The following is a 57,653-nucleotide window of genomic DNA, read 5'->3' on the forward strand; positions in this document are numbered from 1 at the left end:
GTCGAGTTGGCTGAAATTTATTGAAAATACCCAGTGTTTTTCATTTGAAACGTTGGCGACCGATGTCAGTAACCACATGCCGTTATTACGGAACCCGAAGTTAGGGTTGTCATGGGGATGCATAAGAAAGTCATTGCGCCTTCGTGATACATCGCTAATGGTAAGCTGATAGTCGGTTTCAAATAAAAAATATAAAGAGTCTGATAAATCTAGCGTACTTTCTTCATCGAAGAGTTGCTCGATATGCTGCGCGTTGGCATTCGAAGGCAGGTAACTACCTACAACAAAAAATAGAAAAAAGAATACGCGAAAGATAGCCATGATTATCTGTACTTAGTTACCGTTTGATTAGGGGCTTTATTTTTTTAGTTTTACTAGTAAGGGTGAAAATTGAACGGCAAATTTCACCTAATGCTATTTAACCACTCTCTTTGAAGAATAACAAAACAAACCCCAGCGCTTATAGTGAGTTCACCCCAAAAGTCGTGACAATTGGTTTCAAGGATTGCACACAATTGCGGTTTACCCCACAATAGCCTTTAACGCTCGCGAGCTTGTCACTAAGTGGTGCGCTAAGTTACTCACAAATGACGGCCTTCCAAGCACGAGCGCATTGGTATTAATAACAAAACGAAAAAACTATCATGAGTGACGAGATCATCATTAATCGCGATGGGGTAGAGCAACTTCCTCTTCGACGTTTCACCGAAGACGCTTATCTAAACTATTCCATGTACGTCATCATGGACCGTGCACTTCCACATATTTCAGATGGCTTAAAGCCTGTTCAGCGACGCATCATTTATGCGATGTCGGACCTAGGCTTAAGTGCAAACGCTAAATATAAGAAATCGGCAAGAACCGTAGGTGATGTACTAGGTAAGTTTCACCCTCACGGCGACTCCGCGTGTTATGAAGCAATGGTGCTGATGGCTCAGCCTTTCTCTTATCGCTACCCTTTGGTCGATGGGCAAGGAAACTGGGGTGCGCCGGATGATCCGAAATCGTTTGCTGCCATGCGTTATACCGAGGCTAAGCTCTCGCGTTTCTCTGAGGTGCTACTAAATGAACTTGGTCAAGGTACTGTAGATTGGGTACCCAATTTTGACGGTACGCTGAACGAACCAAGTGTGCTTCCAGCTCGCTTGCCACATATCCTACTTAACGGTGTGACAGGGATTGCAGTTGGTATGGCGACCGATATTCCCCCTCACAACGTAAGAGAGTTGGCCAACGCGTGTGCCATGTTGTTAGACAACAGCAAAGCAGAGCTTAGCGATGTGCTAGAGCACGTTAATGGACCTGACTATCCCACCGAAGCCGAAATTATTACGCCAAAGGCTGATATTCAAAAACTGTACGAGACTGGGCGTGGTTCAATAAAAATGCGTGCGGTGTATACGGAAGAGAATGGCGATGTCGTTATTACCGCTCTACCTCATCAAGCGTCAGGCGCCAAGATTCTAGAGCAAATTGCAGCGCAAATGCAGGCGAAGAAGTTACCTATGGTAAGCGATCTTCGTGACGAATCAGATCATGAAAATCCAACCCGTTTGGTGATAACGCCTCGCTCAAATCGCATTGATGTAACACAACTAATGCAGCATTTATTCGCGACGACCGACCTAGAGAAAAACTATCGAGTCAACTTGAACATGATTGGCCTGGACGGTCGCCCTCAGGTGAAAGACTTGCGTACGATTTTGTCTGAATGGCTGCAGTACCGAAAAGATACCGTAACGCGCCGCTTGCAGTACCGCTTGGATAAAGTGTTAGCGCGCCTACATATTTTAGAAGGTTTGTTAATTGCGTTTTTGAATATCGATGAAGTTATCGAAATTATTCGTACGTACGACAAGCCAAAGCCAGAGTTAATGGCACGATTCGGTCTAAGTGACACTCAAGCTGAAGCAATTCTGGAATTGAAGCTTCGCCACTTAGCCAAGTTAGAAGAAATGAAGATTAAGGGCGAGCAAGATGAGCTTGCAGAAGAGCGCGACAAGCTACAACAGCTTTTAGGGTCAGATCGCCGTCTTAAAACGCTAATTAAGAGAGAAATCTTAGCAGACGCTGAAAAATACGGTGACGACAGACGCTCACCTATTATTGAGCGTGGTGAAGCTAAAGCGCTGTCTGAAAAAGAGCTGGTACCTGCTGAGTCTGTAACTGTTGTACTGTCAGAAAAGGGCTGGGCTCGTTGTGCAAAAGGTCATGATATCGATGCTGAGGGTTTAAGCTACAAAGCTGGTGATGCCTATTTATCCAGCGCCGAAGGCAAGAGCAATCAGCCTGCCGTGTTTATGGATAGTTCAGGTCGTACTTTCTCTTGTGACGCTCACGGGTTGCCGTCTGCACGAAGTCAGGGGGAACCGCTAACCGGGCGCTTCAGCATAGTGGGTGGCGAGTCATTCCAACATGTCATTATGGCGCAAGACGAAAGCAAATTCCTAGTGGGTTCTGATGCAGGCTACGGCTTCGTAGGCACGTTTAAAGATATGGTGAGTAAGAACAAGGCAGGTAAAGCCTACTTATCATTACCTACTGCCGCAAAAGTAATGAAACCCATGCCAGTGACTAACCCTGACTCCGATTGGTGCCTAAGTATTTCAAACGAAGGTCGTATGCTCATGTTCCCTCTACGCGATTTACCGAGTTTAGGTAAAGGTAAGGGGAATAAACTTATCAACATTCCTTCAGCCAAAGCGCAGTCCCGCGAAGAGTACGTGAAGGTGCTAGCTGTTGTACCTGATGGTGCGGCTATTAAAGTGGGAGCAGGTAAACGCAACATGACACTTACCGCTGACGACCTTACCCACTATCAGGGGGAAAGAGGTCGAAGAGGGAACAAATTGCCGCGTGGATTGCAGCGAGTTGATACCGTTGAAGTTGTCTTACCTAGCAAGGGCGAAACGACTGAAGATTTGTCATAAAGTTTAAGTTGTTCTTATGCTTAGGTGAACTACACTCAATAAAGGATTAGATGAGGAATTTACATGCTAGGCATAGTTTTTACATCGTTAATCGATATGCTCGAGGAGAAAGTTTCCCCCGAGTTCGCCGATGATGTCATCATGGAAGCTGGGTTAGAAAACGACGGCGCTTATACCGCAGTGGGTTATTACCCGTTTGAACAAATGCAACGCCTGTTAGGCGTGCTGGTGGAGAAAACGGGTAAGTCCGCTAACGAGCTTCTCTACGATTTTGGTTTCTATTTGTTCGGTAAGTTAGGAGCCGTGCATGGCGACGTTCTGGCTAACACACACGATATGCTAGATATGTTGGAGCACTTAGACGGTGACATCCACGTTCAAGTAAAGAAACTCTATCCTGATGCTGATCTCCCTCGCTTTAAAGTGATATCGCGAACTGATAACACTATGCGCTTGCAATATTATTCTGAAAGGGAGCTATACCCTTTAGCCGAAGGCTTGATGGATGCCGCCGCAGTTCACTATAACTGCACGCTCGAAAGGGAAACTCATCAATTAGATACGCCTCATACCTACGAATTTAGTATATCGCTCGTTTAACGGAGGCATGGAATGTCAGATGAAACATCGCATGGAGAGCCTCGTGAGAACGACCGTTCGGCGTTGCTTGAAAGGCGTTTAAAGCGAGAGCGAAATGCGAGAGAGCAAGCAGAAAAGTTACTTAGTGAAAAAACGCAAAGCCTGTACGAAGCATTACAGCAAAGTCAAACTATTCAAAAGAATCTAGAGCTAGCATTATGGGCCTCTCAGGAATCGTTTTGGAGCTGGGAGGCCCACAGTGATGAAATGGAAATACGTTCTTTTTCACTACATTCTGGAAGTGTATCTACCTGGTCAGGCACCTTAATTGAGCTTCTAGAGCGGGTGCATGAGGACGATTTAGACGGCCTGCAGTTTCACTGGAGCATGGCGCTACACGGCAATCGTGACCGTATAGAATTTTCTTTTCGCTTAAATCTCGACAGAGATTTTCAGTGGGTAAGGCTGCGCGGGCGCGTGCTGAAGCGCGGAAAAGCGGGTGAAGCGCTTCATATTGTTGGCACCACAAAAGACATTACTCAGCAGCGCAAAGCCGAACAATCGTTTCACTTAATGGCCTCTGCTTTTGCGAGCTCACGTGAGCCCATGTTAGTACTCTCACCTGAGCTTGTTATCACAGAATGTAACGATGCATATATTCAGCTGATTGCTGCGCCTTTCAAAGAGCAATGCATTGGTTTGGATTTCAACCAAATATTCATTGCTGAGAAAGTCGATAAAGTGCAGTTGGCGCTTGATAAACAAATTCGCTTCGAGTCGAAAGTGAAGACGCAAAACGGTGAAATTAAGGTTGTCGATATCTCGGTGGCTTTGTTTGAGACCTACCAGCAAACGTCATCTTATTTGATTGCCACAATGCGCGACATCAGCGATAGAAAACGCAACGAAGCCAAACTACGTCAACTGGCATTGCACGATGAGTTAACCGGCCTTTCCAATCGTAATTCACTGCGCGAGTCCATTTCTGACTTAGTTCAACAAAAGCAGCACTTTATACTGGTCTTTATTGACCTCGATGGCTTTAAAGCGGTTAACGACAATGCGGGCCATGAAAGAGGAGATATCGAGCTTCAGCGAATTGGCGCACTTCTTACCGGTATGTTTGGCCCTATAGGCGAAGTTGGCCGGTGGGGGGGTGATGAGTTTATTGCTGTATTGCCTAACCAAAACATTGAACATGTTGCTGAGAAATCGCAGCAGCTCATCAGTCAAATTGAAGAGGATGTTATTGCCGTAAAAACGTCGGAGCTTAGGCTGTCAGCCAGTATTGGCATAGCTGAATTTCCAGAGCATAGTGACAACTTAGAGAGCTTGGTACAGTGTGCCGACGCCGCAATGTATCGCGCAAAAGAGCTTGGCAAAGGGCAGGCATTTATTTATGAGCCAGGCCTTTATGAGAGTATGACGCAGCAGGTCAGTATGGTTAACGACTTGCGCAGAACGGTAGAGAACCACCTTCTGGATTTCTATATTCAGGGTAAATATGATTTACACGGCGAATTGAAGGGCGGTGAAGTGTTGTGTCGCTGGATTTCTGGCTTGCACGGCGTAGTTTCTCCAGCGGTGTTTATTCCCATAGCAGAAGAGCAAAAGTTAGATAGCGCAATTGGCCTACAAGCGCTGGAGGCAGCATGTGACTATATTTCGATAATGGAGTCGCAGCAGGGAGACGCCATTCCTTTGTCTGTGAATATCAGTGCTAATCAGATGCTTGACCCAGAGTTTCCTGATCAGGCAGTGTCTATCTGTATGGACAATAATGTGTCCCCTGAATTTATTGAGCTAGAGCTCACCGAGTCGGTCTTTATTCGAGATGAAAAATCAGCACTGAGAGCACTAAACACGTTAAGAGACCATGGATTTAGACTGTCTCTAGATGATTTTGGCAGTGGTTTTTCATCCCTTAGCTACTTGCGAAGTTTCCAGTTTGAAGTGGTTAAGGTGGATAAAAGCTTAATTCAGGGTATTCACCAAGACAGCAAAGCCAATGCGCTTTTTAATGGCTTGATTGCCATGTTAAAGAGCTTGCAGATAGATGTGGTGGCTGAAGGGGTAGAGTTAGAGTCTTACTTGCCTTTTATGGAGCAGGCTGACATTCAGCTCATGCAGGGGTTTTACTTTGATAAACCCATGCCTTACGACCAGTTCTTGGCAAGGCATACTACTGAGCCTAATCGTTAGCAAAAGCTTAATTATTATTAGCTTGGCAATGGAAAGCAATTTGCCGATTTTGCAAAAAGTAAAGAAAGACTGGGGTTTGTGATTATCGCTATCAACGCTCTACGGACAAACGGTTATCTCTTGTGATTTACACAAACAAAAAAGCCCTTACGGGCTTTTTTTAAAACTAAACGCCAAAACTATTTAGCATTGGTGCTTTCAAAGATTTTATCTGCCGATGCGGCAACAAAGCCTTTGTAAAGCTTGCCATCAGGCATCTCATAGCGTTGTGCGAACTCGTAGAAGCAGCTTGGAATTGCCACAGTTTCGTCGCTGAACGCTACGTCAGCACGGTCAGCCATGGTTGACGATTGCGCTAAAAATACGTCTGCGCCGCCTTTAATTTCGCCACCAGAAGTATTAAGCACGAAACCTGCTTCTTTAAGCAGCGTATTTACGTCAGAAAGTTCGTTAGTACGAGTTAAGTGGTTCACACTTACGGTAAAGTGGTTTGCGCGGAATCCCCACGCGGCCATCCACGCAGCGTATTCTGATTCGTTAAGCAGTGTGTCGTACTCTGCTTTCGAAACGTCCCAGTGTTTACCCGAATACAAAAAGTTGTCTGCATCCACAACAGATTCAGGCATTTGATCTACAAGCTTTTTAATAATTGTTTGAGCTGTCTCAGAAAGCTCGTTTACACGAAGCTCACTAATGAATACTTTTGGTTTAGTATCGTCAGGGTGCTCAAAGTGCTTCGCAGTAAGCTTTTTCGCTTCGAAGTCATAGTCGCCCTTAGCTTCATAACCCAATGCTAGGAAGTGTGCTGCAAGCTTATCTAAGCGAGTTTTGTCTAGAGCAAAAGTTCGAAAAGCTACATGATCGTTAACGATGTCGTTCGTGTTTTCTTCACCCGCTAACAGAGCATGAATTTTATGCGCAGAGGGGGTGATGGTCACGTAATCGTCCCACATGTTGCTAAACAACGTATCGATGTTGCTATGCATGGTAGTAGGGTCCTTTCTGTCGTTGACTATTTTTAAACGAATAGTTCGTATATGGTTGGTACTAAACTGGCCGACACAAAAGTTGCATCGGCCTTTTTGTAACGTGAAAAACTTAAGTTACATCGACAAACCAGGGCTTAATTTGCCTGGCATAGTAACTTTATCAAGTTCAACTGATGCAACTGGGTATGCACAGTAGTCGGCTGCGTAAAACGCGCTTGCTCTGTGGTTACCACTGTCGCCCACACCACCAAACGGCGCAGCACTACTAGCACCCGTGATAGGTCTATTCCAGTTTACGATGCCCGCGCGAATGCGTGCGAAGAAGTAGCGATAATCTTCTTCGTTGTCGCCAAGAAGACCTGCTGACAAGCCAAAGCTAGTGTTATTAGCTTCTTCAATCGCAGCGTCGAAATCGCTGTAACGGATCACTTTAAGCAGTGGACCGAAGTGTTCTTCGTCAGGCAGTGAGGCAAGCATGTCAGTAACATCAATAATGCCTGGAGTAGCAAAACCTTTGTTTTCGTCTTTCTGTTCAAGGCGAACTAATACTTTACCGCCAAGGTTTTCAAGTTCTCGCTGTGCTTTCACCATAAGAGCAGCGGCATTGCTTGAAATCATTGCGCCCATAAATGGCTGATCTTCAGCGTCATAATCACCCACTTTAATATTTTTGGTCACTTCGATTAAGCGAGCAAGAATTGCATCACCTTGTGCATCGGCTGGTAAAAATAGGCGACGTGCACACGTACAGCGCTGACCTGATGTAATGAAAGCAGATTGAACGATGTCGTGTACGGCAGCATCAACATCAGCTACATCTTTTACGATTAACGGGTTGTTACCACCCATTTCAAGGGCCAAGATTTTACCTGGGTGACCTGCGAACTGCTCGTGCAAGATTTTCCCTGTACGCGAACTGCCCGTAAAGAAAAGGCCGTCGATATCGTTATGCGACGCCAATGCCTTGCCAGTTTCAACTTCACCCTGTACTAGGTTAAGTACACCAGCTGGTAAACCCGCTGCGTCCCACAACTTCACCATTTCTTGTGCAACCATGGGCGTTAAATCGCTTGGTTTAAACACAACTGTGTTACCCGCGATAAGAGCAGGAACAATGTGTCCATTTGGAAGGTGTCCTGGGAAATTATAAGGACCGAATACCGCAACAACGCCGTGTGGCTTGTGACGAATGAACGCTTTGCCTACAGGCATTGGGTTTTCAACGTTACCCGTACGCTCAAAATAGGCTTTTTCAGAAATACCAATTTTGCCCATCATCGCGCCTACCTCAGTAGCGGTTTCCCACTCTGGTTTGCCCGTTTCTTTAGCCATAATTTTAGCAAGGTGCGCTTTAGCTTCTTCTAGCTTAGTGCCATATACCTTGATAATTTCGAGACGCTCTTCAACGGTTTTCATGCTCCACTCTGGAAGTGCAGCACGAGCGGCCTTTATAGCGTCATCAATTTGGGCGGCGGTCGCAGACTTACCTTCCCAAATTACTTCGTTTTTTGCAGGGTCAACAGATGTTAAATCATGACCTTGTCCGGCAACCCATTCACCGTTGATAAAATGTGTATGTAGCATAGTGGGTGTCCTTTTAATCTCTGAATGTAACGGGGGCAAAACGTACGTATTCACCCTCTTTGACATTCAATGCAGCAGCGGCTTGACGAGATAGCACGGCAACTTGCTTTTCTTCGCTTACCGTCATCTCAGTGGCGACTGCACGAAAATCAGATACTGAAGTGTTAATGATATAGTGCGTTTGCCCTTGGGCGGCGGCACTGTCATCAATCACAACAGGCAATTTTAAACTCGATTGAGCCGTGCGAATGTGGCTCAAATTAGCCTCTACCGTTGGGCCAGCGTCGAAAATGTCTACGTAGCCACGGCAAGAAAAGCCTTCTTCTTCAAGGAGCTGAAGGGCAGGGCGAGTCTTTTCATGCACCTCGCCAATCACTTCTTGCGCTTCTTTGCTAAGCAGGTTCACGTAAATCGGATATTTCGGCATAAGTTCAGCAATAAACACCTTATTGCCAATGCCCGTTAAATAGTCGGCTGTAGGAAAGTCCATAGAGAAGAAGTGGGTTTCTAACCACTCCCAAAACGGCGAGCGTCCTTCTTCATCGCTAACGCCACGCATTTCAGCTATAACTGTCTCTGAGAAGCGCTCGCGGTGCTCCATCATGAACAAAAAGCGTACCTTTGAAAGGAAGCGACCGTTAATTCCACCACGGGCTTGCTCGCGAAGAAACAGCGTGCAAATTTCAGTAACACCAGTGTAGTCATTACAAAACGTGAGAATGTCTACAGTATTGTGAATATTGAGCTCGCGTGAGGCGTGCACAACCTTGCTCAAGTGATAGTGGTAGAACGCATCGTCAATACCGACAGCAGCTTCAATACCTGTTGTACCCACTACCTGTCCGGTAGTGGTATCTTCCATTACAAACAAGTATGACTCATCGCCAGGCTCGGTTACGTTTGGTTTGTTAAACGCAGTTTCTGCACGATCAATTTTGCGCTGAAGTAGTTCGTCGTTAACAGGTAAAGACGTAAAGCCAATACCTGATTCCACGGCGATTTCTTTAAGCGCGTTATAGTCGGCTTTCGTGATAGGGCGAATGATATTCATGTTCGCTACTCGTGCTGTAATTATTCGGCGTTTACAACGGCAGCAACGGCGCGCTCAAAACGTGCAAGACCTTCTTTGATGTCTTCATCAGGAATAACCAATGAAGGCGCAAAACGAACCACGTTCATGCCAGCAACAAGACACATTAGGTTCTCTTTAGTTGCTGCCATCATGAAGTCACGTGCACGACCTTGGTATTTTTCGTTCAGTGCACAACCTAGAAGCATGCCTTGACCACGTACTTCTTCAAATACGTTGTACTTTTCATTAATTGCACCTAGTAGCTCGCGGAACAGCGCTTCTTTCTTAAGCACGCCTTCAAGTACTTCTGGTTGGTTAACAATATCAAACGCTCTCTCAGCAACCGCACATGCTAGTGGGTTACCACCGTAAGTACTGCCGTGCGTACCAGCTTTAAGGTGTGCAGCAATGTCTGTAGTCGTTAACATTGCACCAATAGGGAAGCCACCGCCAAGAGATTTAGCAGTAGTCAAAATATCAGGTGTTACGCCAAGACCCATATATGCGTAAAGGTGACCGGTACGACCAACGCCCGACTGAACTTCATCGAAAATTAGCAGAGCATTGTGCTTGTCACATAGCTCACGAACGCCTTTTACGAAATCTGCGTTAGGTGGAATGATACCGCCTTCACCTTGCAGAGGTTCCATCATTACTGCACAGGTCTTGTCAGAGATTAGTGCTTCAAAGGCAGCTAAATCATTGTAGTCACAGTGATCGATGGCGCCAGGCTTAGGACCAAAACCATCAGAGTAAGCAGCTTGACCACCCACTGTTACAGTAAAGAAAGTACGGCCATGGAAACCTTTGTTAAACGCAATGATTTGGTTTTTATCTTCACCGTGCTTATCAAGTGCCCAACGACGCGCTAGCTTAAGCGCAGCTTCGTTAGCTTCGGCACCAGAGTTTGCAAAGTAAACTTTATCTGCAAACGTTGCATCTGTTAGCTTTTTAGCAAGACGAAGTGCTGGTTCGTTAGTAAATACGTTACTTAAATGCCAAAGCTTGCTGCCCTGTTCATTGAGTGCTTTAACTAGCTCTGGATGGCAGTGACCTAAAACGTTAACTGCAATACCGCCTGCAAAGTCGATGTACTCAGCTCCATCCTGGTCCCATACACGTGAACCTTCACCTCGAACAGGAACCATACCTGCTGGGTTATAGTTAGGAACCATTACATCATCAAATGTAGCGCGAGTTACGTTCATCTTTGTTACCTCTGCGTTGGGCGCCAATCACACTGTGTGATTTTGCTTGTCGAATCAATGAGCACATTTTAGTACTACTTTGGTCGATAAGCGTTAATTGAGCGCGTAAAAACTAATCGGATTTGTTCTACAGTATGCCATTTTTTTTAACATTTGTCTTCTATGCAAAGGGCTGCAGCCCTTTATTTATAAGGACTGTGGCTTAATTTGCAGGAAAAGTGAATAACTATTAACTACTGGGCTATATCAATAAGTAATAATCAATTTTTGCGCTAAGAAAAGGGCTGTGCGGAGGTTTTGTTGCGCTTCGAGCTATGAAAAAAGCATAAACGCAGGTTGGTGTTGCACCTGCCTAATACGCTGATAAACGTGCAAGGTATTGAGTAAAGGGCAATATTTATAGGCGGGATGCATTCAATGCAGAAAGTGTGCATAACGAGTGCATGAATATCCACAAAATATTTAAAGCTGGTTATACATGTTTGTATTAAATTTAACCTAAATGCGTCGCTAACGGTCTTTTTTGAGTCTGTGCCAGTGTGCCATCACCTCCGCGAAAAAGCGTGTCCAATTGTAGTCTGTAAGGCCTCTTCAAAAACGTTAGAAAAGGCCTTGAGGGGGCTAGTGATGTTCGTCGTTTTTGACTAACGGAAGGGTGAATATATCAATTTCTTTTAGTTTTTCGAGTGCGCCAGCGGGGTAGCGTTGCTCCATGAAAAGAGGTTTTACCTCTTTCATTTCAACAAGTTTTAACTGGTGTAACATCCGAATTTGCGTGTAAGTTCGAGCTTGGTGAAGTATCTTGCTTAGCGTTTTAGACTGCGCTGGTACTTTATCAGCGCACGCTCGCATGGGGTCTGCAATCGGCAAGCGCATCAAATGCATCCATTCCAAAATGTCAGCACTGACTGCATCGGCAAACTCCTGCTGTAAAGCAATTAGATGGTTCGCTGACGGTGCGACTTTAAGCAGAGCTTCATGTCGCTTTTGTTCTTTATCTTTTTGGCACTCTTGCAAAAGATGAAGCTGAATTTTGTCGAACAGTTTGAAATAAAGTCGCGTAACTACGCAGCGCCCCAGGTTACTTAGCATTGCAAGAGTGTAAGCTTGATTTTTGTTTAAATCACTAAGCGCAGCAAGGCGTTTCGCCGTTATGGCAACACCCGTTGCGTAGGGCGTAAGCTTTTGTTTAATCAGCGGGTAAGGGTCGGTAATTTGCGGCATGGCGCGCTTTAAAATGAGCGACGGTATTAATGTGCGCAAGTTTTCAATACCTAAAAAGCTCAAGGCTGTGCGCAGCGTTTCTACAACAATAATGCGACCACGAGAGTCTTTACGCCTAAATTGCGGCGTATTTACAACAACTATCAGCTCATCGTAGAGCCACGGCATGGTAGCGGCAATTGGCTCTAATTTCGAAACTGAACATGCTCTGACAGAGAGCGCATCTAGCAGCTCACCGGTGTTTTCTGGCAGGTTAAGTACGTTTTGAACGAGTTCGTCGGTGTAGCTAAGCTGCTCTGTTAATTCACCCAGTAGGATCTCGTGAAGGTGATGGCTAACTGATTCAAGGTATGAAGCTTCGGTTTTCTCTTGAAGGCGTTTATTTTCAATCGCCACTTTTTCAACGTGCAGTAAAAGCCTGCGCGCGTCGCCTTGTTCCGATTGCTCAAAACTTACTTCTCCCACCTTGCGCCTTCCTAGCATTTCAAGCACACGCTCTGGCGATATGATCATGTTTTCAAAACGATCATCTATCGTGGGCGGTGTGGTTGCCCCCATTGTCATATTAAAAGCACTCCTGCTCATAACTTTTTGGTGAACGGCAATATTATCGTACATCAGGGGCCTTAATTACTTTTACTACTGCAAAGATGAAAATGGTAGCTACTACTAGAAAAGTGGCGTTATTACCCTGCGATGCTTGATATTGCGTATGCGGTTCTCAACATAATGTTAATTCAGCCCATAGGCTAAACTGAATTATGGAAAGTTAAACGAAAAATCAGCGAATTGCGAGTAATACAGGCTTTTAAGCGTAACCTTTTAGCTTATTAAAGGGTATCGGCATCAAACCTGTTTACTTAAACCGTTTTAGAGCGAAGAAATGCTTCCAGTACGCTGTGGCCGTGTTCGGTAAGCAATGACTCAGGATGATATTGCACGCCCCAAACGGGATAACTAGCATGGGATATCGCCATGATTTCCTTCGTACCCTGTGCGGTTTCACACCATGCGTCTACATTAATTGAAGATGGTAGTGAAGTGGGGTCTAACACCAAAGAGTGATAGCGCGTTACGTTAAACGGATTAGGAAGGTCTTTAAACAGACCGCTATTGCGGTGTGATAAAGCAGAAACTTTTCCATGTTTAATTTCTTGTGCGCCAACTACCTTAGCACCAAACACTTGGCCTATAGCTTGATGGCCTAAGCACACACCCAGAATCGGGATTTTACCAGCGAAGTGCTCTATTGCAGATAAACTGATGCCCGCCTCGTTGGGGGTACATGGCCCAGGGGAAATAACAAGTTGTGAAGGTGCTAAGCGAGAGATGTCGTCTAAAGTCAAAGCGTTATTTCGCACGACTTCAACATTAGCACCGAGCTCTGTGAAATACCGAGCGAGGTTATGAGTGAACGAATCGAAGTTATCAATTAACAGCAACACGGCAGTGCTAATCCTTGGTATTTCTATATAGCGAGGGTCATAATCATGGAGGGTTCAACAAACCCTTCATGATTTTAAGTAAGACGTTAGAAACTGCCTATTAAGGCTTTGGAATAAAACCCACTGCCTTATATACCTTAGCCAAGGTTTCAGCTGCTCGTGCTGATGCTTTGTCGGCACCCTGGCGCATCACGTCGTCAAGATATGCTCTGTCTGCGCGGATCTCAGCATAGCGCGCCTGAATTGGCTCAAGTAGTGCAACCACGGCATCTGCAACATCACCTTTAAGGTGGCCATACATTTTGTCAGTATATTCAGGCTCAAGCTCTTTAATCGATTTGCCCGTCGCCAATGAAAGCAAGGTTAGTAGGTTTGAAACACCTGGCTTTTCAGTAGGGTTGAAGTAAATATTGGCTTGCTCGTCAGAGTCAGTCACGGCACGTTTAATTTTCTTAGCCAGTTTCTTCGGCTCTTCTAATAGACCGATGAAGTTGTTAGGGTTGTTGTCTGACTTAGACATTTTCTTTTCAGGCTCTTGCAGGCTCATGATGCGCGCGCCGAAATCTGGGATATACGGATCAGGTAGACGAAATACATCGCCGTATAGATTGTTTACACGTGTTGCAATGTCACGGGTTAACTCTAGATGCTGTTTCTGATCTTCACCCACTGGTACTTTATCTGCTTGGTAAAGCAGAATATCCGCCGCTTGAAGTACAGGGTAGCTATATAAACCCACGTTAATATTGTTTTCGTTTTTCGCAGATTTATCTTTGAACTGCGTCATGCGATTTAGCTCACCCATTTGAGCGTAACAATTTAGTACCCAAGATAACTGCGCATGTTCTGGTACGTGGGATTGCAAAAACAGGGTGCTCTTCTGCGGATCAATACCACAAGCAAGGTATAGAGAAAGGCCGTCTAGACACGCTTCAGCAAGCTGCTTAGGGTCTTGTCTAACAGTAATAGCGTGCAAATCGACTATCATATATAGGCAGTCGTGATCATCTTGCATGGAAACCCACTGCTTAAGTGCACCCATATAATTGCCAAGGGTAAGTTGTCCTGAAGGCTGACAGCCACTTAATACAACGGGTTTGTTACTCATTTCTTTTTACCTGTAATACGTTAAATACTGTGAAATTAAAGCTTGTGAAAGTTAAGCTTCAAAAATTATGCTTTAGACAGTGACGCTAGTTCATTGCGCATTTGCTTAATGACATCGCTGTAATCGGGTTGAGAAAAAATAGCCGAACCGGCTACAAACATATCCGCGCCAGCTTCCGCTATTTCGCGAATGTTATCGACTTTTACGCCACCGTCAATTTCAATTCGAATATCATAGCCGCTTTCTACTACACGCTGCTTCACTGCACGCACTTTGTCTAAGGTGCTAGGAATAAACTTTTGGCCACCAAAACCAGGGTTTACCGACATAATAAGAATGTGGTGCAGCTTGTCCAAAACATGATCAAGGTAATGCAGCGGTGTTGCCGGATTAAATACCAGCCCAGGCTTGCAACCTGCATCGATGATAAGCTGTAGAGACCGGTCTATGTGTTCAGACGCTTCTGGGTGAAAGCTAATATAGCTGGCTCCTGCATTCGCGAATTTTTCAATTAAGTCATCAACAGGCTTAACCATGAGGTGCACATCGATAGGTGCGGTAATTCCGTAGTTTCTCAATGCTTCGCAAATCATAGGTCCAAACGTAAGGTTCGGAACATAATGGTTATCCATTACATCAAAATGCACCACATCGGCGCCTGCCTTTAGTACTTTCTCAACGTCTTCCCCTAATCGAGCGAAGTCTGCAGAAAGTATAGATGGGGCAATTAGGAATGGTTTCATTGCATGTCCTTTTTCTAAAAACAACAGGGTGCGTTGCCACTTACGTTTCACTGGTTGCGAAAGTTTACCCAAAACCGCGCTTGTTTACTATGCAAAGGGCTACTCAGCGTTAATTTCACGGATATTTACGATAAATAGACTTCTTTCATATGTTGCCCAATTTTGGTGAGAGCGCGTTATGTTGGTGCATTTTTATGCAGGTGTTTTTTCATCTCATGGGTATGGTGTAATTTTTTAAACTTAAAAAGTCATTAAAATTCATTAGATTAATTAAACTTGCCTGAAGTTTTTTGATGAACCATAAATGGGCATCAACTTTGCGTTATCCAGTCCAAAAAAGAAAACACAGACAGAAAAAACGAATTACAACAAGTTTGAATTTGACTGGAGAACACACATGAAAACATCTACAAAAAGAACAATACTTGCCGCTGCTATTTCTTCAGCGTGTCTGTTAACAGCCATGCCTAGCTATGCAGAAGGCTCATTTACGGCTAATGCGAGTGCAACAAGCAACTACATTTGGCGTGGTTTAACACAAACGACCAACGAAGCTGCTGTTCAGGGCGGTATCGACTACGCGCATGAAAGTGGTTTTTATGCGGGTACGTGGGCGTCTAACGTGAACTACGGTGCAGGCGACGTGTATTCATACGAGCACGACATGTACTTCGGTTTTTCAGGTGAAGCTGAAGGCATTGCGTACGACTTCGGTTATCTTTACTACAACTACGATGACGAAGCGAACTTTGACTTTGCAGAAGTTTATGGCTCTGTCGGTATGGGTGGGTTAAGCCTTACTGTATACCTTTTAGCGCATACTGAAGCTGACGAAGGCGAAGGGCAGGACTTTGGTTTTGCTCAAGCGTCTTATACGTCTCTTGGTTATACCACAGAAATCTTAAATGGCACTGAGCTTGGTTTCCATGTTGGTTATCACGAAGGTGACTTCGCTGAAGCGTTCAACGGCGTTGAAGGCTACATGGACTATGGTATTTCAATCGCAAAAGACGGCTTTAGCTTCGCAATCACGGGTACTGACCTTGATGACATGGGCGGTGACGACGAGTTTGATAACGATGCAGTTAAATTTACTGTAGCCTACTCAGTAGATTTCGAACTATAACGACCTTGTTGACGAGGCCATTGGATGGCCTTAAAAAAAACGTTGAGTAGTAAAAGCCTAATGTGTTTTCGTTAGGCTTTTCATTTTTCAATAACAACGCATTTTTAACTTGTTCACAACGTGCTTTTGATTATAATGAGATTAATTTTTAAACGAGTGTAAGGAGTATTCAGGATGAAGGTTCTTCCATTTTTTGCGATCTGCGGAGCGGTAGCGCTAATTAGCGTTGCGGTTACAAGTACGCCAAATTCTCACTCGTCGGTATGTGAATTCCAACCTGTTACGGAATTCAACCCAAAACTCCCTGCAAGCCACATCCAAAACCAATGCGCCCGTCATCAAGAGGGGGTGGAAGAAGTTAGCTGGTTATCTTGGATTGCAGGAAAATCCCCATCTTTCCAATTTCACTTTTTAGATCTACTTGAGTTGCTACACAGCGACGAAGGTAATCGAGATTTCACATCACCTTCTAACGACGCCTAAGGAAAAGTTATGCAATCTGGCACTGGTTTTTGGTCAGTTCTAGGTAGTGTAATCGCAAGTCTGTTTGGTGTTCAAAGCCAAAAGAATTATCAACGAGACTTCACCAAAGGCAGCTTTATTAGCTTCGCACTTATTGGCATAGTTCTGGTGGTACTGTTTGTCGTTTCACTTTTTATGTTCGTGAAGTGGTATACTGGCTACAACTTGTAGCGCTGCGCAAATACGCTTCAACGGCAATTAGTTCTCTCTAACGAACAGTGCGACGATTTACTAAACTTTTTACGTGATAGAAAGGGTTAAAGTGAAGGGCGTTGAAATGTTTTCTTTTTACGCGCTTTACGTTTTGGTGCCACTTTGGCGGGAGGAAAGTAGGCCAATATTTCATCCACGGGCTGTCGCTTCGCGCCATTCTGACTAATAGAGCGCTTCACTGAGAGCATGCTGAAATCGGCGCCCTGATAGAGCGAACGGGTTAACGGCAAATCGTGGTTAGAGATGAGCACTGGTATACCGCGTTTCTTAGATGCACGGGTAGCGAGCTCGGCTAGTTTTTCTTGTGACTCTTGACCGAAGCTTCGCGCGGCATAGCTGGTGAACGCTGCAGTTTTGCTGATAGGAGCATACGGTGGATCGCAGTAGATAACATTCCCACTCCGTGCCCGAGAGAATACTTTCTCAAAGGGAAGACAAGTAAACGTGGCTTTTTGCGACTTCTCAGAAAATACGAACATTTCGTCTTCGGGAAAGTAGGGCTTTTTATAGCGACCAAAAGGCACATTAAAACGGCCTTGAAGGCTGTAACGACATAACCCGTTGTAACCGTGACGATTCAAATACAGAAAGAGAATGGCGCGATAATACTCGTCCTGCGTAGCATTAAACTCTTCGCGTAACGCGTAATACATTTTTTCATCGTTGCGTTTTCCATCAAAGAATGAACGAGCATCGTTGATCAGTGCATCGGGCTGCGCTTTTAAGAAATTGTATAAGTTAATGAGGTCAGGATTGATGTCATTAAGCAGGTAGCGTTTGTATTGCGTATTCAGAAATACAGATCCGGCACCAACAAACGGTTCTATTAGTTTATTGGCTTGCGGTAATCTGGCCTGAATATGCTCAACCAAGCTGTATTTGCCACCGGCCCATTTTAAAAAAGCCCGGTTTTTTTTCTGCATCATGCTTAAACGTTACTACCTAGACGGAATGAAGACGGTGGTTTTTCCGTGCGCCGCCGTTCCAAGGGAAAGGGTCGTCTTTATACTTTTATGCTGATCAGTATCAGATATCACCACACTAAAGGTAGATTGTAACTTTCATCAGTAAAACGGACAACCAACAAGTTACGCAAGAATGGAATTTTGCTGATTAACTGAAAAGATTATGGTCTATCGGGAGGGAAACGGCTTAATTTTGCACTTTACTTATTTCCGAGCGAATTTGGTCTCCCCGTTTTATAAAAGCATTTTGTTTACCTGGATAATCAGGCAAATTGGTACGTGCTTGTTGCGCTTGCGACAGCGAAGTATAGGTTTGTTTACTCAATACCACGAACCACTCACCGCCATAACGCATAGTTTTATAAATCCGCGTTTGCTCGGTTAAATTGTTTTCTCGCAGAAACTCGCTAAGAACGCGTTCGTTCTTCATTGCTAGCATTTGTATGGCGTAGTCATTTTCACCAATCCAGCTATCCTGACTCGGTACAGTCGCTTCTTCGCTTTGAACTAGATTGTCATCACCATTTGGCGGATTTGCTTGTGTTCCCTGAATTGTTTCTTTGCCTGCTGAAACGGCATTCTCGCCAATAGCCGTTTTGTTATCATCCTCGCCAGTGGCAAGTGCGGGCTCACTATCGCCTTTATTTTCCATAGACGAATTCACCTCAGGTAGTGATGAAACGGCATTTTCCCAGTTGGTTATTAGTGGGTCGCCATCTGACGCATCGCTCACTAACGTTTCACCTGCCGTTGTTTGACCAGCGTTACTGCGCATTTCACTGAGGTCAGCAACAAGTTCTACGTTACCTGTTTCGGCGTATTGTTGGCTTGGTGAGTCTTGCTTAGCAGTGGCATCGCTCTCTTCTGGTTCGCCATCGCCAATAAGTTTGTTATAAGCAGAGCCTGGTTCAACTTGCGTTTTCCCAGCTTCGGATGAAGATGGGTTTATAGGCGCAAAAATCGATGCTAATTTGTCGCCGTACTGCCAGTAAATAAGGCCAGAAAAGGTGATAAGGAATACGCAAATAACAGCAATATAAAACCACTTTGACTTTAAAGGATTAGTAAAAGTTTGAGTGTTTTCACGTTGCCTATTTTCTAGATGAGCCTGAAATGCTTCTCGACGTGACGCAATCATTTTGTCGAGTTCTGACTCAAAGCTCTGTTGTTCACTCATCACAGATTGGCTGCAAATAATGAGCGGAGTTTCTGTATTTTTCGCAGGAAGCCACTGTTTGGCGCGCTCAGCCCAATCATTGTTTGCAAACAAAAGAACATTTAAATGCTGTTTGTTGCCGGCGAATCGGCTTTGCAAAACTAAATCCCAAAGCTCTTGAAGCAGTACATCGGGGAGATTATGTGCCTGAGTAATAGCAATTAGGATAGGACCTTCGTGGCTATTTAAGTCAGAGAGTAACTCGTTAAGAGGTCTAACAAAGCTGCCAACTACCTGACCAAGTAGCTGTCGACAAAGCTGACGACGATAGTCTGACGGCTCCATATTCTCTTGCGCGGTTAAATACGCAATTTCGGTGTCGTCGTGCTGCTGAAAGACGAAGGCTTCAAGGGTCTTCTGTTGTTGAGCAATAGACTCCCCACTGACAAAAATCAGTTGAGAAGAGTAATTGACCAAATATTCCAAACGTTCATGCAGTTCACTTTGCATGGGAGTTTGCCCTTATTCACCGTTGCTTTAAAACGTTACCTGCAACGCACCATTGAATGGCTACCACAAGTGTGGGGAGGGTGCGTTGCCAATTTGTCGCGAGGGCTAAAGACTATGAGAGGATGTTGGTAAGAATGGCGTCCGTGACATCCTTGGTAACAACCGCTTTGCCAATGCCTTGAGGAAGCACAAATCGAATACTGCCGGCTTCCACTTTTTTGTCGCGCTTCATGTGCTTCACGTAGTCATCTTTCGTCATGCTATCAGGGCCTTCAATAGGCAAAGCAAACGCTTCAAATAGCGATGATACGCGTCGTGTTTCTGACGCGGTAAACCACGTTAATGCTTCTGCAACTTTACAAGCAATTATAGTACCAGCGGCCACTGCTTCGCCATGTAGCCAATTACCGTAACCTTGTTCCGCTTCAATAGCGTGACCAAAGGTGTGCCCTAGGTTAAGAATGGCGCGTAAGCCGCCCTCACGCTCATCCTTTGCTACTACGTCTGCTTTAATTTCGCAGCAGCGCGAGATGGCTTGGGTAAGAATTTCAGTATCAAGCGACGTAAGCGCATCTACGTTACCTTCAAGCCACTCAAAAAACGGTGCATCGTAAATGATGCCATATTTGATGACTTCTGCCATACCTGCAGCAAATTCTCTGGGTGGCAATGTAGCAAGTGAATCAGTATCAATAGCCACATAAACCGGTTGGTAAAACGCGCCAATCATGTTTTTGCCAAGGGGATGATTTACCGCGGTTTTTCCACCCACCGATGAATCTACCTGAGAAAGCAATGTCGTAGGGACTTGAATGAAGGGCACGCCGCGCTGGTATGTTGCGGCAACAAAGCCAGTAAGGTCACCAATCACGCCACCGCCTAGTGCGATAAGTGTTGTATCCCTTGCAGCATTAAGCTCAAGCAGACGTGTCATGACAACTTCGAATTGGGCTAGATTTTTGTGCTGCTCACCGTCAGGCAAAATAATAGTTTCAACCTGCACATCTCCACAAGCCGCTTTAGCGGTTTCCAGGTAAAGCGGGGCGACGGTCTCGTTGGTAACAATAACGGCAAGCGGGCCTTTTATGTAGGCACTAAAAAGGCCGGGTTGCGAAAGCAGCCCAGCCTCTATCTGTATAGGATAGCTACGTTCTCCAAGTTCCACAGTTAAGGTTGACATTGGCGTAGCACCTCCTATTACATATCTAATTTATAAACCAATTTTACTGATAATTTGATTTGCTACAGCACGTGCACTTTGGTCGTCTGTATCAACAATGTAATCAGCAACTTCTTCGTAAAGCGGATTGCGCATTTCTGCAAGATCGCGAAGCACTTGTTCTGGATCTTCGTTCTGTAGCAAAGGACGACGTTTGTCGCGTTGTGTACGGGCAACTTGCTTATCGATTGTTGTTTGTAGGTAAACAACAATGCCACGGGCAGATAAACGATTACGCACAGCTTTAGTTACAATAGAACCGCCGCCTGTGGCAAGTACAATACCTTGCTTATCTGTCAAATCGTTTATGACGTTTTCTTCGCGTTTACGGAAACCGTCTTCACCTTCAAGGTCGAAGATCCAGGCGATATCAGCCCCAGTGCGGCGCTCAATTTCCTGATCCGAATCAAAAAAGTCTAGGTGAAGTTCGTCTGCCAGATGTCTACCGATGGTACTTTTGCCAGCACCCATTGGGCCAACTAAAAAGATATTACGTTTTTCAGCCATATTTGCTTATATCACAACTTAATCATGTTAGGGGCAGCGCACTGTTGCCTTACCAGCCTACCCATTGACTCGTGCCTATTTAGTGTCCAATAAGCACCACTCCTTAAACCTCGCTTAAATTTCGAGGCGGGGATTATCTCAGTTTCATGCAACGCGTTGCAAGTTTTGTTACCAACAAATAGCGTATACCTGTAAATTTAGTTACAAAAAAGGCCTGAAAACAAAAAAAGCGCAACAAGATGCGCTTTTTTTTAGATGAAAATGGTGGCTACGGTCTTTCCGTTACAATTTTCGGCGTAACAAAGATAAGCAGTTCTCGCTTCTGCTGAAGTTGGGATGAATTTCTGAACAAGGCGCCAACAACGGGTAAATCACCGAACAAGGGGACTTTTGATACGCCATCAGAACTGGTTTGTTGGAAGATCCCGCCCAATACGATGGTTTCGCCATTTTCCACCAATACCTGGGTTTTAATTTCTTGGGTATCAATCGCTACGGCATCACCGGTAGACGTTGAAACGGTTTCACCGCGAGTGTCTTGAGTGACGACTAAGTCTAAAATGATGCGATTGTCAGGCGTGATGTGTGGCGTAACTTTCAGTGACAATACGGCCTTTTTAAATTCTACCGATGTGGCACCACTTGACGTAGCTTGAACGTATGGAATCTCAGTACCCTGTTCAATATACGCTTCGTGCTGGTTGGCTACGGTAATACGAGGACTTGCGATAATTTCGCCTTTGTTTTCTGATTCCAACGCAGAAAGCTCAAGGTCCAATATGGTGCCGTCTACAAGACTCGCAATCTGAAAGCCAATGCTACCTGCTGCGCTGGTGACAGGTAAATTTACGTTTAGGCGATTGTCAATGCTTGGCACTACGCCGCCGGCAATGGTGTCTGCGCCTTCAAGGCTGCCTGAGACACCGTTGTCGTCTTGTCGATCACTGAAACCCCAGCGCACACCTAACTGTTCATCCACATCGTCAAGTACAGTTACCATACGGCTTTCAATCAGCACTTGCTTCACCGGAACGTCTAATGCGTTGATAGTTTTTCTTGCTTCATCAATCGACGCTAACGTGTCGCGAATAAGCAAGGTGTTGGTGCGCTCGTCTACGGTGACACCGCCTCGTTCTGATAGAATTCCGCCTTCTGTCGACTTCAAAATTGTGGCCAACGCGGCAGCTTTTGCATAGTTAACAGGAATGTTAACCGTATGAAGCGGTGCTAAATCTGATACTTGTTTTTTAGATTGAAGCGCTTGAGTTTCACGAGCAGACAATTCTTCAGCAGGCGCAATTAATAAAATATTACCCTCTAAACGTTTGTCCAAACCCTTAACGCGCAAAATCATGTCGAGTGCCTGATCCCACGGAACGCCTGACAAGCTAATCGTAACATTGCCTGTTACGGTATCAGTGGTTACCAAATTAAAACCATTCACTTGGGCGATGATTTGTAAAACCTGTCTCACAGGAACATCTTGAAAATCAAGTGAAATAGGGTCGCCAGTGTACTTCTTCTCGGCTTCTAGCGCTTCTTGTTGCGCGCTATTCATAGGCGCAATGGCTAAACGAATTGTGCCATCCTTCACGGTATTTTGAACCGTAACTGGGCCTGAGTACTTAACCTCAATGCGTGATCCGTTTTTATCTTCGAAGGTTTCTATGGTCGAAACTAACGTGCCAAAATCAGCGACATTAAGCTCTACCAGTTGGTCTTCACCCAACTTGGTGTTTGGCAGCGTAAGCGACACTTTTCCCTGTGACTCAATAAGTTGTACCTTGGGAGCTTTACCCTCAAAACTCACAAGGGTTACAGCCGTATTATTAGCTGCTTGGGTAAAGTCGATGTTAGTAACCGTGGTGGTTACCGTCGAAGCATTTCGCTTAGCATCAGGGTCAACCAATAACGGTTCTTGCGCTTTTACTGGCGAGACAAATACTGTAAACGAAAATATTGCAGCCACAGCGAAGGCCAGCCAATACCACCTAGGCGCTCTACGATTCAGAGACTTGTTGAATATGTATCGTTCGGCCATGCTTACTCTCCCGCCTTCGATGCTGTAGTCATTGTTGTTGTTTTCCTTTGCCAGCAGCCCGCACCATCAGGTAATAACTGTTCAATAGTAATTGAATCGATGCTAATTTGCGTAATTCTGCCATAAAACAAGCCGATACGGCTCCCTACTTTTGCTTTATGCAATACGCCATCGTTGCTTTTTAACAATGCCCATTGCTCTCCTTTAACCGCAAAATTTCCGGTTAATGCAAGGGCATCAACGCCATAGGCTTCCAATGCTTCTTTAGGGCGCTGAAAGTTAGGCTGTAAACAGTTTTCTACACGCGCTTTTGTTACCGGAGCAGTGTTGTTTTTAGGGCGATCAAAAGGGCTTCTTAACGCGCTCGCTGAATAGCTAAAGGGCGGATGTGTTTTAAACTCTGGATAAGGTTCAATTTGAGGCTGAGCGCGCTCTTTTACGCTCTGGGTATAAGCCTGTAGGTCATCGAGCTTAGGTGAGCAGCCTGTAATTAACAGTATGGTCAAAAAAGACAAAAACGAACGAGTCATTATTTATCTCCTTCGATATCTGAAGAGTTTTCAGAGCGATAAGTTTTAGCTTGAAGCTTGAGCGAAAGACCGCCCGCTTCGCGCTTGATATCGAAATCGTGAAGGGTAACGATACGAGGTAAATCTGCGACTTTTGAAACGAACTCGCCAAAGTTGTGATAACCCCCGCTCACTTCCATTTCAATAGGTAGCTCAGTGTAAAACTCTTTTGGTACTTCTTGTTGCCAGTTTAACAACTCGAATGTAAGTCCCGAAGCGGTGCCCACGTACGTGATATCGTCAAGCAAGCCAGGTGTTTCGTTGCTGGTTGGAAGACTTTTCAACATAGACGAAAAGTCTTCTTTAATTTGAGCAAGTTGGGCTTGGTAGGCTTCTAAATTAGCCGCAATACGGTACTTGGCTTCGAACTGTAGCTTTAGTTCTTGTTCTTTTAATTCAGCCGCATCTTTAATTGGAAGCTTTGGACTTACTAACAGGTAATAGCTTAATGCGCCCACCAGTATTGCCACAAATGCAGCTACAACTATGCGAACTTCATTTGGCCAAATGGCGATTTGTTCAAAGTCGAGTTCGTTGAGTTCTTTTAGTTTTGAAACGTCAAACTTCATAATTATTGCGCCTCTCCACTTTCAATTTCTAGGGGGGCAACATTAGGATTTATCGAAAATGTAAGCGTAAAGTTGCTAATAGCTCTTGCTGCACTGCTGTCTGATTTAATAGTAGAAAGCTCTGCGGCAACGAACACTTTTGAATTATCCAGGGCGCGCATAAAGTCGGAAAGGCGATTGTTCGAATCACTAGTACCCTCAATCTCAATACGGTTATTGCTTCTGGTCATAGACTCAAAAGCCACACCGGGAGGAACCAATTTAGCAAGTTCATCAAAAACAATAGGGGCAACGTTACGGCTAGCCTGTAACTGTTCTATTAACGCCATACGTTGCTCAATGGCATTTTTACTGTCTTTAACTTTCTTTATCTCTGCAATTTGCGCATCTAAAACTGCAATTTCCCGTTCAAGGTACTGATTGCGCGAGTTCTGGTTACTAATTTGCTGGTCGATGGCTTGACCAATAAACCAAAAAATTAAGCCTACTATGGCAGCAACGGCAAGCAATCCTGCTAAATATTGTTGTTTTTGATGTTGGCGCTGTTTTTCACGCCAAGGCAGTAAATTTACATGTGCCATGGCGTAAAGCTCCGGCTCGCTAGACCCGCTGCAATTGCTAGCTGTGGTGCAATTTTACCTAGGCGTGCGGCGTCAAGTTTAGGGTTTATAGTCATATTGCTAAAAGGATTAAAGCAATCAACATCAAGACCAAGATCTTGTTTTAGAATGTCGACTAACGGCTCGATAGTAGCGGCGCCGCCACTGAACAGTATTTTCGTGGGGCGCTCTGCATGTAGCGTGCTCATATACATTTGTAATGCACGGTTGATATTTTGCTGTAGGTTGGCGGCAAATATCGGCAGCGTATCTTCTACCCAATTTCCAGATAGAGTGCCATCTAGTAGCTGGCGCTCAGCAGTTTCGCGCTCAACCATATGTATAGCGCTGATATCGTTAATTAGCTGATTCAAGCCAAAAGCATGCTCTTTGGTGTAAATGACGTCGCCGTTTTTTATTACGCATATTTGAAGTAGCGAAGCGCCCACATTAATACAGCAAAGTGGCGTGTCTTCTGCGTGCGGTGTATAGAAAAAGTCCATAGCATTGCCAATGGCATAATTTTCCATATCAACAATTTTGGGTTCAAAGTTAGCTTCTCTAGCCAGTAACAAACGACTGTCTACCAAATCTTTATGCGCTGCGGTAAGTAATACATTTACTTTTCCAGTGTGCGTTGCACTTGGTCCCATTTCTTCAAAATCCAAATACACTTCTTCAAGTGGGTAGGGAATAAGGCTGTCAGCCTCAATTTCAATTTGATTTTCTAGGTCGTAATCGCTTTGTTCTGGGTCCATGTAAACAATTTTGCTTATTACTGAGGTTCCAGCCACAGCAACATTCGCCAGCTTTAATTTTGTTTTTAACGATTTCCGAATCTTTTTAAGAGCAATGCTCACCGACTCATAATCTTTAATGTCGCGTTCTGAGAAAGCAATTTTACTGATTGGCTCACAGGCATACCCTTGAAGGACGAACCCGTCTTTCGATTGCTCTAACCACACCGCTTTTATTTGACGCGTGCCTATATCTAAGCCCACAATGGGCGGCAGCTTTTTCTTAAACAGCGATTTCATGTGCAAGTGTCCAGTTTCAAAGGTAGTTGCTCTAAAGTACAATGTTACTCTAATAGTGTTATGCGTATGGTTCTAGAGATAACACATACGTATAAAATATACGTCATTTCAACAAAATGTCTTGGTATCCGTTACAGTGAAGTACATCAAACCACTTATTTTATTTAGTTTTCTATCAGGCCTTCTTGGTTTTGCAGCACTGGTAGGTATTTACTTTTATATCAAACCTGACTTACCAAGTGTTACTGTACTTAAGGATGTACGCCTGCAAACTCCTATGCAGATATACACCAAAGACGGAAAACTCATTTCACAATATGGAGTTAAACGGCGGATCCCAGTAAAACTTGAGGATGTCCCGCAAGAATTAATTAACGCCATACTCGCTACAGAAGACAGTCGCTTCTACGAACATCACGGTATTGATCCCATTGGTATCATGCGCGCTGCAGTAAGTTTAGTCCTAACTGGCGAAAAGCGTCAGGGGGCGAGTACGTTAACCATGCAGCTAGCGCGAGGGTTCTTCCTTAGCCGGGAAAAAACATACATAAGAAAGATAAAAGAAATTTTTATCGCATTGCACATGGAGCAAGAGCTCACCAAGCAGGAAATTCTCGAGCTATATCTTAATAAAATCGAGTTAGGCCATAGAGCGTTTGGCTTTGGGGCGGCGTCTCAGGTGTATTATGGCAAACCGCTTAATGAACTCACTTTAGCCCAAATAGCCACTATCGCGGGCCTTCCCAAGGCACCATCGGTACTGAACCCAATCAGCGGGCCACAGCGTTCTGTTGAGCGTAGACGAGTGGTGCTACTTCGAATGCTTGACGAGGAGTACATCACTAAAGCGCAATTCGAAGAAGCGGCCAACGCGCCCGTGACTGCCAAGAAACATGGAGCAGAAATTGAAGTTGATGCGCCATACTTAGCCGACACCATTTATAACGAAATGGTAGAAATTTACGGTAAAGAAGAAGCTGAAACCGGCGGATACCAAGTGTTTGCAACTGCGACGTCAGATCTTCAGTTAGCCGCGCAACGTGCAGTGGTTAGGAATTTACACGACTATGATGAGCGTCATGGTTACAAAGGCGCCCTTGGCTATCTATGGAACATTCCTACGCCGGAAGGCAGAGATGAGACGATTCCGCAGTTGTCATTAAGCTTTGATATAAGCGACAAAACAACCAAAGATGAGTGGGATAATGAATCACTTTTGCGAGTACTTGAAGAAGTACCCCACATAAAACCTCTTGTGCCCTCTGTGGTTACCAAAGTAAATGAACAGTCTATAGAGGTGTTATCAGTTGACGGAAAAACGAGAACGGTAGAATGGGGCGGCCTAGACTGGGCGCGACGCTACATCACTGATTTTAGACAGGGCAGTGACCCTAAAACCGCTTCAGATGTTACTCAAGAAGGGGCGGTAGTTTATATCAGGCAGCAAGAAGGGCAGTGGCGCATTTCGCAGATCCCAGAAGTAAGCGGTGCTTTTATCGCGCTTAACCCGAAAAACGGCGCGGTTGAAGCGGTGGTGGGTGGCTACAGCTTCTATCAAAGCCAGTTTAATAGAGCAACGCAGGCTAAGCGCCAAGTGGGCTCAAACATCAAGCCTTTCATTTATTCTGCGGCATTAGACAGCGGCTATACCCTTGCATCCATCATCAATGATGCACCTATAAACCAATGGAATGCCGCCACAGGTGTAGCCTGGCGTCCACAAAATTCACCGGCTGAGTACGACGGCCCAATCAGAATGCGTAAAGCCCTTGGTAAATCGAAAAACGTGGTATCAGTTCGACTATTACGTGGTGTTGGCCTTAGAGAAACGGCCGATTATTTAACGCGGTTTGGTTTTAATAAAGACGATATCCCACTTGATGAAACCGTATCGTTAGGGTCCAGTTCACATACGCCACTTGAGGTGGTTAGAGGCATGTCTGTTATCGCAAACGGTGGCTACTTAGTGAACCCTCACTTTATCAGTAAGGTACTTGACGAAAACGGAGATGAACTTTGGAAAGCAAACCCAGTCTGGGCATGTAATCGTTGTGAAAACCAAAGTGACCCGGAAATATTACCTGAAGACGAAGAAGCTGATATTGAAGCCTTACTTGCCGCTGAACTGAACCAAGATATCTTACTTGGCGACGTTGATGATGATGAAGCAACAGAAAAAGTGATAGCGCCTCAGGTAATTACTGCTCAAAACGCCTTTTTAGTAGCAGAAATGATGCGTACAGCGGTTCGCGCAAATGGTAATTGGAGTAAGAAAACGTATTGGTTAGGCACAGGTTGGCGCGCTCGCAATATTCTCCAACGCACCGATATTGCCGGTAAAACGGGTACAACGAATGATTCACGAGATACCTGGTTCAGCGGCTTCCACAAAGATTTGGTGGCGACGACTTGGGTAGGGTTTGACAACATGGGTCGACAGTTGGGACGTGCAACGCGAAACCAAAACCTCATCAACAAGAACCCTGAGAAGTTTAACTGGATAGGTAATGCCATGATTGGTATCGAAGACGGAGCTAAAGCTGCTCAGCCTGCGTGGATCAGGTTTATGCAACACGCTCTTGAAAGTAAACCGCATACTCCTATGCCCGTACCAGAGAATATAGTGCGTGTTCGTATTGATCGTACCAGTGGAAAGTTGACCAGACGAACAGACCATACGACACTATTCGAATATTTCCTGCAGGGAACCGAGCCAACCACTTACGTCCGTGATGACGAAGTGTTGGATCCAGCCACGCAGGATACGACTACTGCGCCAGAGCCAGAAGAAATATTCTAATTACTAAGAGGCACGTTGTTCGCGTGCCGCTTCAGGCTTAGGTGATGTATTTGCCTGAACAATTATCGGAAAACTAATGTCAGAAGATTCACAGCGATATCTTTATATTCCTCATGCCGGCCCTTCATTGCTGGAAACGCCCCTACTGAATAAAGGCAGTGCCTTCACGGCACGCGAGCGCGCTGCGTTTAACTTAACTGGTCTTGTGCCTCCAAGGTACGAAACCATTGAAGAGCAAGTTGAACGTGCCTATATGCAATACAGTAGCTTCGATGAAGCTCTAAATAAGCATATTTACCTGCGTGCGATTCAAGACAACAATGAAACCTTGTTCTACCGCCTAATTCAAAAGCACATTGATGAGATGATGCCCATCATCTACACCCCAACAGTCGGTGATGCATGTGAACAGTTTTCTGATATCTACCGCAGCTCGCGTGGATTATTCGTGTCTTATGAAGAACGCCACCAGTTAGATGACATCGTTCGCAATGCCACTAAGCGAAAAGTGAAAGTGATTGTTGTGACCGATGGTGAGCGAATTTTAGGGTTAGGCGATCAGGGTATTGGCGGTATGGGCATCCCTATCGGTAAGCTTTCCCTTTACACCGCGTGCGGTGGAATTAGCCCTGCGTACACATTGCCAGTCATGCTAGATGTTGGTACTAACAACGAAAAGCTGCTAAACGACCCAATGTATATGGGGGCACGCCATCCGCGTATTGGTCAGGAAGAGTACGACGAATTCGTAGATATGTTCATTAACGCTGTGAAGCGACGCTGGCCTGACGTGATGATTCAATTTGAAGATTTTGCGCAGCCAAACGCTATGCCGTTATTAAATCGCTATCGTAACGACGTGTGCTGTTTTAACGATGATATTCAGGGGACTGCTGCCGTTACCCTTGGCACTATTTTGGCGGCTTGCAAAACCAAGCAGCAAAAGCTGCGTGACATGAAGGTCGTGTTTGTGGGTGCGGGTTCGGCAGGCTGCGGTATTGCAGAAATGCTAATACAGCAGATGGTCTTTGAAGGACTGACTGACGAACAAGCGCGTAAGCAAGTGTTCATGATTGATCGTTTTGGTTTGGTAACCGAAGGCATGGAAGGCTTACGCGACTTCCAGCAAAAACTTCAGCAGAAAAACGAAGACCTAGCGGATTGGACATTCAGTGGTGATTACGCGTCACTGCTAGATGTTATGCACTGCGCCCAGCCAGACGTACTAATTGGCGTTTCAGGCCAGCCAGGCTTGTTCACTGAACAAGTTATTCGTGCCATGAAACAAGGCTGTGAGCTACCGATCATCTTCCCGTTAAGTAACCCTTCTCGTCAGGTAGAGGCGCGTCCAGAGCAAGTGATTGAGTGGACAGAAGGTGAAGTGATTATTGCTACGGGTAGTCCGTTTAAACCTGTTGAGTACAACGGTAAAGTGTTCCCTATTGCTCAGTGCAATAACTCTTACATATTCCCAGGCATTGGCCTTGGTGTTGTTGCATCAAAAGCGAAGCTAATCAGCGATGAAATGTTGATGGCGGCAAGTAATGCGCTAGCTTCGGCGTCGCCATTAGTCAACACAGGTCAAGGCTCACTATTGCCACCACTTGCTGCAATTGCTGAAATTAGTCGTGAGATTGCTTTTGAAGTGGGTAAAGTTGCTATGGAGCAAGGACTAGCGCTTGAGATGTCTGAAGACGCATTGCGCGCCAGCATAGAACGCAACTTCTGGAAGGCAGAATACCGCCCTTACAAGCGTGTTAGCATCTAAAAACAGCTAACGTTTTTGAAAAAGCAGGCTAAGCCTGCTTTTTTTATATGTGTAACTTATACTTTTATCCGTTATCTCCGCGCAAAAACAAATGTAATACAGTGGCTTAACTGTACGTATTTCATTCCTTTTCCTAAGTAATATTTATCTTATGTAAAAAGGTGTTGCCTATGCGCAACATTTCCTTCCTCTAACATACAAGGCAACTCAGACTTTTCTAGTTAAGTTGTTGTTATTTATGTGTAATTTGTTGTTGGCACAATCATTGATACTGCACCTCTTGAAACACAAAAATAGGAAAAGTAGGTGTTAGCGATGAAAAAAATTAAAAACGGCCCAAACTCTTTATATTCTCGAATCATTAAACGCTCGTTTTCTACATCATTGGTGATGGCCGCACTTGCCACGCTCAGCGCGTGTGGAGGCTCAGATGATAAGGTTGAAGACCAGCCAACGCCCACCACGAGTACCTTTTCCCTTTCAGTTTCTGACGCCCCTGTAGATGATGCCAGTGAAGTAGTGGTGTATTTCGATGAAGTTGAATTAATTGGCAACGAATCACCAATTACGTTTTCTGTTGAAGACGAAAACGGTGACCCTCGAAGCATCGACTTGTTGTCGCTACCGGGCGAGCAATTTGAAGTTATCGTAGAAGATACTGAAATCCCAGTAGGTGACTACAATCAACTACGCCTCAGTGTAACGGAAGATTCTTACATCGTGACTAATGAGGGAACGTACCCTATTCGCGTGCCAAGTGGCGAGCTGAAACTTGACGGTTTCACAGCGCAGCCTAACTTTGACGCAGCCTACACCGTTGAGTTCGATTTAAGAAAAAGCTTAGTCGATCCAGTGGGGCAAGAAGTCATTATGCTGAAACCTCGCGGTGTTCGCCTGGTGTTAAATGACGACGTAGGAACGTTAAACGGCACGGTAGATGGCACGCTAGTGATGGACGAGAAGTGCGCTGTTAAAACCGACATGTTCGTTGGTAATGCAGTTTATATTTACGAAGGTGAACAGAACCTTCTAGACACCCTTGGTGATGACGCCGATGCTGGCGTAGACGATACCGAACTGCGCCCATTCACTGTTGTACCAGTAACGTATAACGAGTCAGACGAAACATTCAATTTTACCGCGGGCTTCATGCCTCAAGGCGAGTACTCGCTAAGCTTTTCATGCACAGCGCTATTTGATGAGCCTGAAACAGATGAAGACGCAGAAGACGGTTTCTTTTTACAAACTATCGATATTGCCACAGTAGTAGCTGGCGACACCACGACGGTGACTATCGAATAGTACCAGTTTGCGGGCAAAGGACTGCTCGCCTTTTATTCACAAAGCCGCGCTCTGGGCATAGCCAAAGCGCGGCTTTTTTATGTCAATAAACGTATATCGGCGTTTGTTAGTCGACAGGGTTGAGCCATATATCTTTAAAAATAGTTCTTTATAGCTATGTATTGCACTAACCTTAACGATAAAAACATTCAAAGGAGCTGCTATGTCGACAGAAAGTAACTATACACCACCAGAAGTTTGGAGTCAGGCTGAAGATGATGGCAACAAGTGGGCCAGTATCAATAGGCCAGTGTCGGGCGCTACCCATGAAAAGGCTCGTCCCAATGGCGAACATGGTTTGCAGCTTTACTCGTTAGCTACGCCTAACGGTCAGAAAGTTACCATCATGTTAGAAGAGCTGTTAGCTGCTGGCGTAAGTGAAGCAGAATACGACGCTTGGCTAATAAACATTGGTGAAGGCGATCAATTTTCTTCTGGGTTTGTTGACGTTAACCCGAATAGTAAAATTCCTGCCATGGTCGACACGACAACGACGCCAGAAACCATGCTGTTTGAGTCGGGTTCTATTTTAGTTTACCTCGCTGAAAAGTTCGGTAAGTTCATTCCCCAAGACGCTCATGCCAAGGCAGAATGCTTCAACTGGCTGTTCTGGCAGGTGGGCTCAGCGCCATACTTAGGCGGTGGTTTCGGGCACTTCTACAGCTATGCGCCTTACCCAATGGAATATCCTATCAACCGCTTTACCATGGAAACTAAGCGTCAGCTAGATGTGCTAGACAAGCACCTAGCAAACAATGAGTTCATGGCTGGCAGCGAATATAGCATTGCTGATATGGCTATTTGGCCATGGTACGGTAACTTGGTACTAGGTAATTTATACGACGCAGCGACTTTTCTTCAGGTGCACGAGTACACCAATTTGGTCCGCTGGGCTAAGCAATTAGAGCAGCGAGAAGGCGTTAAACGTGGCCGCATTGTAAATAGAACGTGGGGCGACGACGGTCAGTTGGAAAACCGCCACAGCGCCAAAGATATCGACGACGCACTCGCCAAAGCCTAAATAATGGGGTCAGAGTACATTTAAAAAGTACTCTGACCCCAATTTTCAGATGAGTTCTGCCACACTTTTTAGATAGGCTTGTTGAAGTGGTGTGAAATCCCACTCGCTCAAGGCTTCGTCAAATTCAAAGTTACCCACACGGCCTCGCCAGCGTCCGGTGGGTTTTGCTGACCAGCTTTTCATATACACCAGCTTTCCGTGTAGGCAGTGCAAAACTTCGAGTTTTGCTTCTTCGGCGCCGCTGTAAGTCACTCTTTCAGAGACCATCGCGCCTTCTTCGCAGTCTTGGTCAAAAAACACAAAGCCGCGATAGTGACCGTTTTTGGTAATGGTAACTAGCGATGCATATTCTTTGCTGTTTGAAACTTTTCGTATAGCAGGCAATTGGCCTTCCAATCGCTTTATTTGAAGCCCTTGTGATTTGTTATGCCACTGCCACCCCGAACTGCCCATAAAGGTGAGCTCGGTATTCTTATCATTGAAATGGCTCAAGGCTTCAAACGTTTTCCAAGACGCAAAAGTGATCATGCACAGCATCAAAAAACCAGTAATGAAGATGAGTGGCTTTGTCATGTCGCAAGCCCTAGTAATTTACCAACTTTTGTCTATTTAGTTACGCACAAGAACCAACGCTAGACCTTCATTGCAAAAAAGTAATACCAACTAGTTCTGGTGTTGCTGTCCTCGAAACTCCCTAGCGCCCGCTTGATGGTTTGAAATTAAATGATACAAATTTTGGCTCCCTTCAAACTCATGTTTTAGACAGTCTAAGATTGTCTTTTCTCAACACGCTAAGCTCAGCCATTCTTCTCCATAACTTAAAGTCAGATCATGGCCATGATTTAAAATCACGATTAGGACTATCTATTTTGTTCACTTTAATTGTTTAACTGAATCAGCGAACATTCTTTTCAACGAAAAACGTGATTAATACTGTTTCTTTAATCACACACCAGCATCCAATTTTAGTAAGACTAAAAATCGGTGAGAAACGAACCAGAAGGAATTCGCAATGAGTAAGTGTCCATTTTCAGGTGAAGCTATTAAACCTACTACGCTAACGTCTAGCAATGGTGCGCCTGTTGCTAATGACAACCAAAGCCGAACAGCGGGTCCACGCGGGCCGGTGACTTTCGACAATCATTATTTGTTTGAGAAGCTTGCGCACTTTAATCGCGAGCGAATTCCAGAGCGCGTAGTTCACGCAAGGGGCAGTGCTGCGTATGGAACCTTTACGCTAACTAAAAGCTTATCTGACTACACGATTGCAAACTTCCTGCAGAAAGAGGGGCAGAAAACCGATGTGTTCTTGCGCTTTTCCACTGTAGGCGGCGGTCAGGATTCAAGTGATTATGCCCGTGACCCTCGTGGTTTCTCAGTGAAGTTTTATACCGATCAGGGGAACTGGGACATGGTAGGCAATAATACCCCGGTATTCTTCTTACGAGATGGCATCAAGTTTCCAGATTTTATTCACAGTCAAAAGAAGAACCCGCGTACTAACTTGCCAGACCCGCAGGCAGTCTATGAGTTTTGGGCGAACAACCCTCAGTCATTACATCAATCGACAATCTTGATGTCTGACCGCGGTATTCCCCTTTCATATCGCCACGTGAATGGCTATAGCTCGCATACGTTGAGTTTCTGGAATAACGCAGGCGAACGCTATTGGGTGAAATGGCACTTTAAAACTAACCAAGGTATTAAAACGCTAACTAACGAAGAAGCGGCAAAGATGCCTGCCTATGGCGCTCAGCAAGATCTGGTCGAAAGCATTGATAACGGCGATTTTCCATCGTGGACCGTGAATGTGCAGATTATGACTGAAGAGGAAGCGCGTAATTACCACATTAATCCGTTTGACCTAACGAAGGTATGGCCGCACAGCGACTTTCCACTCATTGAAGTAGGGCAGTTGGAATTAAACCGTAATGTGGATAACTACTTTGCTGAAACGGAACAAGCAGCGTTTGCGCCGAGCAATTTGGTTCCCGGCATTGGTGCATCGCCAGACAGAATGCTTCAAGCGCGACTAATTGGCTATCAAGATGCACATAGGTATCGAATTGGTGCGAACTACAATCAAATTCCGGTAAACGCGCCGCGTTGCCCAGTGCACAATTACCAACGAGATGGAGCCTTTGCGGGAATTAATCCAGCACTTGCAGGAAGTGGAGCGAACTTTTACCCCAACAATCGCGCGCGAGTTGGTGAGCCAGCGGAAGCGCCAGAGTTTCAAGAGCCGCCTATGCCGCTAGAGCAAGACGCATGGTTAGATATTTACGATAACCGTGACGAAGATAACTACTCACAGGCTGGTGACCTTTACCGCATTATGAGTGAAGACCAAAAGCAGCAATTGGTAAACAACATTGCTGAAGGCTTAATCCAAGCTACGAAGGACGTTCAAGAAGCCATGTTTGTACAATACGATTTAGCCGACAGCGATTATGGCGCTCGCGTGAGAAAAGCGGTAGCAAGCAAATAACAGTAAATGGGGTCAGAGTACATTATTGAAATGTACTCTGACCCCTTTTTTCTACTTGGTAGCGACGAGGGCGTAAACGTGCAGGCGTATTGCCTGAAGCGCGCGCTCTTTCCAATTATTATCAGTGAGGTAGTTGCTGGAGTGATGCTGACTTAAGGTGATATAACCATGACTAAGTGCCCATAGCTGCATAGCCACGCTCTGTTTGTCATCAGTAGAAAGTTCTTTCTTGATTAGTGCCGTGGTGAGGTTTGTGAAGGTGCTAAAAGCTTTTTCACTTGCTTCAATGGCATCTTCACAGGGCGTATAGCCCTTTAAATTAGAAGAGAAAATAAGCTGGTAGTGAGCCACGTGCGTTTCAGAAAAGCTCAGAATACGCTCGCAGCCGTTAATGACTTTCTCTGCTGGGGTATTGCCATCTGCCGCTAATATTTCGCGCTCTATCAGTTCAGTCCCTTCAATATAAAGCGCGTCTAAAATACCTTGCTTACCTTTAAAGTGACTATAGATGCCAATCGTGGACATTCCGGCGCCTTTGGCAATGGCGCGAACACTCAGTGCGTTAATGCCACCTTTTAAAAATAGCGCCGAAGCGGCATCTAAGATTTTTTGTCGCGTATCTTTTTTCATTGAGTCATCATTTGTATGTTGCGCAATATAACACTGGTATGAAAAGCGATTTTGTAACGTTGTTATATTTCTTGTTTTACATTTAACCTGCTGGTTCACAGGTCTTTTATAACAACACTATAGACGACAAATTATATATTTACCTGTTCTTTGAGTAAGCATCGATAGTGCGCAGAGCCACGTTGTCACGACACTGCTATAACACGTTAATTCAGACGTACTGATTAAAATAATTGGTAACCTTAGGCCATAAATGCTGACACTTCCGCGAGAAAAACTTCATGTGACCTATTTCCTTTACGTTGTAGGCCTGAGGGTCTAGCTCCTCCACTTCTGCTTCCATATTGGGGAAAATGCTAATCATATCGTGAACATTGTGAATATTAGCAATGTCGTCGTCGTTGGCGAGTAACCACTTAGAAGGTATTTGAATGGTGTCGTAATGATGCTGGTTAATATCACTGCCAAAGCCTGTTTTTACGTAGCCTTTACCGTTACACCATTTTTGCCACTGGCGCGCCACCTTTTTAGGTAGTGGTTCTCCCATGCCTACCCATTGAGATTTGGTATGACCGAACAGCAAATTACTTACGGGAATATAGAAATTCATAAAGAAATGGGCTTTTAGCAAATAGCTTTTACGCATGTTTCTTAGACTGCCCGAAGAGCTACCAAAATTACAAAAGGCAGTAAGGTCGTGCACATTGTGCATCAACCCCAGCAGCTGACCACCAGCACTATGACCAACAAGAAAATAGGGCACATTAGGGAATTGAACTTTCAATGTCTCTAATACCGCGGGCATATCTTGTTCGCCCCATGTCACTAGCGACGCATCACTTTGTTTAACGCTGCCTTTTACCGAACCGCCAATGCCTCTGTTATCGAAGGTAATAACGCCATACCCTTGTTCACATAAATAAGTGGCAAAAGCGCTGTAGAATTGCCGTTTTATACCCGTTGCAGGGCCAATCATGACAGCTGCTTTGGCTGGTGATGGAGGCGTGTAGAGTGAAGCGGTCAGATGCATACCATCTTCACAGGTCACTTGAATGTCCTTTATCATCGTCTTGCTCACAGGGAGTACCTTAGTGTTTATCAGGCTTCTGGTCATACCAGTAAAGCGCCGGTGGTTAAGATTTGCAATAGTATGACTATTTCAATTTCTGATGATTACGTATGCAGAACGCTTAGAGCGATTGGGATGTGTTTATGCGCGAGCTTTTGAGGTCTTAACCCAATGCTCAACAGGAGCCGGCTTACCAAACAAATAGCCTTGGAAAATATTGAAACCCATGTCTTTAAGTACACGCAGCTGAGCCTGTGTTTCCACCCCTTCGGCAATGGTCTGCATATCTAGACTCTTAGCAAGGTCCAGGGTCATCTTAACAATTTTGCGATGTCGTTCAGACGTTTCCACTCTTTCTACAAACTCTCTATCTACCTTTATGATGCTGGCAGACATATCTATAAGCTGCGAAAGCGATGCGTGGCCGGTTCCGAAGTCGTCAATAATAATGGTTGCTCCCACATTGGCTAATGACGTCAAGCGGCGCTTAGTCTCATTATGGCTGGCTAATACAGATGTTTCTGTTAACTCTAACTTGAGGCGCTCACCCAGTTCTGGGGTCTCTGAGAAGCGACGCAGCAGCTTTTCATAAAAGAGGTCGCTGAGTAACTCTGGGCCTGACAAGTTAATCGCCAATGGAACCTTTGGTAAGTTGCTAGGCCAATTGTCTAAAAGTGCCAAGGTGCCATCGATAATTTTTTGTGTAAATAGCACTTCCCATTTGTTTTCCTCAACCAGTGGGAGAAACTGAAATGGTTGAAGAATTGTCCCGGATTTTGGCTCTTTCAATCTAGCCAGCACTTCGTAGCCTACAGTAGTGCCGTGAATCGATACCTGTGGCTGCAGGTACAAGGCAAGGCATCCGTTATCAAGAAGGGCTTTTACTTTGTCTTTTTGTTGTGTGTTTTCTCGAATAGTTTTCACTGTATTGATGCTAAACGAGATAAAAGGAGCGAAATCCTCGCTTTGGCTAAGGGCTATTGCGCAGCATTCAGCGGCAGCATCTAAACTAATTTCACGACTGGCATGATAATGCCCCGCACGCCATTTCAGCGGATGTTCTACACTACCTCGCGCTGAATTGATGACCATGCTGGTGGGCAATCGACGTTCTAGGTAATGATCTATAGTTTGTGTTGAAAGGTGTTTGCCGTGCACGGTAAATAAAAATTTAGCGCCAGGGAATTGATAAACCGCGACATCATTAGCGAATTCGCTTTGTAATAGCGACGCTACGCTTAAAAGCAACTGGTCACCCTGACTGTAACCGTATTGCAAATTCACTTCTCTGAGGTTAGCCAATTTCAACAAAACAATATGTCGATTTAAAATACTCTCGCTCGATTCCGCTTTTTTCCAAAAGTGATGATTTTTAAGCCCTGTTAGTTCATTAAAATAGTGCTTCTCATACTGCTGCTTCTTAAACGCATCGAACTCCATTAGGCTTTTCTTATTGGCTGATATGTCGTGGCAATGGATAAGTTGCTTTTTGTGATGTTCAAGGCTAGCAGGTTGAAGTCTAAATTCTCGTTCGGGAGCGTCAAAAATGGAAGCGTGCTGGTTTACGCCCTTTGTGATGGGGTGAGACAAAGAGAAAAGATCTTGAATATATTCACTCTCTGGCCGGTACTTTTTGACTAGCGCTCTTGCAGCTTTGTTTGCCTGAATTATGCGTCCTTGTTCATCACAAAAGAAAGACGGAGTGCCACCGTTGTTGAATATTTCCTGATATCGGCTAACGAGCTTATTAAGCTTTTTGCTCTGTAATAAATTGTGCTCAGACTGCCTTTCTAAAGACGACATTACTCGTAACACCGCCATTGGAATACAAAAATTGAAAAACAGGAAAATTAATGACGACAGATAGGTATGGGTGTCGGGCAGTGTAATGTCAATGCCAAATAAAGGGGCTACTTGCGTATTATTAAGCAAGAAATAATACGGAATGAGGTTGAGCAGCATAGTCGCAATAGATGCTTTCACGCCGTATAGAACACGGACAATAATCGGCAACGTGAACAACAAAAGTAGGCCATAACGCGTTGAATCTAAATCAACAGTGAAAAACAATATGCACAGTGAGGCTCCAACAACAGCCAGTACAAGGCATGCAGAAGCAACCTTTATATGTTTCATGCCTATTGAAAGTGTGGCAAAGAGAAAGGCAGTGAAGCCTAGCGTTAGGTACATAACATAATAAAGTTCCTGTACATACGCAGTATATGAAGAGTGCGCCACAATGGCCGAGGTAAGGACAACACCAATTACTAGAATGGTGCGCAGCACACTTAGACGCCACACGTCAGCATCGGTGGTTCTTAGGTTATCTTCATTAAGTAAAAGATAGTTTTTTATTATTTTGATTGTTCGAGAAATCACTAGTAAACCGCTGACGTTCAAATAAGTTCAATACTAGAGTGTTGTAAATAGCTCACCGAGGTGAGTGATTTAATATAACCCTTTACTAATGTTAGTGATAGTAATAAACGCAGCAATAACACTAATATTTTCAATATGATATAAAAATAAGAGAGAAGTTTCCTTATTAATTAACGATAAAGAAACTTCTTAATTGATTAACGTTGGCTAGAGAGCCTTTACACCGTTAAGGTAAAAACTTTAGAGTTGCGCTGGAAGTTATACAGTTCTTTTTTTACGGCAGGTAATACACTGATATCTGCGGGTTCAAACCCTTGTTCTAAGAACCAGTGCGCCGTAACTGTGGTCAATACGAAAATACTGCTAATGCCGGCTTCTTTGGCGCGGGCTCGCACCTCGTCTAAAATCCGTTCGCCGCGGTTCTTGCCGCGATAGTCCTGGTGGGTCGCCACACACGCTAATTCGGCACAGCCGTCTTCAGGGTATAAATACAAAGCTGCGCAGGCGATGATCATGCCGTCGCGCACGATGACGATAAACTGGTTTATTTCGTTCTCTAAACGCTCACGAGAGCGCTTCACTAACACGCCGCTTTCTTCTAGCGGTTTTATCAGCTTTAAGATACCGCCCACATCTTCAATGGTGGCTGCACGCAACTGTTCGTAATGATGCTCCATTACGAGCGAGCCTGTACCGTCGCGGGTGAACAGCTCTTGAAGCAGTGCGCCATCCTTTTCAAAGCTAATGCAGTGAGCACGGGGAACGCCGGCAGCGACACTAGTGGTAAGGGCGCTTAACACCGTATCTTCGGTGGTAATGTCACCTGCCATGATCAGCTGTTCTAACTGAGGTCGTTCAATGGTGCGAAGTAAGCGACCTTCGCGATTGAATATGCCGTCAAAGTTTGAAAATACAATAAGCTTGTCAGCTTTGAGGGCAATCGCGGCCTGCGTGGCCACATCTTCGTGAGACAAGTTAAACACTTCTCCCGTTGATGAATAGCCCATAGGCGATAGCAGCACAATCGAGCCATCGTTCAAATGATCGTTAATGCCGGTGGTATCTATACGGCGTACTAAACCGGTGTTTTCAAAATCAACGCCGCCTCGTACGCCCATTGGCTTGGCAACGACTAAGTTCCCCGAGCACACGCGTATTTGCGAACCGTGCATAGGTGAGTTTGGAAGCCCCATAGTAAGTAAGGCTTCTACCTGAGAACGTACTGAGCCGGCGGCATCTTTTACGCACTCAAGGGTTTGTTTGTCGGTTATGCGCACACCGCTTTCAAAGCGACCTTCGATGTTGCGAAGGGCAACGCGCTGATCAATCTGCGGGCGGGCACCGTGCACTACGACTACGCGCACGCCCAAGCTGTTAAGCAGGGCAATGTCGTGAATAATATTGGGGAAATTCGGATGTTCAATGGCTTCGCCACCGAACATCAATACGAATGTCTTTCCCTGATGAGCATTAATATAGGGCAATGAACTGCGAAACAGTTTTATGCCGTCATGATGCGCTAATACCATCTAAGCAGCTCCTTGTCGCTACCCTTGCTTATCCAAGTCTTCCAGCTCTTGATACAGTGCTTTCGTCACGGTTTCTTTGCTGGTGCCGCCCAAGATATTGCGTTGATTAACGCCGTACTCTAGCTGTAGTACAGGGTAAACGTCGTCTTCAATTTTGTCGCAAATAGCTTGCATGTCGCTTAGTGGCAAATCTTCAATGGCGCAGCCTTTGTCGATGGCCTGAAGCACAACACGCCCGGCAATATCGTGACCTGTTCTAAACGGTACACCTTTTCCTACCAGATAATCGGCAAGCTCAGTGGCGTTAGAGAACCCTTGGGTTGCCGCAACGCGACAGCGCTCTTCGTTTAACTGCAGCGAGTCAAGCACTTCGCTGGCAATGCACAAACAAATGTGCCACTGGTTTACGGTGTCGATAGCGCCTTCTTTGTCTTCTTGCATGTCTTTGTTATACGCAAGTGGAAGACCCTTCATGGTAACTAAGAGCGCCTGCAAAGAACCAAACACACGGCCACATTTACCGCGCATTAATTCAAGTGCATCAGGGTTTTTCTTCTGGGGCATAAGCGATGAACCAGAGGTTACGCTATCGCCAAGCTGTAAGAATCCTGCTTCGCCAGAGTTATAAAAAATCATGTCTTCGGCAAGACGTGACAAGTGCATCATGCTGGTGCTGGCTACAAACAAAAGCTCTAGCACAAAGTCTCTGTCAGACACTGCGTCTAGGCTGTTTAGGCATGGAGAATCAAAACCCAGTTCTTCAGCAATGGCGTGACGGTCTACAGGGAAAGTAGTGCCTGCCAATGCGCCTGAACCTAAAGGGCACTGATTCATGCGTACTTTTAGGTCGTCTAAACGGCTTAAGTCACGCTTTAGCATTTCAACGTAAGCCAAGCACCAGTGGGCAAAGTGAATAGGCTGTGCACGCTGTAAGTGCGTGTAACCTGGGATGATCGCTTCTTGATGACGGCTAGCGGCATTAAGAAGCGACTTTATTACACCTAAAACATCAGTGCGAAGTGAGGCAATATGTTCACGTACCCACAGGCGAAAGTCGGTAGCAACCTGATCGTTTCGGCTACGCCCGGTATGAAGTTTACGACCAATGTCGCCAAGCTTCTCTATGAGCGCAGCTTCAACAAAGCTGTGAATGTCTTCTTCGCTAGATGCGTTAAAGTCTAGTTCACCTGCATCAGCTTTCGCTTTCAACTCGCTCAGTGCGGATTCAAGCTGGGCTTGTTCGTCAACGGTCAATACACCTGCTTTTTGCAGCGCACGCGACCAGCTGATAGAGCCTTGAATATCTTGGCTCGCCATAACTTGGTCAAACGGTAGCGAGTCGTTAACCTGTTTAAACATACTACTTGCACCGGATTCAAACCGGCCACCCCACAACGCCATGTGATGCTCCTTAAATACTTTTCTGCCTTAAGCTTTACTTTTGTAGGTAATGCTTACTGTTCACCTTGTTTCTTCAGTGCTTCGATACGACTTGAAAGACTGAATAGGCGGATGAAGCCTTCAGCGTGCTTCTGGTCGTAAACATCATCAGCACCAAAGGTGGCAAAGTCTTCAGAGTAAAGACTATTAGGTGAACGACGCTGTGTTACCGTAGCTTGGCCTTTGTATAGCTTAACCACGATATCGCCTGTCACTTTCTTCGCAAAAGAAGCAGCACCAGCAAGTAGCGCATCGTTAAGGGCGGTGAACCAACGGCCGTCGTACATCACGTGAGAGAACTCAAGGCCAATTTGCTCACGGTATTTAAGCGCAGCCTTATCTAGCACCATAGTTTCTAGGGCTTTATACGCTTTAAGCAGTACGGTGCCTCCTGGCGTTTCATAACAGCCACGTGACTTCATACCTACAAGGCGGTTTTCAACAATGTCGATACGTCCAACACCGTGCGCCGCAGCTACAGTATTAAGTTTAACTAGTGCTTGATAAGGCGATAGTGCCTCACCATCAACGTGAGTCAGTTTTCCTTCGTCAAAAGACAGGGTTACGCGCTCTGGAGTATCAGGTGCATCTTCAGGATCAACCGTCATGGTCCACACTTGCTTGGTAGGCTCTTGCCATGGATCTTCAAGCTCGCCGCCCTCGTGTGAGATGTGCCATGCGTTTGCATCACGGCTGTAAATTTTGGTTGCTGACGCTGTGGTTGGAATATTGCGCTCTGCCAGATAAGCCAATAGGTCTTCACGGCTTACCATATCCCACTCACGCCATGGCGCAATAACCGTAAGATCAGGGGCTAGAGCAGCAAAGGTGCTTTCAAAGCGAACCTGGTCGTTGCCTTTACCGGTACAGCCGTGGCATAGCGCGTCGGCACCTACTTTACGTGCAATCTCAACTTGCGCTTTGGCGATAACCGGGCGTGCCATTGACGTACCCAACAGGTATTCACCTTCGTAAACCGCACCTGTAGTAATAGTTGGGAAGATATATTCGCTTACGAACTCTTCTTTTAAATCAACAATGTGGCATTCGCTTGCGCCTGATGCGATAGCTTTTTCATGAAGACCTTCTAGTTCTTCATCACCTTGACCCACATCTGCTGCAAACGCGACAACTTCACAGCCATAGTTTTCTTTAAGCCATGGAATGATGGCTGATGTATCAAGCCCGCCTGAATAGGCCAGCACGATTTTTTTAACGTTTTGCATCTAAATAATCCTTCTAAGCGTCTTTTAGGCGTCTTTTTAAGCGTTAAGTAATTGAGTAAGGATGGCGTTTTGGCCATGCATTCTATTTTCGGCTTGCTGCATTAATAGCGATTTATCGCTATCAATCAACGAGCCCGTAATTTCTAAATCGCGATGGGCAGGTTGGCAATGCATAACATAGCTAGCACCGGTTGCTTCCATCAACGCTTCGTTCACCTGATAAGGCATGAACTTTTCTTTGATCACTTCAAGTGGCGTCTCGTCACCCATTGAAAGCCATGTATCTGCATAGATAACGTCTGCACCGTTAGCGGCACTAAGGTCGGTGCTTTCAACAATCGATACACCCGTTTTCTCGGCAATCGCTTTGGCCTGTGCCACAATTTCAGGTGCCGCTTCGTGGCCCTCTGGCGTGACTACAACTTGGTTGCAACCTAGCAGCGCACCAACAATTAATAGTGAGTGAGTTACATTGTTGCCGTCGCCTACATAAGCCATGGTAAGACCTTCGGTTTTGCCGAAGCGTTCAAACATAGTGAGGTAATCTGCAAGGCCTTGGCATGGATGATATTTATCACACAATGCGTTGATAACGGGCACATTTGCAGCCTTAGAAAAGGTTTCCAGCGTGCTGTGAGAAAATACACGAGCGACTATGGCGTCAGCCCAACATGCAAGGTTAGCGGCGGTGTCTACTGCGTCTTCACGGCCGGCTAATTTGCCCGACTGCACATCTAAATACACCATGTGGCCGCCAAGCTTGTTAATACCAATATCGAAGCTAACGCGGGTTCGCAAAGACGGCTTTTCAAACAGGGCAACAATTGATTTCCCCGCAAGCACGTTGCTGTAACTTGCTGGGGCTTGTTTAATTTCTACAGCCAATTGCAGCAAGTTTTTCATTGCGTCGGGTGTCCAGTCTGCAAAGGTTAGTAGGTCCTGTTTCATTGTACTTCTCCGGCATTGCCTTTTGTAAAGTCGGTGTGGGGTAAATCAGCGTTTTTTGACGGTGTATTTGTCAGGGCTGAGGGCAGTATTTGCGTGCCCGTTTTCTTATTTAAAATGTCGTTGATGTCGGCGGCCCAACTCGCGATGTAAACCGCGCGGCCTAAATTCTCTGCAGACGCGAGTGCCGCATCCACTTTTACCTTCATCCCGTCGGTAATAACGCCTTCATCTGCGTACTTCGATATGCTTGCAGCGCTAAGTTCGCTAATTAGCAATTTGTCACCGTCTAACACACCGTCAACATTGGAAAGAAGTAAAAGCTCAGCGTTAAGAAGCTCAGCAATAACTGTTGCGGCTTGATCGGCATTTACATTTAGCAATCTACCTTGTGGGCTTGAACCAATAGAACTGATTACCGGTAGTGTTGACTGGGCTAATACGCTTTTTAGAAATGATGCGTCTGCTGTCGACGGCACGCCCACGGCACCATACTGGTCAGCTAGAGGCTCACACACCACCATATTACCGTCTAACAACGACAAACCAACAGGGGTTAAGCCTGAAGCCAAAGCCGCTGCGCATAGCTGCTTGTTGGCAGAGCCAGCGAGGGCTCCGCAGATATAAGGCATATGTTCATCGGGCGTAACCCGAAGGCCATCAATTTTTGTGCTTTGAAGACCAAGACTCGCCATAAGCGTCTCCACTAATGGTCCGCCTCCGTGAACCACTACCACGGGGCGTGTGGCCTGCACGTCTTTTACGCTTAGAAATAAACGTGTCATTGCGGCGGTATCGTCGAGTAATGCACCGCCAACTTTAATTACAATTGGTGAAACACTCATAGTACTAACCCTGTCTCTACTGGTTGTTTCGTCATTATGTTAAGGCACTGTATTGCCTGAGAGGCAGCACCTTTCATTACGTTGTCGATTGCAGCGGTAATCACTGCGTATCCAGATGCTTCATCTAACTTCCAATGAAGATCAACAAATGGGGTATGAGCAACGTCGTCAATTTTTGGAAAACTCTTGCGCAAACGCACAATGGGTTTATCAGCATAGGCGTCAGTGTACGCTTGTTCAAGTTGTGCGCTGGTGGTACCAGCTTTAATCTTAACGGTCACGGTCGCCAAAATCCCCCGTTTAAAATTACCCAAGTGCGGCGTAAAGATAACAGGGGTGCCCAAGTAAGCTTCAATTTCTGGGGTATGGCGGTGACCTAGCACGCCGTATGCCTGCAGGCTAACTTCAAAAAAGCTGGTGGTTAGGCTGGCTTTCCTTCCTGCACCCGATACGCCTGAAACAGCGTTAATTACTGGGCGTACGCTTTCATCCAGTAAATTATTATGTGCAAGAGGTTTCAGCGCACTAAGGCTTGCAGTGGGGTAGCACCCCGGCACAGCGATCACGTCAGCGTTGGCAATTTGCGCTTCATGCCACTCGGCAAGGCCGTAAACAGCTTGAGCTAAGCTTTGCTCTTGCGTATGTGGAAAGCCGTAGAACTGTTCGAAGACATTGGTGTCTTTTAGCCTGAATGCACCCGACAAATCGAGCACTTTGGCTTTGCCTGAAGATAAGACAGGCATCCAGTCGTGGCTCGCCTCGTGCGGTGTGGCAAGAAAGATAAAATCGACACCGTCAGCCATTTCTTCTAATGCCGCATCCGAAATTGGTGTGAGTGTAGAGTTGATGTGAGCCAAGTTACCGTGAAGCTCTGCAATGTTCTTACCCGCGTCGCTACTATTCTCAGACACGTAAGTGCCCGCCAATACTAGTTTTGGGTGTTGAATAACCAACTGAACGAGTTGTGCCCCTGTGTAACCACTGGCACCAATAATTGAAACGTTGTACATAATCAAAAATTCAATAAAAGGAGAAAAAAATCACTTTTTACCTTTGTAAACTGGTTGGGCGTTATTCGTTGCCTAACCGCGACCACATCACAAAGGTAAAAAGTGTGCTACCGCAAAAGCATAGAAAGGCGCACGCATCGTCGTACGCTATGCATCGTGTAGCCAGCCAGGGGAGAGGTAAACTCTTTATGGTTGCCAGTGGTTGAACCAACAACGCGAGTTGGTTGTGTCATCATCAATTCCTATCAAGTCGCAACTCAAAATTGTGAGTTGGATGCTTTAACCGTCGACTAGTGTATCTAATTTGAATGTTTATGCAATAAAAATGTATAAATATTTTAAGTCGGTGGTGTGGCGTCTACGCAATAAAAAATGTAGCTAATAATATATTTATAGTTGTTACAGTAAGTTGACAAGTTGCCCGTTTGAACTGAATATTTATACTCACTTCGACATACGGTGCATTAACAGTCTTCGTTATCGATGAACATTGCTTTTAATAATGCGCGGGGAAAACGCTGGCAGTAGCTTTTAACAGAACTCAGATGGGACGTTAATGGCTGTCGTCAGTGGGCTTAAGCATTGGTTGTTGGGATTAACTCGGAAAATAAAATGGGCAAACTTACCTTGGCGCTTGTTGCGCACGATCATAAAAAGCCTGAGCTACTAGCTTGGGTTAAGCAGCACATAGAGGTGCTTAAACAATGTAATTTAGTGGGCACAGGCACCACAGGCGGCTTGGTTGCCAAAGAAACTGGACTGGAAGTTACACGCTATAAAAGTGGTCCTCTAGGGGGAGATCAGCAAATAGGAGCGCTCATCGCCGAAAATAAGCTAGATGCACTTTTCTTTTTCTGGGACCCGCTGAATCCAGCGCCTCACGACCCTGACGTTAAAGCGCTGTTACGTCTATGTTCGGTATGGAATGTACCAGTCGCCTGCACACCAGCCACAGCTGACCTAGTAATAACGTCGCCGCTTTTTTTGTCACCCGACTACAAGCCAGTTAAACCGAATTTTTAGCAGTCAGCTTTTAGCTCAAATTCGGTGACGTCAAACATTGTGGGTGAAGCGCAGTTTAATAGAAAGTCAGCAGGTTGAAAGCCAGCCATAAAAAAGGCTGGCCAAGGCCAGCACTTTTTACGGTGGGTTAGGGTGTTACTGAAGATTATGAACGCAGTAAATCACGTAGTTTTCGGCAATCTTCGCGCTGCGCTTTTAACTCAGCTTTCTGTTCAGGCGTTAATACGGCAAACATGGCTTGGCGCTGTTTGGCCTTTTCAACACCTGCACTGATAAGGTCTTCTTTGTACTGGGCAACAAGCGCGTTCCACGTATCTTGTGAAAAAGACGAACTTCTAATCAGGTCACGTTGGGCATCTTTAAAGCTACGCAGTGTTTCTCTGTTCGCATTGGATGTGTCCTTGAATGATTCACGAAGCTCAGCAAGATTTGCCAACTGGTCATCGGTCAGGTCAATGCCTTTGAACGGCGTGCCATTGCGCTGGTGATCTCTGTCGCCTCTTTCACCTTTACCGTGATCGCGGAATTTTTTGCCTTTACCTTCACCATCCATGCGTTTTGCAAACTGTGATTTTCGCTCGTTAGATGCGTCGCGGCGCTTTTCACCTTTCGCTGCTCTTTTTTCTTCCCTACTTTCCTCACGCGTCAGGACTTTCGCTTGCTGCTCTTCACTTAGCACATTAAATATATTGTGGCGTAGTTGAGCAAGCGCAAAATGTTTCGACTCTCGCTCTTCAAACTGAGTTTCTATAAAAGCACTGATTTGTGCCTCAGAAGCGGTTTCAAAATCGAAATCTGGCTTTTCACTATCTTGATATTCAACTCGAGGGTTAGCGTCTTTAAATGCGCTTACGAGTGTTTTTATCTCTTCGCGTTGTACGTCACTTAAGCTTAAACCGCGAAGGTGTTTAACAATTTCTTTAACCGGTTCATGGTGACGCATACCTGGGCCTGCTGGCTGCGCCAACGCAAATCCACCTAAACTAATCGCCGCTACAGTTGCACTAGCAATTAATAACTTTTTCATTGTCGTCTCCTTTTTGTTCGGACACGTTAATCCTAGCGTGATAAATACAAAAAGCAGTCAACGCACTGTAAAGCTTCTGTAAAGGTGATGCCGTTTTGTGATTGTAGAGGTCTGAAAAGATATAGTATGCGTTTGTCAGTGTTTTTCGTTGAATTTAGACAAAACTCACCACAAACGTAGGTTGAAGTTTATAAAAATTACAGGCACTTTCATGAATCAAAGGTCAGCAGTTACAACCGTTAAAGAGTTTAATACCATGAGTTCAGATTTTCATTTGCAGTCTATCCTTGTTATCGATGATGACCTTGAGCTGACAGAAATGCTTTCTGCGTATCTGTCGAGTATGGGGTATCAGGTGCAAGTGCGTAACGACGGTGAAGAAGGGTTATCTGAGGCTGTGTCTGGCCGTCATTACGACCTTATTTTGCTGGATGTGATGATGCCTAAAATGGACGGGTTTGACGTATTGAAAAAGCTGCGTGCTAGCCACAGCACACCTGTGCTTATGCTGACTGCAAGAGGCGATGATTACGACCGTATATTGGGTCTGGAAATGGGCGCTGATGATTACTTACCAAAACCGTTTAACCACCGTGAGCTGGTGGCGCGAATAAAAGCGATTGTGCGTCGCCATAATCTTTCCGCTTCAGGAGGCGCTGTGGAACAGGACTTATTTGTGAATGGCATCTTTTTAAGCCCAAGTAGTCAGCTTGCTAAAGTGGACGATGTGGAATTAACGCTAACCACAACCGAGTTCTTAATTTTGCGCCTATTAATGCTTAACGCCGCTCAGCGAGTAACGAAAGAAGAAATAAGTTTAAAGATTCTTGGCAAGCCTCTGCAAGCTTTCGACAGAAGCATTGATATGCATGTTAGTAACTTGCGAAAGAAAATCAGTGCGGTAGCCGTTGATGAAAAAATCAAAACCATTCGCGGAGTAGGGTATATGTTAATTGTTGGAAACCATTAATGGTAAAACTGTTACGCAGCATCAGCCCAACAAGGGCCATCATGGGCCGATTATTTCTTTGGTTTTGGGCAACGTTCATTGTTACATCGCTTTTGGCCATTTGGGGAAGTCGCCTCTTTTTTGAAGACCTTCAAGTTGTGCAAATCAAGCCCCGTGAAGTGGAAGATTTAAACCAGGCTATTGAGCGAATGCAGCGCGAGCGCTTTCAAAATGTACCGTTACATGAAGCACTTGATCGCAATTCACGTGGTATAAGAGGTAGGCTGGTGGCTGTCGATATTCGCGACAACCGTCTTGTCTCAGGGGGCGGCCCTCCTCTTCGCGATAATGATAAAGAAGATTTGCTACGTCTAGTCAATCAAACTTCTCCAATTGCGGTAAAGCGGGGCGCATTTAAAATTTTAGGACCCGTTTTCTTCGAGCGAGACAATTCACGCTTCGCGCTTTTTGCGGTAAAGCTTGATATGCCAGAGAAGCAAACCCCTCCCGTTCTGTTGTTTTTGGCGATAGCACTCATAACGACTACGCTTTTGAGTTGGTTATTTGCTAAAACGCTGACCAACCCTATTTTGAATATTCAAGGTTCAGCAAAACGCTTAGCAAGCGGCGACTGGCAAACACGGGTGGGCAAGGCCGCCAAGCGTCAGGATGAGTTAGGGCAGTTGGCGCGCGACTTTAACAAAATGGCAGAGCAGCTCGAATCAATGTGGGGCGCGCAAAAGCGATTATTAGCTGATGTCTCTCACGAACTTCGTTCTCCACTGGCGCGATTGCAAATGGCGTTAGGGCTTGCCCATCAGCAAAACGTAGACCCAGCCACCTTATCTCGAGTAGAACGAGAAGCTGACCGAATGGAAGCGCTAGTTAGTCAATTACTCACACTTAGTCGCGCAGAAGCTGGTGAGGCGACCATGCAAAAGCACGCTTTGTCTTTGGTACTTAACGATGTACTGACCGATGCTAACTTTGAAGCTGCAAATAAAAACAAGCAATTAAGAATTGACGATATTCCTAAAAAGACGGTGGTCATCGATAGCATGATGTTTTGTCGTGCTGTGGAGAATGTTCTTCGAAACGCAATACGTCATAGCAAACTCGTCACGCATATAGCGTTTAGCGAAGATGCGCAGCATTGGTATATTCACATTACAGATGACGGAGACGGGCTAACCAGTGAAGAATGTGAACGGATTTTTTCACCGTTTTACAGGGCAACCCTTGCCAGAGAGCGTGAGTCTGGTGGTGTAGGCTTGGGGTTATCCATTGCAAAAGCGGCAGTTGAGTTGCATCATGGTCGCATAATCGCTGAACCTTCTGAGCGCGGCGGACTACGAGTTACTATGTCATTTCCTAAGTTATAATTGAGAAAATTGACAGTGCTCCGTATCCTTACAAAGAGCGCAATTTGACTGTAATAGGGTATTTATGAACTGGACGTTCACGTCTGAAAATAACTTAGCCAGCACCTTTGCCACGCACATTAACCCTTTTTGGCAAAGCAGTGTTACTCAAGGTCACTTCTCTGGGAAAGACAATATCAAGGTACGCTTTGCGCACTGTATCCCAGATTCGCCGCGGGCTACGATCGTAATATGCTCTGGTCGGATCGAATCCTATTTAAAATACAAAGAGTTCATTTACGATCTTTATCAAAATGGATTCGCTGTATTCATCTTAGATCACAGAGGCCAAGGCTTATCAGACAGGATGACCCGCGATCCTCAGCATGGTTATGTTGCCCATTTCGACGACTACGTTGATGACTTCGTCATGTTTGTAGAAACTATTGTAAAGCCACTACAGCAAGGCCCGTTACAGCTGGTATGCCATTCGATGGGCGGCGCCATTGGTGCGCTGACGCTACTGCGTCTTCCGAAATTGTTTTCAAAAGCCGTTTTAGCTTCGCCCATGTTTGGCATTAAACCCGCTCTGCCCAATTGGTTGGCGAATGGCTTAATTCGCACAGGCCTTGCGGTAAACAGGATGAAAAAGAAAGATGCGGGGTACTTCTTTGGTCAAACCCCGTATATTGCGTTTCCTTTTTCACTTAATAAGCTCACCCACAGCAAAACCCGCTATGCCCTGTTTCGTGAGCTGTATGACGAAGAACAGGATATTCAACTTGGCGGCGTGACTACAGAGTGGTTAGCAGCGGCACATCAGGCAATGAATAAAATTGAAAGTAGCGCACGCGCTATTACAACGCCTTCGCTTGTATTAAGTGCAGACGATGACGCGATTATTGATAACAACCGTCAGCGCCGCGTTGCGCAGCTTATGCCAAATGCCAAGCTTGAAATAGTGCCCCGCGCTTACCATGAGCTATTCACCGAGTCTGACGATATTCGCGAGCGCTCCATGGCGCGTATTCTCGACTTTTTGACAGAAGACTCACTTAAATAAGTGTGACTAAGGCTAACATTTAGTTAGGTAACTGTACTTAGCGGTAAGCGCCTTCTATTTCACAGGTAATAAAAGTACGTGCAAGGGTGATGACCAATGGCATTTCGGTATAAAATAAGCGGGTTGTTAACTGTTAAGGTAATTTAAAAAAGCATGCTCGATATCGTCCTCTATCAGCCAGAGATCCCGCCGAATACGGGAAACATCATCCGTTTATGTGCAAACAGTGGCTTTATGTTGCACTTGATTGAGCCTTTGGGGTTTGAATGGGATGATAAACGCGTTCGACGTGCTGGTTTAGATTATCACGAATTTGCTCACGTTAAGCGCCACGCAAGCTTAGACGCTTACCTGAATGATGCTAAGCCAAAACGGGTATTCGCTTGCACAACGAAAGGCAAAGCGTTTCATAGCGATGTGTCTTATCAAAAAGGCGATGCGTTAATTTTCGGACCGGAAACCCGAGGCTTACCAGACGACTATATTCAATCGCTTCCTCCGGAGCAGCGCGTTCGTATACCTATGCTGCCAGATAGTCGCAGTATGAACTTGTCTAATGCGGTATCGGTGTTTGTGTATGAAAGCTGGCGTCAGTTTGGTTACGAGGGTGCTCGTTAGTACTTTCTTTAACGCTTACTGTTTTGCTAAAAACTCTTTTAACCATTCAAATCAGAAGCTTATTCAGCATTTAAAAAGGTCTGTAAAGATAGCGTAAATGTAAAGATTGACTCTCGTGGCGAATCTTTACATTCGCTATATTGCATTCAGTTTTTTATACGGATTGAATGCTTTGAAACTCCCTCTACCCATTAAACTATTGCTTATTGCAATTACTGTATTTGTGCCTGCTTATGCAGTTTATGCATGGCTATACTCACCTCAAACAAATACCGAGTATCTCTTTCAAGGTGCAGAGATACGTGACATAGAATTAAATTTGGTGTCTACAGGCCAGCTTGAGCCTAAACGCTACGTAGAAGTAGGGGCGCAGGTTTCAGGTCAAGTAGACAACATCTATGTAGAAGAAGGGGATATTGTTAAAGAAGGCGATTTGCTGGTAGAGATAGATGCTCGTGTATTTGAAACACAGGTACAAAATTCTCAAGCGGCGCTGGACAGCAAAAAAGCCCAGCTGGCTCAGCTGCGGGCAGAGCGAGAACTCGCTGAAGTGAGAGCGCAGCGCAACCAAAACCTATTTAAGCAAAATGCTGTCAGCCAGGATGTAGTTGTAAGCAGCAACACAGACCTTAAAGTCATCGATAGCAAAATTACAGCGAGTATCGCGCAGATCAAAGCCGACGAGGCCTCGCTGAAAGGGGATATTACTAAGCTAGGATTTGCAAAAATATTTGCGCCAATTTCCGGAACTGTTGCCACGTTACAAGTGCGTGAAGGGCAAACTCTTAATGCCAATCAAAACGCGCCAGTGTTGCTTCAAATTTCCGATTTGTCAGTAATGACGCTTCGGGCTGAAGTCTCCGAAGCCGATGTGCAGAAAATAAAACGCGGTATGCCAGTCTATTTCTCTACCTTGGGCGACAATAAAACCTTCTACCACTCTACCGTGCGACAAGTGCTACCTACACCCACTGTACTTAACGACGTTGTGTTATACCAAGTGCTTATCGATGTAGAGAATCCTGATCGCACGTTAATGGACGCCATGACTACCCAAGTGTTCTTTGTGCAAGAGCAGGAGAAAGGCGCGCTTTCTGTGCCATTAGCGGCGGTTAAAGGGCGCGGTAGTAATCAATTCGTAATGCTTAAACAAGGCGATGATGTGGTTCGTACGCCAGTAAAAGTAGGCATAAAAAATCGAACCCATATTCAAATTATAGAAGGCCTGTCAGAAGGTGATGAAGTGGTTGTCGGTCTAGCTGACGGCACAGCAATGCCGGCCGCGGGTATGCGCAGAGTGCAGGGTGGGCAGCCGCCGTCAGGTCCACCGCGCCGCCGTGACGGGTTCTAATATGTCGTTAATACAACTTGATGGCGTCTCACGCCGCTACAAAACGGAAGGCTTTGAAGTTACCGCATTAGACAAGGTTTCGTTATCAATCGATAAGGGTGAATTTGTCGCTATTATGGGGCAGTCGGGGTCGGGTAAGTCGACATTGATGAATATCCTAGGGTGTTTAGACACCCCTTCAGAAGGCGAGTACCGTATTCACGGGCAGTCAGTGTCTTCGTTAAACCCAGACCAGCTTTCAGCTCTTCGCTTGAAAACGTTTGGGTTTGTTTTCCAGCGCTATCAGCTACTGTCGTCGCTAAACGCCACTGAAAACGTGGCGCTGCCAGCAATATACAGCGGTACGCCTAGTGAAGAGCGTACTCAAAAAGCGCAACAGTTGCTTGACAAACTTGGGCTTGCAAGCAGAAAAGAGCACAAGCCCGGAGAGCTTTCTGGTGGCCAACAACAGCGTGTCTCGGTAGCCCGCGCCTTAATTAACGGTGCAGAAGTAATATTAGCCGACGAGCCCACTGGTGCCCTTGACTCGGCTAGTGGAGAGCAGTTACTGGCACTGCTTCGCGAGCTTCACGCAGAAGGGGTGACTATTATTCTTATCACCCACGATAGCGCGGTTGCTGAACATGCCGACAGGCAAATACACTTGCTCGATGGGAAAATTGTAACTGATACCAAAAGCGCTCCACGTAGCCAAGGTGAATCAGTTGAGAAGAATGCGGCTTCAGTGCAGCACGCACATGCTCAAGAGCGCAAATCAGAGCCGGCAATTAAACCTTTTCCAAGTATCTCACTTTTTTCTGCCCTATCTATGGCGTTCACTGCCCTTAGAATGAATTGGTTTAGAACCTTGCTCACACTTTTGGGGATTATTATTGGTGTAGCGGCAGTGGTGACCATGATGGCCATCGGTGAGGGAGGCAAACAGCAGGTACTAGAGCGTATTGAAACCATTGGCACGAACCTAATTTCGATTAGGCCAGGTGGACGAAACATGCGCTCATCCGGAGATATTGCATCGCTGACATTAGCCGATGCCACTGCATTGAAAAGTGTTCCGGGTGTGGCTTATGTCGCGCCGGAAAGAAGTGCAAGGGCAACCATCCGATACAGCGAAAATGATTTTTCAGGACGTATTACAGGCACCACACCTGACTACTTTCATGCTAAAGACTGGGAAATGGCGCAGGGCGTGTTTTTCAGCGATGAAGACGTAACAAATTATGCACCTGTGGTGGTAATTGGAGATACGGTAGCAGAGACCCTGTTTGAAGATAAATATCGGGCAGTAGGCGAGTACATCTTGATGCAAAATGCCTTCTATCAGGTCGTAGGTGTACTTCATTCTAAGGGCGCCAGTGCAGGTGGTAACGATATGGATGACGAAGTGCTCATTCCGGTTACAACTGGCCGTTTGAAGGTATTTGGTCGGGATTACTTAAGCAGCATTACCATAAAGGCAGAAAGTACCGAAGTAGCCACTCAGGTAAAAGACGATGTGCTGGCACTGTTGGTAGAACGTCACGGACAAGAAGACGTGATGGTGCGTACCACAGAGTCACTGGTAGAGGCGGTCACGGAAACGCAAGACACGTTAACTTGGCTCTTGGCGTCTGTTGCTGCCATATCTTTGTTTGTTGGCGGTATCGGTGTAATGAATATCATGCTGGTCAACGTATCTGAGCGTAAGAGGGAGATTGGACTACGCATCGCCACAGGCGCAAAACCTCGCGATATCTTGCGCCAGTTCAATATCGAGGCATGGGTAGTGTGTATCTTGGGTGGTATATTCGGCATTCTTTTGGGCTATTTTGTTGTCCTTATCGTTGCTTCATTCAGTGTGCCTGTCGCCTACACGTTAATGCCGCCCGTTTTGGCTTTTGTCACATCTCTCGCTGTAGGGCTCATTTTTGGTTACGCCCCTGCTCAAAAAGCATCAAAGCTTAATCCTATTGACGCGTTGGCAGAGGAGTAACGCCATGCAATCTTTTCGTTTTTCTGTGTCTCTTGCCGCTCGTTCATTACTGTGCGCGTTCTCTTGTATCGTGCTGACAACAAGCTGCGCTTATTCACCTTCTACTACGCTGCCCGAAACCGACACGCAGGCGTTGCCAACGGTGAAGTCAATGGATGCTACTAATCCGGTAACAACATCTTGGTGGAAAGTGTTCGAGGTTGATGAATTAGTGCCCGTTATGAAGACGCTTGAGAACCAAAACTTAACCCTTAATCAAGCCGAGCAGCGCGTGAAGCGAGCACAGTTTCTGTTGGCGCAAGTTAATGCAGGCGATGTTCCCACTTTAACAGGGAGGGCGTCTGGGCGCAGCGGAAGAGACTTAGATAGTGATCGCTCAAGCCACTCAACCTCAGGCGGCTTGGGGTTGAATTATGACGCGGATATATGGGGCACACGAGACGCGCAGCAGCGCAGCCGTCAGTTAGGTATTGATACTGCACAGTATCAATTTACCGATGCGCTGTTAGACACTCAGGCATTGTTTATAAATACTCTGCTTGAGCAGATTTCACTGCAGTCGCGGCTGTCTATTGCAATGCAAAATGTAGAGATTAGCGAAGCGTTACTAAAGCTAGTTCAAATTCGCTTTGAAGAGGGTGATACTTCAGGTATTGAGGTTTCCCAGCAGCGCAATACGCTGATCAGTGCACAGTCAGAGGTGTTGCGACTTCGCAATAGCCTGACTCTAAATGAACGGGCGTTAGCGGTATTGTTAGGTAATGAGTCTATGCAGCTTAGTACGCCTGAACAACAAGCGCTGCTTTCCCTATCGCTTACCGATTTTTCATTGCCCGAAGTGGCACCTGCGCTGAGTGCTGAGGTGTTAAAGAAGCGCCCAGATATTCAGTTAGCCATAGCACAATTTAAGCAGGCTGATTTAGCGTTTTACGAAGCGTCAGTGGCGGGCCTTCCAGGAATGAGTTTAAGTGCAGATATTGGCGTTAGTGATTTACTGGACTTAGCGCAAGGGTGGACCTTGAGTGCTGCAATAAGCTCAGCAGCAATCCTGTTCGATGGCGGTAGATTAGAAGCTGCAGAAAATGCGGCGAAAACCGACGTGGATTTAGCAATATTACAGTATCAACAGACTGTGCTTAGCGCGATAGAAGCGTTGTTAAATAGCCAAACTAATTTGGCATTTAATCAACAAAACTACCGCTATGCGTTAGCGTCACTCGAGAACAATCAGCAGCTTTATCATCTTGCGGATATTCGCTACAAAGCCGGTGACACTGACTTTCTGAATTTGCTCAATGCCCAGCGTAGCTTTTTCTCGGCAAGACAATCCGTGATCAGTAATTATCAAGCCGTACTCTCTTCTGTTGTTGCCACGTATAGAGAAAGTGCAGGCGCCGACATTACTTCGTCATAGCTTTTAGCTTTTCTCAACTATGACTAGTCCTGAAATAGGTTGACACTTATTTCGGTTAAAACGCCCGATGTATTTCATCGGGCGTTTTGTATTTAAGGGCCAGATGTGGCCTCCTACCATTATAGATAGCTACTGACTCTGCAACCATCTTTCTCGCTTCTTCTAAATCTCTTGGCTTATGGAGTAAGTATTCATTTTTAAGAATACCGTTTATCCGCTCTGCAAGGGCGTTTTGATAGCAGTCGTAGCCATCTGTCATTGAGCACT

The 57,653-nt window shown here is 45.5% G+C and carries 49 protein-coding genes (1 of these 49 only partly in view); 19 read left to right on the forward strand and 30 right to left on the reverse strand.

Annotated features, from left to right (window positions below; all coding sequences use genetic code 11):
* Positions 1-321, reverse strand: the start of a protein-coding gene (locus BGK61_RS16435) for a hybrid sensor histidine kinase/response regulator (protein ID WP_076011440.1). 2,808 nt of this gene lie to the left of the window's left edge; only the first 321 of its 3,129 coding nucleotides appear in the window; the start codon lies at positions 319-321; its stop codon lies off the left edge, out of view.
* A 323-nt stretch (positions 322-644) separates the two neighbouring features.
* On the opposite strand from BGK61_RS16435, the gene parC reads away from it, so the two are divergent.
* From parC to BGK61_RS16450, 3 genes are all read left to right on the forward strand, one after another.
* Positions 645-2,930 (forward strand): DNA topoisomerase IV subunit A, encoded by a 2,286-nt coding sequence (gene parC / locus BGK61_RS16440; RefSeq protein ID WP_076011439.1) that lies wholly within the window; start codon positions 645-647, stop codon positions 2,928-2,930.
* Between the two features lie 63 nt (positions 2,931-2,993).
* Positions 2,994-3,530: a heme NO-binding domain-containing protein gene (locus BGK61_RS16445; RefSeq protein ID WP_014997097.1), complete on the forward strand. Its 537-nt coding sequence runs from the start codon at positions 2,994-2,996 to the stop codon at positions 3,528-3,530.
* A 12-nt stretch (positions 3,531-3,542) separates the two neighbouring features.
* Complete coding sequence (locus BGK61_RS16450; protein WP_076011438.1) at positions 3,543-5,711, forward strand: putative bifunctional diguanylate cyclase/phosphodiesterase; 2,169 nt, start codon at positions 3,543-3,545, stop codon at positions 5,709-5,711.
* Between the two features lie 179 nt (positions 5,712-5,890).
* On the opposite strand, the gene BGK61_RS16455 is transcribed toward BGK61_RS16450, so the two are convergent.
* The 8 genes from BGK61_RS16455 to rpe form a co-directional block, all read right to left on the reverse strand.
* Positions 5,891-6,697, reverse strand: a complete 807-nt coding sequence (locus BGK61_RS16455) for a DUF1338 domain-containing protein (RefSeq protein WP_014997099.1) — start codon at positions 6,695-6,697, stop codon at positions 5,891-5,893.
* A 117-nt stretch (positions 6,698-6,814) separates the two neighbouring features.
* Entirely contained in the window at positions 6,815-8,284 is a 1,470-nt protein-coding gene (gene astD, locus BGK61_RS16460) for a succinylglutamate-semialdehyde dehydrogenase (protein ID WP_014997100.1), read from the reverse strand.
* A 13-nt stretch (positions 8,285-8,297) separates the two neighbouring features.
* Complete coding sequence (gene astA, locus BGK61_RS16465) at positions 8,298-9,335, reverse strand: arginine N-succinyltransferase (RefSeq protein WP_014997101.1); 1,038 nt, start codon at positions 9,333-9,335, stop codon at positions 8,298-8,300.
* 20 nt (positions 9,336-9,355) lie between these two features.
* Positions 9,356-10,564, reverse strand: coding sequence for an aspartate aminotransferase family protein (locus BGK61_RS16470; protein WP_014997102.1), 1,209 nt, complete (start codon positions 10,562-10,564; stop codon positions 9,356-9,358).
* Positions 10,565-11,185: 621 nt separating this feature from the next.
* A complete protein-coding gene (locus tag BGK61_RS16475; protein WP_076011445.1) occupies positions 11,186-12,352 on the reverse strand; it encodes an HDOD domain-containing protein in 1,167 nt (388 codons plus the stop codon).
* 296 nt (positions 12,353-12,648) lie between these two features.
* Positions 12,649-13,233 (reverse strand): anthranilate synthase component II, encoded by a 585-nt coding sequence (locus BGK61_RS16480; protein ID WP_014997104.1) that lies wholly within the window; start codon positions 13,231-13,233, stop codon positions 12,649-12,651.
* Positions 13,234-13,333: 100 nt separating this feature from the next.
* Positions 13,334-14,341 (reverse strand): tryptophan--tRNA ligase, encoded by a 1,008-nt coding sequence (gene trpS / locus BGK61_RS16485; protein WP_014997105.1) that lies wholly within the window; start codon positions 14,339-14,341, stop codon positions 13,334-13,336.
* A 65-nt stretch (positions 14,342-14,406) separates the two neighbouring features.
* Positions 14,407-15,084, reverse strand: a complete 678-nt coding sequence (gene rpe / locus BGK61_RS16490; protein ID WP_014997106.1) for a ribulose-phosphate 3-epimerase — start codon at positions 15,082-15,084, stop codon at positions 14,407-14,409.
* Positions 15,085-15,388: 304 nt separating this feature from the next.
* On the opposite strand from rpe, the gene BGK61_RS16495 reads away from it, so the two are divergent.
* The 3 genes from BGK61_RS16495 to BGK61_RS16505 all read left to right on the forward strand — a co-directional run bounded on the left by BGK61_RS16495 (position 15,389) and on the right by BGK61_RS16505 (position 16,903).
* On the forward strand, positions 15,389-16,210 hold the full coding sequence (locus tag BGK61_RS16495) for a TorF family putative porin (RefSeq protein ID WP_014997107.1): 822 nt from the start codon (positions 15,389-15,391) through the stop codon (positions 16,208-16,210).
* Positions 16,211-16,384: 174 nt separating this feature from the next.
* Positions 16,385-16,693 carry a hypothetical protein gene (locus tag BGK61_RS16500; protein WP_014997108.1) on the forward strand — a complete coding sequence of 103 codons (309 nt, stop codon included), beginning with the start codon at positions 16,385-16,387 and terminating at the stop codon, positions 16,691-16,693.
* 9 nt (positions 16,694-16,702) lie between these two features.
* Positions 16,703-16,903, forward strand: coding sequence for a DUF2970 domain-containing protein (locus tag BGK61_RS16505; protein ID WP_014997109.1), 201 nt, complete (start codon positions 16,703-16,705; stop codon positions 16,901-16,903).
* An 86-nt stretch (positions 16,904-16,989) separates the two neighbouring features.
* Here BGK61_RS16505 and BGK61_RS16510 read toward each other — a convergent pair whose 3' ends face one another.
* The 9 genes from BGK61_RS16510 to pilM form a co-directional block, all read right to left on the reverse strand.
* Positions 16,990-17,871, reverse strand: coding sequence for a Dam family site-specific DNA-(adenine-N6)-methyltransferase (locus BGK61_RS16510; RefSeq protein WP_014997110.1), 882 nt, complete (start codon positions 17,869-17,871; stop codon positions 16,990-16,992).
* Positions 17,872-18,097: 226 nt separating this feature from the next.
* The gene (locus tag BGK61_RS16515) at positions 18,098-19,576 is read right to left on the reverse strand and encodes an SPOR domain-containing protein (protein WP_014997111.1); all 1,479 of its coding nucleotides are present in this window, start codon (positions 19,574-19,576) and stop codon (positions 18,098-18,100) included.
* A 112-nt stretch (positions 19,577-19,688) separates the two neighbouring features.
* Positions 19,689-20,756: a 3-dehydroquinate synthase gene (gene aroB / locus BGK61_RS16520; RefSeq protein WP_014997112.1), complete on the reverse strand. Its 1,068-nt coding sequence runs from the start codon at positions 20,754-20,756 to the stop codon at positions 19,689-19,691.
* 30 nt (positions 20,757-20,786) lie between these two features.
* Positions 20,787-21,302 carry a shikimate kinase AroK gene (aroK, locus tag BGK61_RS16525; RefSeq protein WP_014948032.1) on the reverse strand — a complete coding sequence of 172 codons (516 nt, stop codon included), beginning with the start codon at positions 21,300-21,302 and terminating at the stop codon, positions 20,787-20,789.
* A 268-nt stretch (positions 21,303-21,570) separates the two neighbouring features.
* Positions 21,571-23,343, reverse strand: a complete 1,773-nt coding sequence (locus BGK61_RS16530) for a type IV pilus secretin PilQ (protein WP_014997113.1) — start codon at positions 23,341-23,343, stop codon at positions 21,571-21,573.
* Positions 23,344-23,345: 2 nt separating this feature from the next.
* Positions 23,346-23,873: a pilus assembly protein PilP gene (locus tag BGK61_RS16535; protein ID WP_014997114.1), complete on the reverse strand. Its 528-nt coding sequence runs from the start codon at positions 23,871-23,873 to the stop codon at positions 23,346-23,348.
* Entirely contained in the window at positions 23,873-24,481 is a 609-nt protein-coding gene (locus tag BGK61_RS16540) for a type IV pilus inner membrane component PilO (RefSeq protein ID WP_014997115.1), read from the reverse strand. Before BGK61_RS16540 ends, BGK61_RS16535 begins: the two co-directional genes overlap by 1 nt.
* 2 nt (positions 24,482-24,483) lie before the next feature.
* Entirely contained in the window at positions 24,484-25,062 is a 579-nt protein-coding gene (locus BGK61_RS16545; RefSeq protein ID WP_014997116.1) for a PilN domain-containing protein, read from the reverse strand.
* On the reverse strand, positions 25,050-26,117 hold the full coding sequence (gene pilM / locus BGK61_RS16550) for a type IV pilus assembly protein PilM (RefSeq protein WP_076011437.1): 1,068 nt from the start codon (positions 26,115-26,117) through the stop codon (positions 25,050-25,052). The genes BGK61_RS16545 and pilM overlap by 13 nt, the downstream gene beginning before the upstream one ends.
* 136 nt (positions 26,118-26,253) lie before the next feature.
* Here pilM and BGK61_RS16555 point away from each other — a divergent pair, with 136 nt between their 5' ends.
* The 4 genes from BGK61_RS16555 to yghU all read left to right on the forward strand — a co-directional run bounded on the left by BGK61_RS16555 (position 26,254) and on the right by yghU (position 33,047).
* Entirely contained in the window at positions 26,254-28,917 is a 2,664-nt protein-coding gene (locus BGK61_RS16555) for a penicillin-binding protein 1A (protein WP_014997118.1), read from the forward strand.
* 76 nt (positions 28,918-28,993) lie between these two features.
* Positions 28,994-30,685, forward strand: coding sequence for an NAD-dependent malic enzyme (locus tag BGK61_RS16560; protein WP_076011436.1), 1,692 nt, complete (start codon positions 28,994-28,996; stop codon positions 30,683-30,685).
* 315 nt (positions 30,686-31,000) lie between these two features.
* Positions 31,001-31,987, forward strand: a complete 987-nt coding sequence (locus tag BGK61_RS16565) for a DUF4382 domain-containing protein (RefSeq protein WP_076011435.1) — start codon at positions 31,001-31,003, stop codon at positions 31,985-31,987.
* A gap of 202 nt (positions 31,988-32,189) precedes the next feature.
* Positions 32,190-33,047: a glutathione-dependent disulfide-bond oxidoreductase gene (gene yghU / locus BGK61_RS16570; protein WP_076011434.1), complete on the forward strand. Its 858-nt coding sequence runs from the start codon at positions 32,190-32,192 to the stop codon at positions 33,045-33,047.
* A gap of 45 nt (positions 33,048-33,092) precedes the next feature.
* On the opposite strand, the gene BGK61_RS16575 is transcribed toward yghU, so the two are convergent.
* A complete protein-coding gene (locus tag BGK61_RS16575; protein ID WP_076011433.1) occupies positions 33,093-33,620 on the reverse strand; it encodes a hypothetical protein in 528 nt (175 codons plus the stop codon).
* A 439-nt stretch (positions 33,621-34,059) separates the two neighbouring features.
* Between BGK61_RS16575 and BGK61_RS16580 the strand changes: the two genes are divergently transcribed.
* On the forward strand, positions 34,060-35,535 hold the full coding sequence (locus tag BGK61_RS16580; protein ID WP_076011432.1) for a catalase: 1,476 nt from the start codon (positions 34,060-34,062) through the stop codon (positions 35,533-35,535).
* Between the two features lie 51 nt (positions 35,536-35,586).
* On the opposite strand, the gene BGK61_RS16585 is transcribed toward BGK61_RS16580, so the two are convergent.
* The 9 genes from BGK61_RS16585 to argC form a co-directional block, all read right to left on the reverse strand.
* Positions 35,587-36,165 (reverse strand): TetR/AcrR family transcriptional regulator, encoded by a 579-nt coding sequence (locus BGK61_RS16585; RefSeq protein ID WP_076011444.1) that lies wholly within the window; start codon positions 36,163-36,165, stop codon positions 35,587-35,589.
* Between the two features lie 211 nt (positions 36,166-36,376).
* Complete coding sequence (locus BGK61_RS16590) at positions 36,377-37,231, reverse strand: alpha/beta hydrolase family protein (RefSeq protein ID WP_076011431.1); 855 nt, start codon at positions 37,229-37,231, stop codon at positions 36,377-36,379.
* 144 nt (positions 37,232-37,375) lie between these two features.
* Positions 37,376-39,613 carry a bifunctional diguanylate cyclase/phosphodiesterase gene (locus BGK61_RS16595; RefSeq protein ID WP_076011430.1) on the reverse strand — a complete coding sequence of 746 codons (2,238 nt, stop codon included), beginning with the start codon at positions 39,611-39,613 and terminating at the stop codon, positions 37,376-37,378.
* Positions 39,614-39,831: 218 nt separating this feature from the next.
* On the reverse strand, positions 39,832-41,142 hold the full coding sequence (gene argA, locus BGK61_RS16600; protein WP_076026115.1) for an amino-acid N-acetyltransferase: 1,311 nt from the start codon (positions 41,140-41,142) through the stop codon (positions 39,832-39,834).
* A gap of 18 nt (positions 41,143-41,160) precedes the next feature.
* Positions 41,161-42,543 (reverse strand): argininosuccinate lyase, encoded by a 1,383-nt coding sequence (argH, locus tag BGK61_RS16605; RefSeq protein WP_014997128.1) that lies wholly within the window; start codon positions 42,541-42,543, stop codon positions 41,161-41,163.
* A 53-nt stretch (positions 42,544-42,596) separates the two neighbouring features.
* A complete protein-coding gene (locus tag BGK61_RS16610) occupies positions 42,597-43,808 on the reverse strand; it encodes an argininosuccinate synthase (protein WP_061439245.1) in 1,212 nt (403 codons plus the stop codon).
* A gap of 36 nt (positions 43,809-43,844) precedes the next feature.
* Complete coding sequence (locus BGK61_RS16615) at positions 43,845-44,756, reverse strand: ornithine carbamoyltransferase (RefSeq protein WP_014997130.1); 912 nt, start codon at positions 44,754-44,756, stop codon at positions 43,845-43,847.
* Complete coding sequence (gene argB, locus BGK61_RS16620; RefSeq protein ID WP_014997131.1) at positions 44,753-45,598, reverse strand: acetylglutamate kinase; 846 nt, start codon at positions 45,596-45,598, stop codon at positions 44,753-44,755. Before argB ends, BGK61_RS16615 begins: the two co-directional genes overlap by 4 nt.
* On the reverse strand, positions 45,595-46,608 hold the full coding sequence (gene argC, locus BGK61_RS16625) for an N-acetyl-gamma-glutamyl-phosphate reductase (RefSeq protein WP_014997132.1): 1,014 nt from the start codon (positions 46,606-46,608) through the stop codon (positions 45,595-45,597). The genes argB and argC overlap by 4 nt, the downstream gene beginning before the upstream one ends.
* A 612-nt stretch (positions 46,609-47,220) precedes the next feature.
* Between argC and BGK61_RS16630 the strand changes: the two genes are divergently transcribed.
* Positions 47,221-47,631: a methylglyoxal synthase gene (locus tag BGK61_RS16630; protein WP_014978142.1), complete on the forward strand. Its 411-nt coding sequence runs from the start codon at positions 47,221-47,223 to the stop codon at positions 47,629-47,631.
* Between the two features lie 145 nt (positions 47,632-47,776).
* Here BGK61_RS16630 and BGK61_RS16635 read toward each other — a convergent pair whose 3' ends face one another.
* A complete protein-coding gene (locus BGK61_RS16635; protein WP_014997133.1) occupies positions 47,777-48,658 on the reverse strand; it encodes a Spy/CpxP family protein refolding chaperone in 882 nt (293 codons plus the stop codon).
* 256 nt (positions 48,659-48,914) lie between these two features.
* Here BGK61_RS16635 and BGK61_RS16640 point away from each other — a divergent pair, with 256 nt between their 5' ends.
* The 7 genes from BGK61_RS16640 to BGK61_RS16670 all read left to right on the forward strand — a co-directional run bounded on the left by BGK61_RS16640 (position 48,915) and on the right by BGK61_RS16670 (position 57,386).
* Positions 48,915-49,628: a response regulator transcription factor gene (locus BGK61_RS16640; RefSeq protein ID WP_044556900.1), complete on the forward strand. Its 714-nt coding sequence runs from the start codon at positions 48,915-48,917 to the stop codon at positions 49,626-49,628.
* Entirely contained in the window at positions 49,628-50,989 is a 1,362-nt protein-coding gene (locus BGK61_RS16645; protein WP_076012821.1) for an ATP-binding protein, read from the forward strand. Before BGK61_RS16640 ends, BGK61_RS16645 begins: the two co-directional genes overlap by 1 nt.
* A 64-nt stretch (positions 50,990-51,053) precedes the next feature.
* Positions 51,054-52,031, forward strand: coding sequence for an alpha/beta fold hydrolase (locus BGK61_RS16650; protein WP_014997136.1), 978 nt, complete (start codon positions 51,054-51,056; stop codon positions 52,029-52,031).
* 153 nt (positions 52,032-52,184) lie between these two features.
* Positions 52,185-52,649 carry a tRNA (uridine(34)/cytosine(34)/5-carboxymethylaminomethyluridine(34)-2'-O)-methyltransferase TrmL gene (gene trmL, locus BGK61_RS16655; protein ID WP_014975499.1) on the forward strand — a complete coding sequence of 155 codons (465 nt, stop codon included), beginning with the start codon at positions 52,185-52,187 and terminating at the stop codon, positions 52,647-52,649.
* A gap of 115 nt (positions 52,650-52,764) precedes the next feature.
* Positions 52,765-54,000 carry an efflux RND transporter periplasmic adaptor subunit gene (locus tag BGK61_RS16660; RefSeq protein ID WP_014997137.1) on the forward strand — a complete coding sequence of 412 codons (1,236 nt, stop codon included), beginning with the start codon at positions 52,765-52,767 and terminating at the stop codon, positions 53,998-54,000.
* A gap of 1 nt (position 54,001) precedes the next feature.
* A complete protein-coding gene (locus BGK61_RS16665) occupies positions 54,002-55,972 on the forward strand; it encodes a MacB family efflux pump subunit (RefSeq protein WP_076012919.1) in 1,971 nt (656 codons plus the stop codon).
* A 4-nt stretch (positions 55,973-55,976) separates the two neighbouring features.
* A complete protein-coding gene (locus BGK61_RS16670; protein ID WP_076012918.1) occupies positions 55,977-57,386 on the forward strand; it encodes a TolC family protein in 1,410 nt (469 codons plus the stop codon).
* A 55-nt stretch (positions 57,387-57,441) separates the two neighbouring features.
* Here the strand turns inward: BGK61_RS16670 and BGK61_RS16675 are convergent.
* The coding region (locus tag BGK61_RS16675; protein WP_157888798.1) for an integrase core domain-containing protein at positions 57,442-57,653 on the reverse strand (212 nt) is incomplete at its 5' end.

The sequence above is a fragment of the Alteromonas abrolhosensis genome (assembly GCF_001953635.1).
GTDB lineage: Bacteria > Pseudomonadota > Gammaproteobacteria > Enterobacterales > Alteromonadaceae > Alteromonas > Alteromonas abrolhosensis.

Coding starts and splice junctions, on each gene's coding strand:
- parC (WP_076011439.1), top strand. CDS start 645: ATGAGTGACGAGATCATCATTAATCGCGATGGGGTAGAGCAACTTCCT.
- BGK61_RS16445 (WP_014997097.1), top strand. CDS start 2,994: ATGCTAGGCATAGTTTTTACATCGTTAATCGATATGCTCGAGGAGAAA.
- BGK61_RS16450 (WP_076011438.1), top strand. CDS start 3,543: ATGTCAGATGAAACATCGCATGGAGAGCCTCGTGAGAACGACCGTTCG.
- BGK61_RS16455 (WP_014997099.1), bottom strand. CDS start 6,697: ATGCATAGCAACATCGATACGTTGTTTAGCAACATGTGGGACGATTAC.
- astD (WP_014997100.1), bottom strand. CDS start 8,284: ATGCTACATACACATTTTATCAACGGTGAATGGGTTGCCGGACAAGGT.
- astA (WP_014997101.1), bottom strand. CDS start 9,335: ATGAATATCATTCGCCCTATCACGAAAGCCGACTATAACGCGCTTAAA.
- BGK61_RS16470 (WP_014997102.1), bottom strand. CDS start 10,564: ATGAACGTAACTCGCGCTACATTTGATGATGTAATGGTTCCTAACTAT.
- BGK61_RS16475 (WP_076011445.1), bottom strand. CDS start 12,352: ATGACAATGGGGGCAACCACACCGCCCACGATAGATGATCGTTTTGAA.
- trpS (WP_014997105.1), bottom strand. CDS start 14,341: ATGAGTAACAAACCCGTTGTATTAAGTGGCTGTCAGCCTTCAGGACAA.
- rpe (WP_014997106.1), bottom strand. CDS start 15,084: ATGAAACCATTCCTAATTGCCCCATCTATACTTTCTGCAGACTTCGCT.
- BGK61_RS16495 (WP_014997107.1), top strand. CDS start 15,389: ATGGGCATCAACTTTGCGTTATCCAGTCCAAAAAAGAAAACACAGACA.
- BGK61_RS16500 (WP_014997108.1), top strand. CDS start 16,385: ATGAAGGTTCTTCCATTTTTTGCGATCTGCGGAGCGGTAGCGCTAATT.
- BGK61_RS16505 (WP_014997109.1), top strand. CDS start 16,703: ATGCAATCTGGCACTGGTTTTTGGTCAGTTCTAGGTAGTGTAATCGCA.
- BGK61_RS16510 (WP_014997110.1), bottom strand. CDS start 17,871: ATGATGCAGAAAAAAAACCGGGCTTTTTTAAAATGGGCCGGTGGCAAA.
- BGK61_RS16515 (WP_014997111.1), bottom strand. CDS start 19,576: ATGCAAAGTGAACTGCATGAACGTTTGGAATATTTGGTCAATTACTCT.
- aroB (WP_014997112.1), bottom strand. CDS start 20,756: ATGTCAACCTTAACTGTGGAACTTGGAGAACGTAGCTATCCTATACAG.
- aroK (WP_014948032.1), bottom strand. CDS start 21,302: ATGGCTGAAAAACGTAATATCTTTTTAGTTGGCCCAATGGGTGCTGGC.
- BGK61_RS16530 (WP_014997113.1), bottom strand. CDS start 23,343: ATGGCCGAACGATACATATTCAACAAGTCTCTGAATCGTAGAGCGCCT.
- BGK61_RS16535 (WP_014997114.1), bottom strand. CDS start 23,873: ATGACTCGTTCGTTTTTGTCTTTTTTGACCATACTGTTAATTACAGGC.
- BGK61_RS16540 (WP_014997115.1), bottom strand. CDS start 24,481: ATGAAGTTTGACGTTTCAAAACTAAAAGAACTCAACGAACTCGACTTT.
- BGK61_RS16545 (WP_014997116.1), bottom strand. CDS start 25,062: ATGGCACATGTAAATTTACTGCCTTGGCGTGAAAAACAGCGCCAACAT.
- pilM (WP_076011437.1), bottom strand. CDS start 26,117: ATGAAATCGCTGTTTAAGAAAAAGCTGCCGCCCATTGTGGGCTTAGAT.
- BGK61_RS16560 (WP_076011436.1), top strand. CDS start 28,994: ATGTCAGAAGATTCACAGCGATATCTTTATATTCCTCATGCCGGCCCT.
- BGK61_RS16565 (WP_076011435.1), top strand. CDS start 31,001: ATGAAAAAAATTAAAAACGGCCCAAACTCTTTATATTCTCGAATCATT.
- yghU (WP_076011434.1), top strand. CDS start 32,190: ATGTCGACAGAAAGTAACTATACACCACCAGAAGTTTGGAGTCAGGCT.
- BGK61_RS16575 (WP_076011433.1), bottom strand. CDS start 33,620: ATGACAAAGCCACTCATCTTCATTACTGGTTTTTTGATGCTGTGCATG.
- BGK61_RS16580 (WP_076011432.1), top strand. CDS start 34,060: ATGAGTAAGTGTCCATTTTCAGGTGAAGCTATTAAACCTACTACGCTA.
- BGK61_RS16585 (WP_076011444.1), bottom strand. CDS start 36,165: ATGAAAAAAGATACGCGACAAAAAATCTTAGATGCCGCTTCGGCGCTA.
- BGK61_RS16590 (WP_076011431.1), bottom strand. CDS start 37,231: ATGATAAAGGACATTCAAGTGACCTGTGAAGATGGTATGCATCTGACC.
- argA (WP_076026115.1), bottom strand. CDS start 41,142: ATGGTATTAGCGCATCATGACGGCATAAAACTGTTTCGCAGTTCATTG.
- argH (WP_014997128.1), bottom strand. CDS start 42,543: ATGGCGTTGTGGGGTGGCCGGTTTGAATCCGGTGCAAGTAGTATGTTT.
- BGK61_RS16610 (WP_061439245.1), bottom strand. CDS start 43,808: ATGCAAAACGTTAAAAAAATCGTGCTGGCCTATTCAGGCGGGCTTGAT.
- BGK61_RS16615 (WP_014997130.1), bottom strand. CDS start 44,756: ATGAAACAGGACCTACTAACCTTTGCAGACTGGACACCCGACGCAATG.
- argB (WP_014997131.1), bottom strand. CDS start 45,598: ATGAGTGTTTCACCAATTGTAATTAAAGTTGGCGGTGCATTACTCGAC.
- argC (WP_014997132.1), bottom strand. CDS start 46,608: ATGTACAACGTTTCAATTATTGGTGCCAGTGGTTACACAGGGGCACAA.
- BGK61_RS16630 (WP_014978142.1), top strand. CDS start 47,221: ATGGGCAAACTTACCTTGGCGCTTGTTGCGCACGATCATAAAAAGCCT.
- BGK61_RS16635 (WP_014997133.1), bottom strand. CDS start 48,658: ATGAAAAAGTTATTAATTGCTAGTGCAACTGTAGCGGCGATTAGTTTA.
- BGK61_RS16640 (WP_044556900.1), top strand. CDS start 48,915: ATGAGTTCAGATTTTCATTTGCAGTCTATCCTTGTTATCGATGATGAC.
- BGK61_RS16645 (WP_076012821.1), top strand. CDS start 49,628: ATGGTAAAACTGTTACGCAGCATCAGCCCAACAAGGGCCATCATGGGC.
- BGK61_RS16650 (WP_014997136.1), top strand. CDS start 51,054: ATGAACTGGACGTTCACGTCTGAAAATAACTTAGCCAGCACCTTTGCC.
- trmL (WP_014975499.1), top strand. CDS start 52,185: ATGCTCGATATCGTCCTCTATCAGCCAGAGATCCCGCCGAATACGGGA.
- BGK61_RS16665 (WP_076012919.1), top strand. CDS start 54,002: ATGTCGTTAATACAACTTGATGGCGTCTCACGCCGCTACAAAACGGAA.
- BGK61_RS16670 (WP_076012918.1), top strand. CDS start 55,977: ATGCAATCTTTTCGTTTTTCTGTGTCTCTTGCCGCTCGTTCATTACTG.